This is a genomic window from Pseudomonas sp. GL-RE-29, from assembly GCF_019947275.1.
Classification (GTDB): Bacteria; Pseudomonadota; Gammaproteobacteria; order Pseudomonadales; family Pseudomonadaceae; genus Aquipseudomonas; species Aquipseudomonas fluorescens_A.
In genome coordinates, this window is record NZ_JAGYGD010000031.1 from 1 (window position 1) to 56,416 (window position 56,416).

55 protein-coding genes and 1 pseudogene (1 of these 56 cut by a window edge) are annotated in these 56,416 nt (G+C 57.9%); 39 read left to right on the forward strand and 17 right to left on the reverse strand.

The window, feature by feature from the left end; all coding sequences use genetic code 11:
* The 5 genes from KGB21_RS22220 to KGB21_RS22240 form a co-directional block, all read left to right on the forward strand.
* On the forward strand, nt 1-252 hold a 252-nt coding region (locus KGB21_RS22220), incomplete at its 5' end, for a hypothetical protein (RefSeq protein WP_223506730.1).
* 26 nt (nt 253-278) lie between these two features.
* Nucleotides 279-2,108: a DUF1302 domain-containing protein gene (locus KGB21_RS22225; RefSeq protein WP_223506731.1), complete on the forward strand. Its 1,830-nt coding sequence runs from the start codon at nt 279-281 to the stop codon at nt 2,106-2,108.
* Nucleotides 2,109-2,139: 31 nt separating this feature from the next.
* On the forward strand, nt 2,140-3,504 hold the full coding sequence (locus KGB21_RS22230; protein ID WP_223506732.1) for a DUF1329 domain-containing protein: 1,365 nt from the start codon (nt 2,140-2,142) through the stop codon (nt 3,502-3,504).
* 160 nt (nt 3,505-3,664) lie between these two features.
* The gene (locus KGB21_RS22235) at nt 3,665-4,741 is read left to right on the forward strand and encodes a WD40/YVTN/BNR-like repeat-containing protein (protein ID WP_223506733.1); all 1,077 of its coding nucleotides are present in this window, start codon (nt 3,665-3,667) and stop codon (nt 4,739-4,741) included.
* A 27-nt stretch (nt 4,742-4,768) separates the two neighbouring features.
* The gene (locus KGB21_RS22240) at nt 4,769-7,198 is read left to right on the forward strand and encodes an efflux RND transporter permease subunit (RefSeq protein WP_223506772.1); all 2,430 of its coding nucleotides are present in this window, start codon (nt 4,769-4,771) and stop codon (nt 7,196-7,198) included.
* Between the two features lie 82 nt (nt 7,199-7,280).
* Here KGB21_RS22240 and KGB21_RS22245 read toward each other — a convergent pair whose 3' ends face one another.
* The 5 genes from KGB21_RS22245 to potE form a co-directional block, all read right to left on the reverse strand.
* A complete protein-coding gene (locus KGB21_RS22245; RefSeq protein ID WP_223506734.1) occupies nt 7,281-7,553 on the reverse strand; it encodes a DUF3303 domain-containing protein in 273 nt (90 codons plus the stop codon).
* A gap of 173 nt (nt 7,554-7,726) precedes the next feature.
* Complete coding sequence (locus KGB21_RS22250) at nt 7,727-8,266, reverse strand: hypothetical protein (RefSeq protein WP_034150311.1); 540 nt, start codon at nt 8,264-8,266, stop codon at nt 7,727-7,729.
* Complete coding sequence (locus KGB21_RS22255) at nt 8,266-8,667, reverse strand: hypothetical protein (protein ID WP_223506735.1); 402 nt, start codon at nt 8,665-8,667, stop codon at nt 8,266-8,268. The genes KGB21_RS22250 and KGB21_RS22255 overlap by 1 nt, the downstream gene beginning before the upstream one ends.
* A gap of 196 nt (nt 8,668-8,863) precedes the next feature.
* On the reverse strand, nt 8,864-11,149 hold the full coding sequence (locus KGB21_RS22260; protein ID WP_223506736.1) for an Orn/Lys/Arg decarboxylase N-terminal domain-containing protein: 2,286 nt from the start codon (nt 11,147-11,149) through the stop codon (nt 8,864-8,866).
* A complete protein-coding gene (gene potE, locus KGB21_RS22265) occupies nt 11,146-12,555 on the reverse strand; it encodes a putrescine-ornithine antiporter (RefSeq protein ID WP_223506737.1) in 1,410 nt (469 codons plus the stop codon). The genes KGB21_RS22260 and potE overlap by 4 nt, the downstream gene beginning before the upstream one ends.
* Before the next feature lie 184 nt (nt 12,556-12,739).
* Here potE and KGB21_RS22270 point away from each other — a divergent pair, with 184 nt between their 5' ends.
* The 3 genes from KGB21_RS22270 to KGB21_RS22280 all read left to right on the forward strand — a co-directional run bounded on the left by KGB21_RS22270 (nt 12,740) and on the right by KGB21_RS22280 (nt 14,347).
* Nucleotides 12,740-13,069 (forward strand): hypothetical protein, encoded by a 330-nt coding sequence (locus KGB21_RS22270; protein WP_223506738.1) that lies wholly within the window; start codon nt 12,740-12,742, stop codon nt 13,067-13,069.
* 378 nt (nt 13,070-13,447) lie between these two features.
* Nucleotides 13,448-13,864, forward strand: a complete 417-nt coding sequence (locus tag KGB21_RS22275; protein ID WP_223506739.1) for an organic hydroperoxide resistance protein — start codon at nt 13,448-13,450, stop codon at nt 13,862-13,864.
* A gap of 210 nt (nt 13,865-14,074) precedes the next feature.
* A complete protein-coding gene (locus tag KGB21_RS22280; RefSeq protein WP_034150306.1) occupies nt 14,075-14,347 on the forward strand; it encodes a DUF2790 domain-containing protein in 273 nt (90 codons plus the stop codon).
* 62 nt (nt 14,348-14,409) lie between these two features.
* On the opposite strand, the gene KGB21_RS22285 is transcribed toward KGB21_RS22280, so the two are convergent.
* The 5 genes from KGB21_RS22285 to KGB21_RS22305 form a co-directional block, all read right to left on the reverse strand.
* The gene (locus tag KGB21_RS22285) at nt 14,410-15,348 is read right to left on the reverse strand and encodes a LysR family transcriptional regulator (RefSeq protein WP_223506740.1); all 939 of its coding nucleotides are present in this window, start codon (nt 15,346-15,348) and stop codon (nt 14,410-14,412) included.
* A gap of 64 nt (nt 15,349-15,412) precedes the next feature.
* The gene (locus KGB21_RS22290) at nt 15,413-16,363 is read right to left on the reverse strand and encodes an aldo/keto reductase (RefSeq protein ID WP_223506741.1); all 951 of its coding nucleotides are present in this window, start codon (nt 16,361-16,363) and stop codon (nt 15,413-15,415) included.
* A 77-nt stretch (nt 16,364-16,440) separates the two neighbouring features.
* Nucleotides 16,441-17,913 carry an efflux transporter outer membrane subunit gene (locus tag KGB21_RS22295; protein ID WP_223506742.1) on the reverse strand — a complete coding sequence of 491 codons (1,473 nt, stop codon included), beginning with the start codon at nt 17,911-17,913 and terminating at the stop codon, nt 16,441-16,443.
* Nucleotides 17,914-17,932: 19 nt separating this feature from the next.
* On the reverse strand, nt 17,933-19,426 hold the full coding sequence (locus KGB21_RS22300) for an MDR family MFS transporter (RefSeq protein ID WP_223506743.1): 1,494 nt from the start codon (nt 19,424-19,426) through the stop codon (nt 17,933-17,935).
* Nucleotides 19,426-20,544, reverse strand: a complete 1,119-nt coding sequence (locus tag KGB21_RS22305) for an HlyD family secretion protein (protein WP_223506744.1) — start codon at nt 20,542-20,544, stop codon at nt 19,426-19,428. The genes KGB21_RS22300 and KGB21_RS22305 overlap by 1 nt, the downstream gene beginning before the upstream one ends.
* 213 nt (nt 20,545-20,757) lie before the next feature.
* Between KGB21_RS22305 and KGB21_RS22310 the strand changes: the two genes are divergently transcribed.
* The 5 genes from KGB21_RS22310 (at nt 20,758) to KGB21_RS22330 (ending at nt 24,373) form a co-directional block, all read left to right on the forward strand.
* Nucleotides 20,758-21,384: a TetR/AcrR family transcriptional regulator gene (locus KGB21_RS22310; protein WP_034150300.1), complete on the forward strand. Its 627-nt coding sequence runs from the start codon at nt 20,758-20,760 to the stop codon at nt 21,382-21,384.
* Nucleotides 21,377-21,892, forward strand: coding sequence for a G/U mismatch-specific DNA glycosylase (mug, locus tag KGB21_RS22315; protein WP_223506745.1), 516 nt, complete (start codon nt 21,377-21,379; stop codon nt 21,890-21,892). The genes KGB21_RS22310 and mug overlap by 8 nt, the downstream gene beginning before the upstream one ends.
* A gap of 83 nt (nt 21,893-21,975) precedes the next feature.
* Nucleotides 21,976-23,004 (forward strand): acyl-CoA dehydrogenase, encoded by a 1,029-nt coding sequence (locus tag KGB21_RS22320; RefSeq protein ID WP_223506746.1) that lies wholly within the window; start codon nt 21,976-21,978, stop codon nt 23,002-23,004.
* The gene (locus KGB21_RS22325) at nt 23,001-23,771 is read left to right on the forward strand and encodes a PIG-L deacetylase family protein (protein WP_034150374.1); all 771 of its coding nucleotides are present in this window, start codon (nt 23,001-23,003) and stop codon (nt 23,769-23,771) included. Before KGB21_RS22320 ends, KGB21_RS22325 begins: the two co-directional genes overlap by 4 nt.
* Complete coding sequence (locus KGB21_RS22330; protein ID WP_223506747.1) at nt 23,768-24,373, forward strand: class I SAM-dependent DNA methyltransferase; 606 nt, start codon at nt 23,768-23,770, stop codon at nt 24,371-24,373. Before KGB21_RS22325 ends, KGB21_RS22330 begins: the two co-directional genes overlap by 4 nt.
* 3 nt (nt 24,374-24,376) lie before the next feature.
* Here the strand turns inward: KGB21_RS22330 and KGB21_RS22335 are convergent, their stop codons facing one another.
* Nucleotides 24,377-25,024 carry a glycosyltransferase gene (locus KGB21_RS22335; RefSeq protein WP_223506748.1) on the reverse strand — a complete coding sequence of 216 codons (648 nt, stop codon included), beginning with the start codon at nt 25,022-25,024 and terminating at the stop codon, nt 24,377-24,379.
* A 213-nt stretch (nt 25,025-25,237) separates the two neighbouring features.
* Between KGB21_RS22335 and KGB21_RS22340 the strand changes: the two genes are divergently transcribed.
* From KGB21_RS22340 to KGB21_RS22375, 8 genes are all read left to right on the forward strand, one after another.
* The gene (locus KGB21_RS22340) at nt 25,238-26,479 is read left to right on the forward strand and encodes a zinc-dependent alcohol dehydrogenase (RefSeq protein WP_034150295.1); all 1,242 of its coding nucleotides are present in this window, start codon (nt 25,238-25,240) and stop codon (nt 26,477-26,479) included.
* A 22-nt stretch (nt 26,480-26,501) separates the two neighbouring features.
* Nucleotides 26,502-27,242: a DUF72 domain-containing protein gene (locus KGB21_RS22345; RefSeq protein WP_411741408.1), complete on the forward strand. Its 741-nt coding sequence runs from the start codon at nt 26,502-26,504 to the stop codon at nt 27,240-27,242.
* Nucleotides 27,243-27,393: 151 nt separating this feature from the next.
* A complete protein-coding gene (locus tag KGB21_RS22350) occupies nt 27,394-28,047 on the forward strand; it encodes a hypothetical protein (protein WP_034150294.1) in 654 nt (217 codons plus the stop codon).
* Nucleotides 28,044-28,475 carry a phage holin family protein gene (locus KGB21_RS22355; RefSeq protein ID WP_052321285.1) on the forward strand — a complete coding sequence of 144 codons (432 nt, stop codon included), beginning with the start codon at nt 28,044-28,046 and terminating at the stop codon, nt 28,473-28,475. Before KGB21_RS22350 ends, KGB21_RS22355 begins: the two co-directional genes overlap by 4 nt.
* Nucleotides 28,472-29,296, forward strand: coding sequence for a DUF3618 domain-containing protein (locus KGB21_RS22360; protein WP_034150293.1), 825 nt, complete (start codon nt 28,472-28,474; stop codon nt 29,294-29,296). The genes KGB21_RS22355 and KGB21_RS22360 overlap by 4 nt, the downstream gene beginning before the upstream one ends.
* 370 nt (nt 29,297-29,666) lie before the next feature.
* Complete coding sequence (locus KGB21_RS22365; protein WP_034150292.1) at nt 29,667-30,551, forward strand: manganese catalase family protein; 885 nt, start codon at nt 29,667-29,669, stop codon at nt 30,549-30,551.
* Between the two features lie 51 nt (nt 30,552-30,602).
* A complete protein-coding gene (locus tag KGB21_RS22370) occupies nt 30,603-31,532 on the forward strand; it encodes a ZIP family metal transporter (RefSeq protein ID WP_223506750.1) in 930 nt (309 codons plus the stop codon).
* Nucleotides 31,533-31,629: 97 nt separating this feature from the next.
* Entirely contained in the window at nt 31,630-31,878 is a 249-nt protein-coding gene (locus KGB21_RS22375; RefSeq protein ID WP_034150290.1) for a hypothetical protein, read from the forward strand.
* A gap of 138 nt (nt 31,879-32,016) precedes the next feature.
* On the opposite strand, the gene KGB21_RS22380 is transcribed toward KGB21_RS22375, so the two are convergent.
* A complete protein-coding gene (locus KGB21_RS22380) occupies nt 32,017-32,322 on the reverse strand; it encodes a hypothetical protein (protein WP_034150289.1) in 306 nt (101 codons plus the stop codon).
* Nucleotides 32,323-32,509: 187 nt separating this feature from the next.
* Nucleotides 32,510-32,752 (reverse strand): hypothetical protein, encoded by a 243-nt coding sequence (locus tag KGB21_RS22385; RefSeq protein ID WP_034150288.1) that lies wholly within the window; start codon nt 32,750-32,752, stop codon nt 32,510-32,512.
* 167 nt (nt 32,753-32,919) lie between these two features.
* Here KGB21_RS22385 and KGB21_RS22390 point away from each other — a divergent pair, with 167 nt between their 5' ends.
* The gene (locus KGB21_RS22390; protein WP_223506751.1) at nt 32,920-33,864 is read left to right on the forward strand and encodes a methyltransferase; all 945 of its coding nucleotides are present in this window, start codon (nt 32,920-32,922) and stop codon (nt 33,862-33,864) included.
* Between the two features lie 13 nt (nt 33,865-33,877).
* Entirely contained in the window at nt 33,878-34,999 is a 1,122-nt protein-coding gene (locus KGB21_RS22395; protein ID WP_223506752.1) for a carboxylate-amine ligase, read from the forward strand.
* A 154-nt stretch (nt 35,000-35,153) separates the two neighbouring features.
* Here the strand turns inward: KGB21_RS22395 and KGB21_RS22400 are convergent.
* Nucleotides 35,154-35,318: pseudogene (locus KGB21_RS22400) on the reverse strand (peroxidase); the annotation flags it as partial.
* 456 nt (nt 35,319-35,774) lie between these two features.
* Between KGB21_RS22400 and KGB21_RS22405 the strand changes: the two are divergent.
* The 5 genes from KGB21_RS22405 to KGB21_RS22425 all read left to right on the forward strand — a co-directional run bounded on the left by KGB21_RS22405 (nt 35,775) and on the right by KGB21_RS22425 (nt 40,633).
* Nucleotides 35,775-36,257, forward strand: a complete 483-nt coding sequence (locus KGB21_RS22405) for a VPLPA-CTERM sorting domain-containing protein (protein ID WP_223506753.1) — start codon at nt 35,775-35,777, stop codon at nt 36,255-36,257.
* Between the two features lie 284 nt (nt 36,258-36,541).
* The gene (locus KGB21_RS22410) at nt 36,542-37,099 is read left to right on the forward strand and encodes a polysaccharide biosynthesis/export family protein (RefSeq protein WP_223506754.1); all 558 of its coding nucleotides are present in this window, start codon (nt 36,542-36,544) and stop codon (nt 37,097-37,099) included.
* A gap of 20 nt (nt 37,100-37,119) precedes the next feature.
* Nucleotides 37,120-38,235 carry a hypothetical protein gene (locus KGB21_RS22415; protein WP_223506773.1) on the forward strand — a complete coding sequence of 372 codons (1,116 nt, stop codon included), beginning with the start codon at nt 37,120-37,122 and terminating at the stop codon, nt 38,233-38,235.
* Between the two features lie 20 nt (nt 38,236-38,255).
* Nucleotides 38,256-39,818: a GumC family protein gene (locus KGB21_RS22420; protein ID WP_223506755.1), complete on the forward strand. Its 1,563-nt coding sequence runs from the start codon at nt 38,256-38,258 to the stop codon at nt 39,816-39,818.
* A gap of 11 nt (nt 39,819-39,829) precedes the next feature.
* The gene (locus KGB21_RS22425; RefSeq protein ID WP_034150282.1) at nt 39,830-40,633 is read left to right on the forward strand and encodes a CpsD/CapB family tyrosine-protein kinase; all 804 of its coding nucleotides are present in this window, start codon (nt 39,830-39,832) and stop codon (nt 40,631-40,633) included.
* A gap of 43 nt (nt 40,634-40,676) precedes the next feature.
* On the opposite strand, the gene galE is transcribed toward KGB21_RS22425, so the two are convergent.
* The 3 genes from galE to KGB21_RS22440 are packed head-to-tail and all read right to left on the reverse strand — an operon-like array spanning nt 40,677 to nt 45,859.
* On the reverse strand, nt 40,677-41,654 hold the full coding sequence (galE, locus tag KGB21_RS22430; RefSeq protein ID WP_223506756.1) for a UDP-glucose 4-epimerase GalE: 978 nt from the start codon (nt 41,652-41,654) through the stop codon (nt 40,677-40,679).
* Between the two features lie 51 nt (nt 41,655-41,705).
* Entirely contained in the window at nt 41,706-44,327 is a 2,622-nt protein-coding gene (locus tag KGB21_RS22435) for a cellulase family glycosylhydrolase (RefSeq protein WP_223506757.1), read from the reverse strand.
* Nucleotides 44,328-44,332: 5 nt separating this feature from the next.
* The gene (locus KGB21_RS22440; protein WP_223506758.1) at nt 44,333-45,859 is read right to left on the reverse strand and encodes an O-antigen ligase family protein; all 1,527 of its coding nucleotides are present in this window, start codon (nt 45,857-45,859) and stop codon (nt 44,333-44,335) included.
* Nucleotides 45,860-45,956: 97 nt separating this feature from the next.
* Here KGB21_RS22440 and KGB21_RS22445 point away from each other — a divergent pair, with 97 nt between their 5' ends.
* The 11 genes from KGB21_RS22445 to KGB21_RS22495 all read left to right on the forward strand — a co-directional run.
* The gene (locus KGB21_RS22445; RefSeq protein ID WP_223506759.1) at nt 45,957-47,333 is read left to right on the forward strand and encodes an oligosaccharide flippase family protein; all 1,377 of its coding nucleotides are present in this window, start codon (nt 45,957-45,959) and stop codon (nt 47,331-47,333) included.
* 140 nt (nt 47,334-47,473) lie between these two features.
* Nucleotides 47,474-47,668 (forward strand): hypothetical protein, encoded by a 195-nt coding sequence (locus KGB21_RS22450; protein WP_080758079.1) that lies wholly within the window; start codon nt 47,474-47,476, stop codon nt 47,666-47,668.
* Nucleotides 47,665-49,131: a GMC oxidoreductase gene (locus KGB21_RS22455; protein ID WP_034150277.1), complete on the forward strand. Its 1,467-nt coding sequence runs from the start codon at nt 47,665-47,667 to the stop codon at nt 49,129-49,131. Before KGB21_RS22450 ends, KGB21_RS22455 begins: the two co-directional genes overlap by 4 nt.
* A 75-nt stretch (nt 49,132-49,206) precedes the next feature.
* The gene (locus tag KGB21_RS22460) at nt 49,207-49,824 is read left to right on the forward strand and encodes an acyltransferase (protein WP_034150276.1); all 618 of its coding nucleotides are present in this window, start codon (nt 49,207-49,209) and stop codon (nt 49,822-49,824) included.
* Nucleotides 49,817-50,773: a glycosyltransferase family 2 protein gene (locus tag KGB21_RS22465; protein WP_223506760.1), complete on the forward strand. Its 957-nt coding sequence runs from the start codon at nt 49,817-49,819 to the stop codon at nt 50,771-50,773. The genes KGB21_RS22460 and KGB21_RS22465 overlap by 8 nt, the downstream gene beginning before the upstream one ends.
* A gap of 10 nt (nt 50,774-50,783) precedes the next feature.
* On the forward strand, nt 50,784-51,308 hold the full coding sequence (locus KGB21_RS22470; protein WP_034150274.1) for a serine O-acetyltransferase: 525 nt from the start codon (nt 50,784-50,786) through the stop codon (nt 51,306-51,308).
* 61 nt (nt 51,309-51,369) lie between these two features.
* A complete protein-coding gene (locus KGB21_RS22475; protein WP_223506775.1) occupies nt 51,370-52,347 on the forward strand; it encodes a glycosyltransferase family 2 protein in 978 nt (325 codons plus the stop codon).
* Nucleotides 52,348-52,354: 7 nt separating this feature from the next.
* Nucleotides 52,355-53,278: a DUF535 family protein gene (locus KGB21_RS22480; RefSeq protein ID WP_223506761.1), complete on the forward strand. Its 924-nt coding sequence runs from the start codon at nt 52,355-52,357 to the stop codon at nt 53,276-53,278.
* Between the two features lie 74 nt (nt 53,279-53,352).
* The gene (locus KGB21_RS22485) at nt 53,353-54,555 is read left to right on the forward strand and encodes a glycosyltransferase (RefSeq protein WP_034150271.1); all 1,203 of its coding nucleotides are present in this window, start codon (nt 53,353-53,355) and stop codon (nt 54,553-54,555) included.
* The gene (locus KGB21_RS22490; protein ID WP_223506762.1) at nt 54,552-55,739 is read left to right on the forward strand and encodes a glycosyltransferase family 2 protein; all 1,188 of its coding nucleotides are present in this window, start codon (nt 54,552-54,554) and stop codon (nt 55,737-55,739) included. The genes KGB21_RS22485 and KGB21_RS22490 overlap by 4 nt, the downstream gene beginning before the upstream one ends.
* Nucleotides 55,739-56,416, forward strand: partial view of a WecB/TagA/CpsF family glycosyltransferase gene (locus tag KGB21_RS22495; protein WP_034150269.1) — the 5' portion only. It continues 63 nt past the right edge of the window; only the first 678 of its 741 coding nucleotides appear in the window; the start codon lies at nt 55,739-55,741; its stop codon lies beyond the right edge, outside the window. The genes KGB21_RS22490 and KGB21_RS22495 overlap by 1 nt, the downstream gene beginning before the upstream one ends.

The following is a 56,416-nucleotide window of genomic DNA, read 5'->3' on the forward strand; positions in this document are numbered from 1 at the left end:
GCCGCAGGCTGCGATCTTTTGATCTTAAAAAAATCAAGATCAAAAGATCGCAGCCTGCGGCAGCTCCTACAGGGTATCGGCGGGCGAAAACGGGCGCTTTGTCGCCCCCACGTTGTGCTGACCGATGATTTGGCGCAATTGACCGGCGACCCACCCACCCCTCGCGATACAACAGACTCGACTGAATCGGCTCGCGCTCCCCAGAGCAGGGCGCACCGCCGGTTCGGCATTTTCTTGAATGACTTTTCTTGAACCCACAGAGAAGGCGAGCACGCTAGATGAATAACAACAATAAGATCTGCCACCCAAATCTGCGGCGCGGGCTGCTGGCATCGGCGGTTCTCGCCGGGTTGGGAATGACGCCTGTGCAGGCGTTCGAGTTTGATACGGGGAATGAGGACTTGTCGGTTCGTTTCGACAACACCGTGAAGTTCAACTACGCCCAGCGGGTCGAAGCCGCGAACAGCAAGCTGGCCAACGCCTGGAACAACAACGACGGTAACCGCAATTTTTCTTCCGGCAGCCCGGTCGCCCAGCGCCTCGATGTGCTGTCGGAACTCGACGTTGTGTACAAAAAACAGATGGGTTTCCGCGTCAGCGCCAACAGCTGGTACGACCATGCCTATGACGATGTCGGCAGTAGCAACGCTGCCACCAATCAACTTAACAACGGCCGGCCGGACTCGGATCACCTGAGCGGCTATGCCGACCGTTATTACAACGGCCCGTCCTCGGAAATCCTCGACGCCTTCGTGTTCGGCAGCACCGAGATCGGCGACGAATCGTTGTTGAGCGGCAAAGCGGGCAAGCACACCCTGTATTGGGGCGAGAGCGTACTGGCCTTCGCCCACGGCAACAGCTATGGCCAGTCGGGCCTGGATTTGTCCAAGGCGCTTGCTGTGCCAGGCACCGAAGCCAAAGAGCTGTTCATTCCGCGTAACCAGTTGTCCACCAGCTTTACCGTCAACCCGGAGCTGACCCTGGCCGCGCAATATTTCCTGGACTGGGACGCCGCGCGCTTGCCGGAGTCCGGTACTTACCTGGGCTTCAACGACGGCATCCAGAACGGCGGCCACAACCTGTCGCTGATCGCCGCACCGAACCCCCGATTCGGCACGCCTGGCCCCTTGGGCGCCAATCAGTTCCTGCGCCTGACCAACGGCCACACGTACACCCCTGATCACAGCGGCGATTTCGGCCTGATGGCCAAGTGGAGCCCGTCGTGGCTCGACGGCACCATGGGTATCTACTACCGCAAGACTTCGGACATCCTGCCCAATCTGGTGCTGCAACCGGTGCCGGTCGGTGTACCGCAGCTGATTTCAGGCAATGCCGGCAGCTACAACCAGTTCTACGTCGATGACATTGATGTCTACGGCTTCAGCCTGTCGAAAAGCGTCGCCGGTGTGAGCGTCGGTTTCGACCTCAACTATCGCCACAACATGCCGCTGTCCAGCGTTCCGGCCACCGTCAACCCGACGTTGGGCGCAGCGAAGGCACCGGGTTTCATCAGCAGCTTTGATGGCGAAAACGGCGTGGCGCGCGGCAACACGGTGCACGCGGTGCTCAACGGCTTGACCACGTTTGGCGATACCCCGCTGTGGGATTCTTCCTCGTTGCTGGTCGAGCTCGGCTACAGCCGCTGGCTGGACGTGACCGAGAACAAGCAACTGTTCAAGGGCGAGGACTGGTATCACGGCGTCGACAAGGTTTCCAAGGACAACTACATCCTCGGGATGAACTTCAACCCTACCTGGTACCAGGTGTTCCCCGGCATCGATATGTCCATGCCGGTCAGCTACAACGTTGGTCTCGCGGGCCAATCCTCCGTGCAACTGGGCGGTAACAGAGGCACCGGCAGCTACTCGGTCGGCGTCGGCATGGACGTGCGCAGCCAATACCGCTTTGACCTCAAGTACGTCGATAACTTCGGCGATTTCGATACCTGTGACTCTGCCGGCGGCGCCGGTGCACAGGGCGATGGTGCCGCGCCCGGCGCCAACGGCCAGTACAACTGCGTTCCCGGCCAGACCACTGCGGTTGCCGGTACCGTGGCCCAGCTCAAGGATCGCGGCATGGTCACTTTCACTTTCAAAACCACCCTCTGATCTTTGAGCTGTGAGTTAACAGGAGATACCCATGAATTTCGTCAAATCAGTATTGGCCACCGCGCTCGCGCTGGCCGTCACAAGTTCCGCCCACGCGGCGGTCAGCGCCGATCAGGCCGCGAAACTCGGCACCAGCCTGACTTCGGTCGGTGCGGACAAAGCCGCCAACGCCGATGGCAGCATTCCGGCATTCACCGGAGGCCTGACCGCGATCCCGGCCGATTTCAAATCCGGTGATGCGTTTCGCCCGGACCCGTTCGGCAATGAAAAACCGCGCCTGGTAATTACCGGCAAAAACCTCGCCGAGCAAAAAGACAAACTCACCGCGACGGCCCAGGCGCTGCTCACTCGCTACCCGAGCTATCGCCTCGACGTGTACCCGACTCACCGCAGCGTCACGCTGCCTAAATCCGTGCTGGAGAACACCGCGAAAAACGCAGTGACCGCCAAGACCACGGATGGCGGCTTGTCGCTGGAAAACGTTCTGCCGGGCGTGCCGTTCCCGATCCCGGCGGATGGCAACGAAGCGATGTGGAACCACTTGTTGCGCTACCAAGGCGTGGCCATGACCAACAAGTACGACTCGTGGAACGTCGACTCGGCTGGTACCGCGTCCTTGAGCTCCACCGGTGTGTTCAACATTGAATACCCGCTCTACGCGCCGAACCGATCTGCGGGGCCTGTCAGTCCCGATGAGACCTTCTACAAGATCAAACTGACGTACACCGGTCCGGCCCGTCGTGCGGGCGAAGCGCTGCTGCTGATGGACTCGGTCAACCCGCTGCAACAGCCGCGTCGCGCCTGGCAATACCTGCCGGGGCAGCGTCGGGTGAAACTGGCACCGGACCTGGCCTACGACACGCCGAACCCCGGTACTGTCGGCGCGGCGACCTACGATGACGCGTTCCTGTTCAACGGCGCGATGGACCGTTACGACTTCAAACTGGTCGGCAAGAAAGAACTCTATGTGCCGTACAACACCTACAAGCTGAGCTATCACAAGGACGCGGCCGACGTGATGAAGGCCAACCATGTGAACCCGGACTTGCTGCGTTGGGAGCTGCACCGGGTGTGGGTGGTCGAAGCCACGCTCAAGCCGGGCAAGCGCCACATCTACAGCAAACGTACGTTCTACCTCGACGAAGACAGCTGGATCGCTTTGGCATCCGACGAGTACGACGCCCGTGGCCAGCTCTATCGCGGCGGCTTCTCGCACCTCACCTACAGCTACGACGTGCAGGCTCCGGACACCATCAACCACATGCTCTACGACCTGGTTTCCGGAGCTTATAACGTCAACGGCTTCTACGGTCCTTACGGTGGCCTGAAGTACATCGATCCACTGTCCAAGGCCCAGTGGTCCGCCGAATCGCTGGCCGGTACCGGTATCCGTTAGACCCGTAACCCTGCCTTTTGTGGGAGCGAGCCTGCTCGCGATGGCGGACTGACAGTCGACATCTGCGTTGAATGTGCCTGCCTCATCGCGAGCAGGCTCGTTCCCACAAGTCGGCAGTGGTGGTTTGTAGATCGTGTACGTTGCACCCGAGATAACAATAATGACAATGATCAGATGGTTCCTTCTCGCCGCTTTGTCGGCTGCCATGGCCGTGCCGTTCACCCGCCCGGTGATCGCCAGTGAGTTTGCCGACGTGCTCGATTCGCCGGCGCTGCGCAGCGAGCTGGCGGCGCGCTCCACGGTGACCGGGCTGACCCGCGCCGGTGAGCGACTGGTTGCCGTGGGCCAGCGCGGGCACATTCTGTATTCCGATGATGCGGGCCAGCATTGGCAGCAGGCACAGGTACCGGTCAGTTCCGATCTGGTGGCCGTGCACTTTCCGACGCCGCAGCGAGGCTGGGCCGTGGGTCACGATGGCGTCGTCCTGCACAGCAGCGATAGCGGGGAAACCTGGCGTCGGCAGCTGGACGGGCGTCAGGTGGGTCCGATCATGCTCGCTTATTACCAGCGGCAACTCGACAACCATCCCGATGACGCGGACCTGCAAACACGGGTCGGCGATGCGCAACGCATGGTCGAGGAGGGCGCCGACAAACCTTTCCTGGATGTCTGGTTTGAAAACGAGCGGGTCGGCTACATCGTCGGCGCGTTCAATCTGATTTTCCGTACCGATGACGGCGGCCTGCGTTGGACGCCGTTGCTGGAGCACACCGACAACCCGGGCGCGCTGAACCTGTACGCGGTGCGTCCCGTCGGTGATGAGTTGTTCATCGTCGGCGAACAAGGCCTGGTGATGAAGCTGGATCGCGCGAGCGGTCGTTTCAACGCGCTGTCGACGCCGTACAACGGCAGCTTCTTTGGCGTCACCGGTAAGCCGGGTGTGGCGCTGGTGTTCGGTCTGCGCGGCAACGTCTTTCGCAGCACCGATGACGGGGCGAGCTGGAGCAAGATCGATATCGGCCTGCCGCTGAGCATTACCGCCAGCAGCATCACCGCCGATGGCCGCATCGTGTTGGTCAGCCAGGCCGGCCACGTGCTGGTCAGCAGCGACGACGGCGTCAGCTTTCAATTGCAGCCAAACACCACACTGGCCCCGGTCGCCGCCGTACAAGTGGCCAACGCTGGTTCAGTGGTGCTCGCAGGTACCCGTGGCCTGCGCCAGCAGCCTCTCGAATAAGCCCGGCTTCACAAAGAGAACAACATGATGGGTCATTACGAACTCGAAACAATGCCGGTGGTCCGCGAGCTCAAGGGCTTCGATGCGCGCTCCGGCAACGCCCTGGAACGGCTGATCTTCAATAACCGCCTGTGGGTGGTGCTGGCCTGCCTGTTGGTGACGGTGGCGCTGAGCTACTTCGCGAGCACGCGGCTGACGCTCAACGCCAGCTTCGAAAAGATGATCCCGCAGAGCCAGCCCTTCATCAAAAACTACCTGGAAAACCGTCAGGCCTTGCGTGGTCTGGGCAACGCGGTACGGGTGGTGGTGGAGAGCAGCAATGGTGATATTTTCGACCCGCACTACCTGGACGCGTTGAAAGAGATCAACGACGAATTGTTCGTGACCCCGGGCGTCGACCGTGCCTGGATGAAGTCCCTGTGGACCCCGGCGGTGCGCTGGACCGAAGTCACCGAGGCTGGCTTCCAAGGCGGCCCGGTGATGCCGGACTCCTACGACGGTTCGGCGCAAAGCGTGGCGCAGCTGCGGCAGAACATCGCCCGTTCGGGGATCGTCGGCAGCCTGATCGGCAACAACTTCAAGTCGAGCATGATCTTTGTGCCACTGATGGAGAAAGACCCGGTCAACGGCGAGGCCATCGACTACCACCAGTTCTCGAAAACCCTTGAAGAGAAGTTGCGCGACAAGTACGAATTCGAAGGCAGCGTTCGCGTGGCGGGCGAGGAGGGCAAAGGCCCGCTGAAGATCCGTGTGATCGGTTTCGCCAAACTGGTGGGCGATCTGCTCGATGGCCTGATGCAGGTCATGCTGTACTTCGGAGCCGCCGCGCTGATCGCCACCGCGATTATCTTCTACTTCACCCGTTGTGTGCGCAGCACGGCGCTGGTGATTCTCTGCTCGGTGATCGCTGTCGTCTGGCAATTGGGACTGGTCGCACTGTTTGGCTATGCACTGGACCCGTTTTCGATTCTGGTGCCGTTCCTGGTGTTTGCCATCGGCGTGTCCCACGGCGCGCAGAAGATGAACGGGATCATGCAGGACGTCGGGCGCGGCACGCATCAACTGGTCGCGGCGCGCTACACCTTCCGCCGTCTGTTTCTTGCCGGGCTGACAGCCTTGCTCGCCGATGCGGTGGGCTTTGCGGTGTTGATGCTGATCGACATTCCGGTGATCCAGGACCTGGCAATCACCGCCAGCATTGGTGTCGCGGTGCTGATCTTCACCAACCTGGTGTTGCTGCCGGTATTGCTGTCTTACTGGGGCGTCAGCCGCAAGGCTGGCGAGCGCAGCCTGCGCGCCGAGAACAAAGAGCTGCGCGACAAGGGCATCGGCGCGGTCTGGAGTTTCCTCGACAAGTTCACCGAGCGTCGTTGGGCCACCGTTGCCGTGACTGTTGCCGGTTTGTTGGCGGTGGGCGGGATTGCCGTCAGCCAGCATTTGAAGATCGGCGACCTCGACCCCGGTGCGCCGGAACTGCGCTCTGATTCACGCTACAACCGCGACAATGCCTACATCACCGCCAACTATTCGCTGTCCAGCGACCAGTTCGCGGTCATGCTCAAGACACCGAGCGAAGGCTGCCTGAAGTACGAAAGCCTGGTGGAAGCTGATCGTCTGGGCTGGCTGTTGCAACAACAACCGGGGGTGCAGACCACGGTGTCGCTGGTCAATGCCGTGCGGCAGATCACCGCCGGATCCTACGAAGGCAATCCGAAGTGGCAGACCATCGCCCGCAACCAGAACGTACTGAACTATGGCGCGCAGCAGGCCTCGGTCAGTAGCCCGGACCTGTTCAACAACGATTGTTCGATGATGCCGATCGTGGCGTACCTCTCGGACCATAAGGCCGAAACCCTCGATCGTGTGGTGCAAGTGGCCGAAACCTTCGCCCGCGAACACAGCAACGGCGAGCGCCAGTTCATGCTCGCTGCCGGTAGCGCCGGGATCGAAGCAGCGACCAACATCGTCGTCCGCGAGGCCAACCGGACCATGTTGTTGTATGTGTACGGCGCGGTGATCGTGTTGTGTTTCATCACTTTCCGCAGCTGGCGCGCAGTGGTGGTGGCGGTGGTGCCGTTGATGCTGACGTCGATACTGTGCGAGGCGCTGATGGTCTGGCTCGGCATGGGGGTGAAAGTCGCCACGCTGCCGGTAATCGCCCTCGGTGTGGGGATTGGCGTGGATTACGCGCTGTACCTACTGAGTGTGCAACTGGCGCAGCAACGTGCCGGGTTGTCGCTGACCGAGGCTTACCGCAATGCGGTGGCGTTCACCGGGAAAGTGGTGGCGTTGGTGGGTATCACCTTGGCCGCTGGCGTGATCACCTGGGCCTGGTCACCGATCAAGTTCCAGGCTGATATGGGCATCCTGCTGACGTTCATGTTTATCTGGAACATGGTCGGGGCCTTGGTACTGATCCCGGCGCTGTCGCACTTCCTGCTACGCAAAGTGCGATAACGCGGTCCCTGTAGGCGCTGCCGCAGGCTGCGATCTTTTGATGTTGTTTTTAAGATCAAAAGATCGCAGCCTGCGGCAGCTCCTACACGATGCCGGCCAGCAGTGGCGCCATCTGCTCGTCGGTCAAGGCCACCTGGACGTCCATGGTCATGAGGTCGCTCCATTCCAGGACCCACTTCTGAATCGGGATTGCATCACTGGCTTCTGCAATGCCGACACCCGCCGTGCCACCCACGGCGTACCAACGTCCATGCATCTTCACGCCTTCGGGTGGAACACCGCCGGTCTTGAGGAAGCGTTCGATCACATGGTTTCGGTTTTCCGAACAGATCTTCCAGCTGACTATGAATAGCATCTGCCACCTCCTTCCGAGGGATCGGCACCTGTATTTCATCGCGCACCTGGTTGGCGCCGGGACCAAGGGCACGTCGATCTCTTCCATGTGAAGGCATAGCAGCGTCCCGCCTTGCGTGTACGACCGCTGATCCTCTTTTGATGAATTTTCCGGATGGGGAGCGGATGCCTGTTTCACCAGCGAAACATGGGCAGCGGTCGCAGCGGAGTACGAATGAATTGCCGTGCCGAGCGCCGCATCAGCATCCAATGGAAGCCGTGATCGGGAAAGGTCGATTGCACGGTTTTGATCAACGCCCGGGGCAGGCCGAAGCGCACCAGTCCAAGGGACACATCTATGACATCGGCTTGGCGGAACGGCTCGACGCTGGCGGCGCAGGCCAAGCGATAGGGGCGCACTTTGTGGTGCTCCAGAATCAGTGCACTCACTTCTTCTTCAAGATCCTGGCGTTGTCGGTGATCGAGATAATGGCTGGCCAGTTGCACCGAGGGCGGCAGGTAATCGAGGGTGTCGTCGGTCCAGATGCCCAGATCGTGAAACGCCGCCGCGATTTGCACCGGCTCTGGCGGCAGGCCTTCAAAGCCTCTGAGCGCGCAATAGAAATTCAGCACTCGATAGATGTGATTGCGATAGCCCTGCAGATCAGGGCCGATCGTCAGTGCGAAGGACGTAAGTATTTCGTCGGTGACGGGAAATTCGAGAAGGGGAGTCATCACGCATCCCGCAAAAGGTCGTTGGCGTTGAGCACGTCGTAAGCGATTTCCGGGCGTTTTTCCATGGCGCGACGAATCGCGGCGGGGATCGAGGCGCGGGTTTTGCGGCACAGTCCTGGCAGTTCGCCGACGTAGATGCCGATACCGCGCATGGTCCGTACTTCGTTGAAGCTGGGCACGATGTCCACACGGATGCCCAACTGCTCGAACATCCGCTGTTGCAGGTGTTCCAGGTCTTTGAGGCTTGAAAGGTTTTCCAGGCGCTCGATCAGGCGCTTTTCTTCTGCGCGGGTCAGAAACAGGATGCGCACGTCCGCTCCCGGTGTTTCCAGCAACGGGTCACGCCCGCAATCGCAGGCACCGGGCGGGCAGGGTTGGCGAATCGGAGCAGTGGTGGTCATGGGGTTCAATCATAGAGCGCTGTGATCGAATTTGCCCATAGGGTTTTGGACTGAAGGAGATCCGACAGCTGAAGGAGATCCTTGTAGGAGCAAGCTTGCTCGCGATGGCGGACTTTCTGATACATCAATTTTGAATGTACCGCCGCTATCGCGAGCAAGCTTGCTCCTACAGGGATTACGGAGAGCCTGAGTTACCTCATTTCAACACCAGCATCCGGTAAACCCCGGCCTCGCTTTCGATCCCATGGGTGTCATGGGTGAAACCGGGGAAGGATCTGTCGAAGGCTTCCAGCGCCTTGAGATAGGCCAGCAACGGCCCGTCCGCCGGTCCTGCGTTCTCGCCCGGCATCAGCAGTGGAATGCCCGGTGGATACGGCACGATGCCGGTGGCGGCGATGCGCCCGGCGGCTTCGTCCAGGGTCACCAGTTCGATGTCGTTGCGCACCAGTTTCTCGTAGGCTTCCACCGGGCTGAATTCGGCTTTTGGCAGGGTGCCGAAGGCCTGGGACATGTTGGCGGTGGTTTTGTGTTGCTTCATGGCGGCGAAGATTTCGTCGGCCAGGTCCTTGAGGCCCATGCCAGCGTAGCGTTCCTGGTTGGCGGCCAGCAGGTCCGGCAGGCACAGCTCCAGTTCGGCGTTGTCGTCATAGTCGCGCTTGAAGTCGAGCAAGGCGTTGACCAGCGTGCCCCACTTGCCTTTGGTGATGCCGATGGAGAACAGGAACAGGATGGTGAAATCGGTGGTTTTCTCGACGACGATGCCCTGGCGACCGAGGTACGCCGTGAGCACGCACGCCGGGATGCCCGAGGCCAGCAGATTGCCGTCGTCGCCCATGCCGGGGCTGAGCACCGAGACCTTGATCGGGTCCAGCATGCAGTAGCCTTCTTCGATGTCGCCGAAACCGTGCCATACCTCGTTGGGATGTAGTACCCAGCAGTTTGGCTCGATTTTCAGCAGTACCGGGTCTACCTCATGGAATGGCACCGTCGCGTTGCCCACCTGAACGGTCGGCGGCTGCCAGCAGGTGAAGAACCAGTCGTCCTTGCCGTGCATCTCGTGGTGCATGCGCGAGATGACCTGGCGGAAAGACACGGCCTCTTCGATGGATTCAGTCGTAAGAATCTGCCCGCTAGGGGCTTCCATCATGGCCGAGCTGACGTCGCAGGAGGCCATGATCGCGTAGTTCGGCGACGTCGAGGCGTGCATCATGTACGACTCGTTGAAGCGCCCGTGTTCGATCGGGTTACGGCCGTTGCGCACGTGAATCATCGAGGCTTGGGACAGGGCAGCGAGCAACTTGTGGGTCGACTGGGTGGCGAACACGGTGGGCTTGGACTCGTCGTGATCGTCCGGGCTGCCGTGCATGGCATGGCGGTCGCGGTACAGCGGGTTGAAGCGCGCATAGCCGTACCAGGCTTCGTCGAAATGCAGGCGGTCGACACTCTGGCCCAGCAGTTCCTCGACGCGGGTGACGTTGTAGGTCAGGCCGTCGTAGGTGGAGTTGGTGATGATCGCGTGGACCGGCGTCGGGTCGATGCCTTCCTTGACCAGCGGGTTGTTGGCGATAGCCGCTTTGACGCCCTCGGCGCTCAGGGTTTGCGGGAGGATCGGGCCGATGATGCCGTAGCGGTTGCGCGTTGGCACCAGATAGGTCGGCAGGGCACCTGACAGCGTCATCGCGTGTTCGGCGGATTTGTGGCAGTTGCGGTCGCACAATGCGATCTGATTGCGCGTGACGCTGGCCATCAGAATCACGCGGTTGGACATCGACGAGCCGTTGGTCACGTAGTACGTGCGATGGGCGCCGAACACCTTGGCGGCGTAGCGCTCGCCCTGGCCGATCGGGCCGCTGTGATCGAGCAGCGAGCCCAGTTCACCGACCGAAATCGACAGGTCGGAGCGCAGCAGGTTTTCCCCGAAGAACTCGTAGAAGGCCCGGCCCGCCGTACTTTTCAGAAACGCTGTGCCACCGGCATGACCGGGGGTGTGCCAGGAATATTCATAGGATCGGGCAAACTTGACCAGCGCGCCGAACATTGGCGGCAGGGCAGCCTGGCGATAGCGTTCGATGGCGGCGAGGATGCGGCCGCTGAGGAAGCGGCTGGTGTCTTCGGGCAGCCAGATGAAGTCGTCGGCGTGTTGCATGACCAACAACGGAATGCTCGACGCGGTGGTCCGGTCGCTGATCAGGAACACCGGTACCCGCGTGTTGCGTTCGCGCAGTTTGACCAGCAATTTGATGCAGTCTTCATGGCCTTCGCTGGTGTCCATTTCCCAACTGATCAACACGCATTGGACCGCCGGGTCCGAGCGCAGAATCGACGCCGCATCGCTAAGACTTTCCGAGGCCAGTACGCTGACGCCACGTCCTTCAACATCGCTGACCAGTTGATCGAGGGCGCGGCCAAATACGGTGCGTTTGTCCGCCGGGCTGCTGACCAGCAGCGCGAGCATCCCGAGTGAGTGTCTATATTCCGTCATGCGTTGACCTCCAGAGTGGCTTTATTCAGGCTGTTCACCGGCACCGGTTTGCCCGTGATGTGCTGCGCGCTGACGGTTTGCGTCGGTACGCTGTTGTTGAGTGCTTCAAGACGAATCAAGCGGTTGTTGACGAAGCCGAACAGCGTGTAGCCGAAGATGGTCGCTACGCCGCCGAGCATCAACGCTTGCTCGCCTGAACTGTAGAGCGCCAGGTAGCTGTAGGCAGCGGCTACCCAGGCAATGATGTTAGTGGCGAGCGCCTTGCCGGCCGGTACGTTGGACACTTTCTGCATGGTCATCAACGCGGCCATGGAGAGGATGTACGGCACCAGGTTGGTGACCACCGCGAGGTTGACCAGGGTGTCGAACTGTTTACTGAGGTCCGGGCTGATGGTGAGGAAACCCAGCGCCGTTTGCGCGGCTAATAGCACCAGCATGCCGACAATCGGCGTTCCGGCCTTGTTGGACTTGGCGAAGATCGACAGGAAGTAGCCGGTGTCCGCCGAGCTTTTGTAGACCTGGGCAATGGTGAACTGCCAACCCAGCAGCGAACCGATGCAAGCCAGCACCATGGCGGCCATCACAATGTCGCCGACCACAGGGGTGAACATTTTGGCGAACACCAGACCGAACGGTGCGGTGGAGGCGGCCAGTTCCGGGTTATCGACGATGCCCGCGATCACGTTGGTGGAAACGATGTAGATCACCGCCGCGCCGAGGGTGCCGCCGAGTACCGCAATCGGCACGTTCTTCTCGGGGTTTTCCACCGCGTCGGTGTTGGCGCACGCGGATTCCAGGCCGAGGAAGGCCCACAAGGTGATCGCCACCGAGGCGCCTGCGGCGTCGAGCCAGCCCATGTTGTGCGGGTTCCAGCCGGCGGCGTACACGCTGCTGTCGAACCAGAACCAGCCAACGGTGGACACCAGCACCACCGGTGCAATCACGCCCCATACGGTGACCGCGCCAATCCGGCCAGTGATTCGCGCACCGCCGAAGTTGGCGAAGGTGGTGATCCACAGCAACGCAATGGTTGCCAGACCCACTTGCAGTGAGTCCAGTTGAATGTGGAACAGCTCCTGTATATAGCCGACCGCCGTAATACTGATCGCCACGTTGGCAATCAACAGCGAGAGGCCGTAGGTGTAGTTGGTGATGTAGTTACCGGCCTTGCCGAAGGTGTATTCAGCGTAACCACCCATGCCACCGGTTTTTCGACTGAGCATCCCGCATCGCGCAAAGGCATAGGCCAGTGCAAGTGAGCCGGTGGCAGTGATTAACCAGGAAAGAATGGAAATTCCGCCCACTTCCGCGAGTTTTGACGGCAACAGGATGATCCCTGAGCCCAACATGTTGACGGCGGTCAACATCGTCAGTTGCCCCACACTCATTTTCTTTGCGACTGACATTCCGTTGCCCCATTAGTTGGCGAATAGACACATAGCTATAGCAAAGGATTGAAATGTCGCAAGAAAATGACTTTTGTTTCATGACTTGGGTCAGTCTATGTCCGATGAGGCACTATGCTGGCCCCCGAGCCTTTCACCTTTCGCCAGAATCGCCGCAATTTCAGGTGGTTAGGGTTGAATGTAAATGCGCAATGTATGGATAGCGCTGATCTCGATGGGCCTCGCCGGTCTTGCAGTTTCTGCCCAGGCCAAGGAACTAAAGCCCAATGATCGTTATATGTGCAGTTGGGGCGCAGGAACGGCGGCAAAAGCTCAGGAATTGAAGTTGTCCGGGGTTTCTTTGTATGCCGCGCGGGCAAAGATTCAATCGTACAAGTTTTCCAAATCGTGGATGCGCATGATGGCCATGGGTATAACCGAGCAAACTTATGACAGCCCGACGCGGATCAAGCCTGCGGCGGTGCAGCAGAGTTTTTATGATGATTGTGTGAGGTTTAAGTTGGCGGGTAAGTGATCAACAAATCAAAAGATCGCAGCCTTCGGCAGCTCCTACAGGGGAGTGGGTCCTCGCTGTAGGAGCTGCTGAAGGCTGCGATCTTTTTATCTTTCAGGTGGCCTTTGTCGGATCGACCTCCCGCCTGACCATCGACGTCTATATTGATAGACCGGGTCCGCAGCAGTGGCCCCGACGAGCAAATGCGTACAAATGAGTAGTTGTGGCGAGGGAGCTTGCTCCCGCTGGGCGCGCAGCGGCCCCAAAAAATGGGATTGCTGTGCAATCCAGCGGGAGCAAGCTCCCTCGCCACGGGTTCAGTGTTCGGCATCAGGCTTGAAAACCGCTTTTCTGATTCACCTGAAAATGCATAAACCTCATTTCAATCAGGAGATCATCATGACCCAGCTCGACAAAGTACTGTACACCGCCAAGACCCACACCACTGGCGGCCGGGACGGCGCATCCCGCAGCGACGACGGCATTCTGGATGTCAAACTGTCCTCGCCGGGCGCGGGAGGCGGTGGCACCAATCCTGAGCAACTGTTCGCCGCCGGTTGGTCAGCCTGTTTTATCGGCGCAATGGGTGTTGCGGCCAAAGAATTGAAAGTGGCGTTGCCCAAGGATGTGGCGGTTGATACCGAGGTCGACCTGGGCACCAATGAAGGTGGCTACCTGCTTCAGGCGCGGCTAAATGTCAGCCTGCCGGGACTTGATCGCGAAACCGCGCAAAAACTCGTGGAGACCGGGCACAAGTACTGCCCGTACTCGAAAGCCACACGCAACAACATCAACGTCACGGTCAAGTTAGTTTGAGTTGAAACAACCAATCGTCTTGGCGACAGCTTCCTGCAATGTCGCCAAGACTTTGAACGCCGCTCATTATGCGATTTTTGTTAACAGTGTTTGTCCCGCGAAGCGCTGTTTAGCACCGCTGCAAACCCCTAGCATCGTCTCTACCTCGTGAACCCATGACGTGGGTTCACGAGGTACAAGTCAGCCCACTTGAACGAGACGGTGAACCTCATGAACATTTCAAAGATCGCGATTTTCCTGGCGCTCAGCTGCATCGGCGCACAAGCCTTTGCTGAAGAAAGCCAGGCCAAGGTCCAGGCCAGCAACACAGCGGTTGAGACTTACACCTACGAATCGAAACTGGACATCAAGAAAGTCATTGCGCTGAGCGATGTTCCGGCCGAGTGCGGACCGGTGTCTGCGCAAATGACCTATGAAGACTCACAAGGGAAACGCCACATCCTGCAGTACCAGGTAATTGGCACTGGCTGTTCAAGCGGTTGAGTGCCGTGCGGGCGATGGGGGGTCGACACTCCATCCGGCGGTGCGCAGGAATTCAATCCAAGTCAGCGTTTTAGGGATGAACGTACAATTTTTTCATCGGTAGCCAATAACCCGGGAATGCAGTTTTTCAGAAACTCCACCCAGGTTTTTATTTTTGCATCGACGAATTTACGCGACGGGTAAATGGCGTAGAGATTCAACTCTTCGAAGTGATACTGCGGCAGTACCCGTACCAGCGTGCCCGTCCTCAGACCATCAACGGCTGAAGCAATTGGCTGGATTCCGATACCCATGCCGGCGGTGATGGCCACGGTCATGGCATCGGCCGTGTTGACGTGAAAGGGCGACTCGGGAATGTGGATGGTTTCCATGCCTTCAGGCCCTTCAAATGCCCAGTGATCGACGGGCATGACCGTGTTGACGATTCTCAAGCAATCGTGTGCAGCAAGTGAACCCGGTGAATCGGGGATTCCGCGTTTCTTCAAATACGCCGGCGAGGCGCAGAGAATGCTGTAGGTGATGCCCAGACGTTGGGCGACAAATCCCGAGTCGGGCAGGTCCCGTGCCAGCACAATCGACATGTCATAGCCTTCTTCCAGCAAGTCGGGCAGTCGATTGGTCAACGTCAAATCAAACAACACGGAAGGATGAGTTTCGCGGTATTGGGCGATGGCATCGATCACGTAATGATTGCCAATGGCGGACATGGCGTGAATCTTCAACCGGCCAACCGGCTTGATCTGGGCAGTGCCTGCTTCCTCCTCGGCGTCACGGACTTCCTCAAGGATTTTCTCGCAACGTTGCAAGTAACGCAGGCCGGCTTCGGTCAGCGCCAGGCGTCGGGTCGTGCGGTTGATCAGGCGTGTTTGCAGCCTCGCTTCCAGGCTGGAAACGGCTTTGGAAACGTTGGTCGTGGTGGTGTCCAACAGCTGCGCTGCCGCGGTAAAACTGCCGGTCTGGGCGACAGCGGTGAAGAAGCGCATGGTCTGGAAAACATCCATCGGTTCACCTCGAAAAAATCATTCAAAAGGGACGGCCCCCGACGGGACCGCCCTTTGTCGTAGGTCATTGCTTGCGCGGGATGAAGCCAGGTACACCGGTTTCCACGACCGAATTGAAGCGTATCCGCGTCGTAATGTCCTCGCGGATTTCATGCATGGCCCGATGGGGCAGGGTAGAAATATCAAAGTTTTCGCGGATATGGCTCAGTGTCGCAGACGTGGTCAGGAAAGCCACGCCCCGCTGAACAGACCAGGCCAGTGCAACCTGGGCCGGGGTTCTTTGTAGATGTCGGGCGATCCCGGTAATCACGCTGTCCTCCAGAACGTTCGGTTGCATGCCATGGCCCAGCGGGGCAAAGGCCAGGACGATGATTGCGTGCTTCTTGCAGAATTCCAGCAATTCCCATTCCGGCAGATAAGGGTGGGACTCGACCTGCACCACGGCGGGTTTGATTCGCGCCACCGCGACAATCTCTTTCAAAGCCTCCAGGGTGATGTCCGACAAGCCGATGGACTTGCACCGACCATCATCCACCAGTTGTTCAAGGGCTCTCCAGGTGTCGATCAACGTCACGCCGGAATCGTAGATGACGTGACCGAAGGCGTCGCGAGGATCCTGGTTATCACCCGGTTGGAAGGCGAACGGCGTATGGATCAGGTAGCAGTCGATGTAGTCGACTTGAAGTCGCTGGCAACTGGCTTCGAAGGCCGGCAGCACCCGCTCGGGACGGTGGTTGGTGTTCCACAGTTTGGTGGTGATGAACAGGTCCTCGCGCCGGGCCTTGCCGGTGTCGAGGAAGTCCTTGATGGCGACACCGACCATTTCTTCGTTGCGATAGCGTTCTGCACAATCGAAATGGCGAAAGCCGGTTTCCAACGCTTGCTTGATTGCCTGGGTCGTCACGCTCAGATCCCGGAACAGCGTGCCGAAGCCAACCGCCGGCATCGCGCCGGTGCCGTGGTTAAGTGGAAATCTGGTTTCGCGAAGGGCATCGAAAATGGGTTCGTAAGACATCTCTTTTCTCCATCCGGGGCCACCGTCGCGCAGCGGAAGTGGCCGCTCATATAAATGATCGTGAGTGCGCGTGCGCGCTATTGGTACGAAGGTTTGTGGTCTTCTCGACTGGCCACTCTTTGCTCGAACACGCCGACGGAATTACCGCCGAGCGCGACGAACAGCTGCACCGTGTCGAGGTACTGCGCGGTCTTCACACGGATGTGGCCCAGCAACGCCTGCTCATAGGCACGTTCCGCCTCCAGCACCTGGAGGATGCTGTTCTGGCCTTGCGCATAGGCTTGCTGGTTCAAACGAAAACTGCTGTCCGCCGCTTGCAACGCATCTTCCTGCGCGCGCAATTGTTCGGCGTCGTGGTTGATGGCTTGCAAGGTGTCGGCGACCTGGCCGAACGAACTGATAACGGTTTGTTGGTAGCCGGCGAGCGTCGCCTTGTAGCCGTCGACAGCAGCCTGGCGTTCCGCCTGAAGCGTGCCGCCGTTGAAGATCGGACCGGCAATCCCCGCCGCGAACCCCCAGAGTGCGGCACCGCCATTGCCCGACGCAGCCTGGGCCAAAGAGGCGGACAGCGTTACGCGGGGATAAAGGTTCGCGGTCGCGACACCCACGGCGGCGCTGGCCATGTGCAGTTGCGCTTCGGCTTGCAAGATATCGGGCCGGTCGTGGGCCATTTCCGAAGGCAGGCTGACTGGAACGTTTGACGGCAAGGCGAACTCGGTGAGGTCGAAATCAGGCGCGATCCAGTCGCCCGGGCCTTTGCCCGTCAGGATCGACAACGCGTGGCGCGCCGCATCCCGTTGTTGGGCGAGCGGTGGCAACAACGTGCGGTCCTGCGCGAGCTGTGTCTCGGCCAGCGAAACGTCAATCTGCGTAGTGCTGCCGCTGGCGTGTGCCCGGCGCACCAGGTCGAGGTTTTTCGTGTCGTTGGCCAGCAGCTTCTCGACCGCTTGAATCTGTGCGTTGGCCGAGGCGAGCAACAACGCCTGGCTCGCCACGTCGCCGGTCAATGTCAGGTAGGCCGCTTCGTAACGATGCTTCTGCAGATCGGTGAACGCTTGCTGCTGTTCGATCAGGCGCTTGTTACCACCGAAAACATCCAGGTCGAAACCAACCCGCGGGCCAATCGCATAGAAGTTGGAGACCGAAGGCTCCTTGGTGTTGTGGGTCCGTAGGCGGCCCGCAGCGGCGGCAAAATCCACCTGCGGATACAGCGCACCTTCCGCGGCCGCGACCGAGGAGGCCGCTTGGCGAATGGTCGCGTCAGCGGCGACGAGTTCGAGATTGCCGTCGATGGCTCGGCGAACCAGCTGATCAAGCTTCGGCGAACGAAACGCCGACCACCAGTTGCCGTTGACCTTTTTGCCCAGGTCAATGCGCTGATCACCGGGGGTGTCACCGCCGTGGCCAAGTCGCTGCTCGGCTTGTTGGTCGTAGTGCTGCGAAGGGCTCGCCGCGGGTGTTTGAAAGTCAGGGCCGACGGTGCAAGCCGACAGCAAAGTCAGAACCGACAGCGCACCGATTTTCGTTTGGGACAGATGACGGAATTTCATTTGGCAGACTCCACGAAAACTAGTTGGTCGGAACGGGTTTGCGAAGAAAAACAACCAGCGGGCTCACCACCAGCATCGCCACCATCAAAATCTTGAATTGGTCGACCACCGCGATAAATGCGGCCTGATGGGTGATCAGGTGGTTCAGTCCCTCCAGCGCCGGCAAGGACATCGACGCCATCGCCGGATGCGCGGCGGCGCGATAGGGCGTCACGTTGGCGGCGAGCGCCATGTGCATCGCTTGGGTGTTGTTGAAGAAGTAGAGCTGCACGATCGCCACGCCGATGGTGCTGCCGTAGACACGGGACAGGTTGAACAGCCCAGTGCCTTCCGGGCGCAGCTTGGGGTCGAGGGTGCTGAACGCCACTTTGGTCAGTGCCGGCATCAACATGCCGATGCCGATCCCCTGGATGGCGCCGGCAATCGCCACCGGCGACCAGTCCATCAACGGTGAGTAACCGAGCATCATCCAGTTGGCGTAAATCACCACCGCCACGCCCACCGCAACGAACCAGCGGCGATCGAAACGCTCCGGCACACGGCCCATCAGCAAGAACGCACCAACAAGGCCGATTCCGCGCGGAATGGTCAGGGAACCGGTAGTGTCAGGCGGGTAGCCGAGAATCTCGTCGAGCATCGGCGACGTCAGTGCCATGGTCGACAACAGCACAAAACCGACGGCGAAAAAGATGATCGTCGACAGTACGAAGTTGCGATCCTTGAACAGGCTCTTGTTGAGGAAGTGCACCTTCCTGGTCGCCATGTGCACCGCGAACAGGTAGAGCCCCAGCGCACAACCCAAGGCTTCCAGCCAGATCTCGGTCGAATGGAACCAGTCCAGGCGTTCTCCACGGTCGAGCAGCATTTGCAGGCTGATCAACCCCAACGTGAAGGTGCCGAAGCCGAAGAAGTCGAATGTCGGCGGTTTCTCGGCTTTCTTCTCGCCCAGCAACAGCGCCACGATCAGGAAGATATACGCCGCCAACGGCAGGCTGATGTAGAAGATCGGGCGCCAGTCGAAATGCTCGGCAACCCAGCCGCCGATGCTCGGGCCGCTGACGATGCCGAACAACACGATGGCGGTCCACGTCGCGCCAAATTTCATGCGCTTCTCGAGGGGCAATGTTTCCATGGCAATTGCCATCGAAAGCGGCGCGAGAACGCCACTGGCGAGGCCCTGGATAATCCGCGCGCCGATGAATTCCAGCGAAGTCGTGGCCGCCGTCGCCAGTAACAGGCCGAGGACGAAAAAGGCCAGGGCGGTTTGATAAACCCGCTTCAAGCCGTAGCGTCCGGCCAGCCACTGGGCAATCGGCATGGTGATGGCGCTCGCCGCGAGGTAAGCGGTGAAAATCCACCCGGCCTCGTCGTCGGTCATCGACATCGTGCCCTGGATCAATCGCAGTACCGCATTCGGAAGCGGCAGGTTCGCCGACTGCATGTAAGTCGCGAGCAACACCGCGAACCGCAGCGAGCCCGCCGCACTTGGGGTCCCACCAGCGTTGGCGTTCATCAGAAGATTCCTGCGGTCATCAACGATTTGAGCGGATGCCACCATGGCGTGCGATAGCCGGTGTCGACCTTGACCGTGGCGCTGGTGCCCGAAAACAGGGGCAGGGCGGGACTTGCCTCGTCGAGTTCGAGGCGCACCGGCACCCGCTGGACAACCTTGACCCAGTTGCCGGTGGCGTTTTCCGGTGGAAGCAGGGCGAAGTCCGACCCGGCGCCGGGACTCATGCTGGTCACGTGGGCCTTGAAGACATGATCGGGATAGGTGTCGATACTGATCGTCGCTTCCTGGCCGGGGCGCATGTGCGTCACTTCGGTTTCGCGGAAGTTCGCTTCAATCCAGATCTCGCGATCAGAAAGCAGGGCGAAGGCCGGCGCGCCGTTGTTGACGAAGTTGCCGACTTGCAGATCGTCGACCTTTGCCACGATGCCGTCGTCCGGCGCGTAGACCGTCGCATACGAGAGGTACAGCTGCGCCTCGTCGAGTTGCGCCTTGGCCTCACGAATGCTCGGGTGACTGTCGACTTCGATGTTCGGATTGCCATTCAAGGCCACAACGGTGCTGGCGATCTGTTGTTCGACCGAGGCGATGCGTTGCCGGGCCACTTTCAGATCGGTGTCGGCACGTTCGTAAATGGCCCGCGAAACGAACTCGGTGGCCACCAGCGCCTTCTTCCGGGCAAATTCACGCTGATCGAAATCCGCCGACTCTTTGGCCGATTGCAACTCCGCCTGTTGCTGCCGGTAGCTGGCCTTGAGGCCATCGATGCGCAGCCGCGCGACACTCAGCTGTGCTTCGGCACGGTTGACGGCGATCTGCAAGGGTTTCGGGTCGATCCGGAACAGCACCTGGCCCTTGTGAACCAACTGGTTGTCCTCGACCGCAATTTCCACGACTTGCCCGGAAATGCGCGCGTTGATCGAGGTTTTCGCCACCCGGGCGTAGGCGTTGTCAGTGGAAACGAAGGGCTGGCCCGCCATGTAATGTGCGTATCCAACCGCCGCGAAAAGGGCAGGGACGCCCATCATCAACCACGGTCGCAGTTTTTCCTTGAACGGCTTCTTGATCGGCGCTGGATGCTCGAAAGTCTGCGAAACCGGAATGTCGAATTGTTGAGTCATGACGAATACACCTCTTGCCGAATAAATGCCGTGAGAAAGCAAACTCGTGCGCGGTGAGGAGGGTGGCTCCGCCGCACTTGTTTCGTCGCTGCAATACCCGGTTCGAGCTTCGCTACAACAAACGTGAAATCTCAGGAACTTCTGGTTCCTTAATTTTGTGCGATGGTGTAAGAATATCCCTCGACTTACCTTTCTACAAGGAATTTGTACGACATGGCACAAAATAAAACTGCAGAGGGCAAAGGCCGCGGTCGTCCTCGCGCGTATGACCCGCAGACAGCGCTGCAGCAAGCGCTTGGTGTGTTCTGGAGCACCGGTTATTCCGGCGCTTCACTCGATAGCATCGCCACGGCGGCCGGCATGAATCGCCCCAGCCTTTACGCGGCGTTCGGCGATAAGCACGCGCTGTACCTGAAGGCGCTTGAGCAATATTGGGAGACCGCCGCGGCTTCGATGCACGAGGCACTGACGAACCCCGAACTGACTTTGCGTGAGGCGCTGATGCGTTTTTATGAGGGGCAGCTGTCGATTTACTTTTCCGGTGAGGGCCAACCGCGAGGCTGCTTTGCAATCGGAACGGCGACTACCGAAGCGGTCGAGGATCCGGAAATCCGCGCGGTGCTTTCGGACCGACTCAGCAGGCTCGACGCCGATCTGGAAACACGCCTGCGACTGGCGATCGATTCCGGCGAGCTGAACAGCAAAGTCGATGCAGCCGCGCTGGCGGTACTCGCGTCTTCGCTGCTGCACAGCATTTCGATTCGGGCTCGGGCGGGCAAATCCCGCGAGGAACTGACCGAACTGGCGCGGGATGCGGTCAGCGTGATTTGCGGTGGGTGAGGGGCTCGAGGATATTCTGGCCGAGCACCTTGCGGTGATTTTCTGCGGCATCAATCCAGGATTGACTGCCGCCGCCCAAGGTCATCATTTTGCGGGCCGGGGCAATCGCTTCTGGCGCACGCTGCACCTCGCCGGTTTTACCCCCGAGGAAGTGCGCCCGGAGAACGACCGGACAATCTTGCAGTATCAGTGTGGTTTAACAGCGGTGGTGGACCGGCCGACGGCGCGAGCCGATCAGCTGTCGTTGCATGAGTTCAGCGCAGCGGCCGCAGCGTTCGAACAGAAAATCGTGCGTTACGCGCCACGCTTCGTCGCGTTTCTCGGCAAAGCGGCGTATGGCGCGTTGTCGGGTCAACGGGAGGTTGCGTGGGGGCTTCAGCCGAAGACCTTTGGCGGAGCGTCGGTGTGGGTCCTGCCCAATCCCAGTGGACGCAATCTTGCGTTCAGTCTTGAACAGCTGGTGGATGCGTATCGGCCACTGTGCCTGGCCGCGCGCGGGTCTGCCTGAGTCGCCGTCATTGCAATGAACTCCTGCGCGGCTAGCCATCTCTGAACAACAAGACAGACAGATGCCCTGGGGAGAACGGCGACATGAGCAGCTCGGCAACCTTCGAACACCTGCTGCAGCGATTCGCTTCCCGACCTGCGGTGCGCACAGCGGAAGTGGCGTTGCAGCCGCTGATGCAGGAACTCATCAGCGGCGGATTTGCGGATTTGCCGTTGCCCGGGCAAGGTCGGACGCTGGATCGATGGCGCACATTGGCCGCGGTCGCCGGAAGTGATCTGGCGTTGACCAAGTTATTTGAAGGCCACACCGATGCGCTGGCGATTATGGCGGAGCTTGAGTATTTCGATCCTTCAGCCCTTGGCAGTTGGGGCACTTGGGCCGCTGAACCGCCCTTTGCCAAGGTCAACATTGTCGACCGCCAGGGCGAACAGGTTTACCTGCACGGCCGCAAAGCCTGGTGTTCCGGGGCGCCTCTGCTGGATTGGGCGCTATTAACCGCATGGGACGAACAGCGACGACCACAACTGGTGGCGGTGGCGTTGAAGCAACCCACCATCAGGCTGTTCGATGATGGCTGGCAGGCCGTTGGCATGAGCAGCACGGCCAGCGTTGACGTGGAATTTGAAGGAGCGCTTGCCCGTTGCGTCGGCGCACCAGGGGCGTATCTGCACCGACCCGGTTTCTGGCAGGGCGGCGGCGGGATTGCCGCCTGTTGGTATGGCGCGGCGTGTGCGCTGGCCGGCTATCTTCGTGAACATTGCAGCAAGCCGCATCACGATGTGCACGCCGAGGCGCACCTCGGCGCAGTCGATGCAGCGCTGTGTGCAGCCGCGTCAGCGCTGCGAGAAACAGCGCACTGGATCGACGGCCATCCTCGTCAATCAGCGGAAATTCCGGTGCGCCGATTGCGAGCGCAAATCGAAGCGGCCGCCACCCTGGTGCTAGAACATGTCGGACGGGCATTGGGTGCCACGCCGTTCTGCCGCAACAGCCACTTCGCCAGGCTTGCGGCCGATCTGCCAGTTTTCATGCGTCAGAGCCATGCCGAGAAAGATCTCGCGGAGCTCGGGAAACTTATCTCGGCACAACCGGTTACGGGGTGGACGCTGTGAAGATCCAATCGCCCCCGGCGGAAAACCTGATTCGTGGTCCGGGGACAACCCTAACCGAATGGCAGTCCAGTCCCGCGCTGGCGCAAGTGCCAACCATCACCCACCAACAACTGGTTCCGCAGGGACATCGTCTGGTGGTGGTCGCCCCGCATCCTGACGATGAAATTCTCGGTTGCGCCGGGCTGTTGGCGGGGATGAAGGGCCGTGAAGCCGATGTCCTGATGATCGCGGTCACGGATGGCGAAGCCAGTCATCAAGGCTCGCTGACATGGCCAGCGTCACGGTTGCGACAACAGCGTCCGCTGGAAAGTACTCGAGCGCTCGAACAGTTGGGTCTGGATATCGATGCACTGAACTGGCAGCGATTGGGATTCCCCGACAGCGACGTAGCGGGGCTGGAGAGGCAGTTGATTGATTGCCTGACGACAGTGCTTCGCCCAGGCGATCGTGTGATCACGACCTGGCAATTGGACGGCCATTGCGACCACGAAGCGACCGGTCGGGCGACGGCTCTGGCGGCATCGAAAACCGGCGCTTGCCTGATCGAAGTGCCGGTGTGGGCCTGGCATTGGGCGCGACCGCAGGACCCGAGAATTCCCTGGGCTCGCGCGCACAAATTCTTGCTGGACCCGCTACTGTTGGCGCGCAAGCGTCGAGCCATCGCAGCCCATGTTTCCCAGACCAATCCGGATGGCCAAAACCCCGCCGTGCTGGACGAGGAAACCATCGAACGACTGCTGCAGCCCTTTGAACTGGTGTTCCTGTGAGCCTTTCTCCTGACTACTTCGAGCAACTGTTCAGTGCCAGTGACGACCCTTGGTCTTTCCGTACGCGCTGGTATGAAAAGCGCAAACGTGAACTGACGCTGGCCAGCCTGCCGCGCCAGCGCTACCAGCGGGTTTTCGAACCGGGCTGCGCCAATGGTGAGCTCAGCGCACGGCTGGCCGAGCGTTGTGATTCATTGCTGTGTCAGGACCTCAACGAGAAAGCCGTGGAGCTGGCGCGAAGCCGTTTGAGTCAGCACCACCATGTTCGCGTTGAGCAAGCTCGCATGCCCCGAGACTGGCCGAACGGTGAGTTCGATCTGATTGTGTTGAGCGAGGTGGGGTACTTTCTCGACCCGGGCGAATGGGCGCAAGTCATCGAGAACACAATGCGCAGCCTGAGCCAGGAAGGTGGCGTGTTGGCCTGTCATTGGCTGCATCCGATTGAGGTCGATGGATGCTCGCAGGACGGCAGGGAAGCCCATCGAGCGCTCGCGCAAGGTCTGGGTTTGCATCGTCTGATCCGCCATGAAGAGACGGATTTTCTCCTGGAATACTGGTGCCGCCATTCCGCCTCGATTGATCTGGCCGAGACCAGCGACTAACGACTAAGCCAACGACTTCAGGTAATCGCCGAAGCCTTCCCGACACCGGCAGTTCTTGCGAGCGCTGGTGGTAACCCGGTTGGTCGCCGTCCACAAGATGCTCGCGCCGCTGCGTTCCAGATCGGCGACCAGTTGCACGTCTTCATGGGCGGGCAAAGCCTGGAATCCACCAGCCTTGCGATAGGCCGCCGAAGAGACGCCCAGGTTCGCCCCATGGATATGCCGGTGGCCATCCACGGCGTGGTAATGGGCGTGATATCGCTCGCGCACCCCGGTTGGATGTTCGGACCAATCGTTGACGTCGACCAACCCGCAGACCGCATCGACATTGAACCTGATCTGCTCGGCCAGCCAGGAATCGGGCACCACTGTGTCGGCATCGGTGAACGCCAGCCACCGTGCGTCTTTCGCCAGCAGGTGCTCGGCACCGTGCGCCCGGGCTTTGCCGACGTTGCGGTGGGTGCAGGAGATGGTCATCACGTCGTAGGTGCGTGCGATGTCCAGCGAGGTGTCAATGCAGTCATCCAGAACAATGAGGATTTTTACCTCTTCGTTGTCCAGGCCTTGATGAAAAGAAGCCGCCAGCAATGACTCGATGCAGTGTTCCAAATGCTGTTCTTCGTTGTGCACCGGGACAATGACTCCAATCATCTGCAAATCTCCAGGGTGCATGGCACCGATAGCATGGCTTTCCGATGTCGACCCGATTGCCTGGAAATTGGTTGCAAGTATTTATCCTCGACCGAAGAAACCAGGCCTTCCAACCATTGATCGGCTACCCGCAATGAAAAAAGGAACCGCTGTTCTGCGCCCACACCCTTAACTCATACGGAGTCCGTCCGATCAGGCTGAGGAGTGACGTTCATGCGAGCAATGACCTACCACGGTGCCCACAAGGTAAAAGTCGAAACCGTACCCGATCCGATCATCGAGCAGCCTGACGACATCATCCTGCGCGTCACTGCTACCGCGATTTGCGGATCAGACCTGCACCTGTACCGCGGCAAAATTCCCACCGTGGAGCACGGCGATATCTTCGGCCATGAGTTCATGGGGATTGTCGAAGACACTGGTCGCGCGGTGACGAAAGTGCAGCGCGGCGATCGCGTGGTCATTCCGTTCGTGATTGCCTGCGGCGACTGCTTCTTCTGCCAACAGCAACTGTACGCCGCGTGCGAAACCACCAATGACGGGCGCGGCGCCAATCTCAACAAAAAATCCATCCCGCCGGGCGCTGCGTTGTTTGGCTACAGCCGTCTGTATGGCGGAATTCCCGGTGGGCAGGCTGAATTAGTGCGTGTACCAAAAGCCAACACCGGACCGTTCAAAGTGCCGGGCACCCTGGCGGACGAGAAGGTGTTGTTTCTGTCCGATATCTTGCCCACGGCCTGGCAAGCGGTGATCAACGCCGAAATCGGCAAAGGTTCCAGCGTCGCGATTTATGGTGCAGGTCCCGTGGGTTTGTTGAGCGCTGCGTGCGCCAGAATGTTGGGCGCGGAACAGATTTTCATGGTCGATCACCACGCTTATCGCCTGGCTTACGCGCAGAAAACCTATGGTGTCACCCCAATCAACTTCGATGACGACGATGATCCGGCTGACACGATCATTCGCCAGACTGCGGGCATGCGCGGCGTGGACGCGGTGATCGATGCCGTGGGGTTCGAGGCCAAGGGCAGTACCACGGAAACGGTGCTCGCCACCTTGAAGCTCGAAGGCAGCAGCGGCAAGGCGTTGCGTCAGTGCATCGCTGCGGTACGAAGAGGCGGGGTGGTGAGCGTACCCGGCGTGTATGCGGGCTTCATCCATGGTTTCCTGTTCGGCGATGCCTTCGACAAGGGGCTGACGTTCAAGATGGGTCAGACCCACGTGCAACGTTTTCTGCCTGAACTGCTGGAGCACATCGAACTCGGTCATTTGAACCCGGAGGCGATCATCACTCACCGTATGTCCCTGGAGCAGGCGTCCGAAGCCTACGAGATCTTCGACAAGCGCCTGCAAGATTGCCGCAAGGTGATTCTGGTGCCGGGTGCGCCTGTCGAGCCGCTGGCGGAACCCGTGGAAGACATCCCGGTGTTTGCCGATCGAGGGGTGACCACGGTGTAGAGGCGATCAGGCGTTGAACAGTCTGCCGATTGTCATCGGGTGTGCCGGCTGGAATTTAAGTCGCGAGCATGCGCCTGCCTTTGCGGCAGAAGGTACGCACTTGCAACGCTATGCCTCGCGATTGAGTGGCGTCGAAATCAATAGCTCGTTCTATCGTCCGCACCGTCGGCAAACCTACGAACGATGGGCGGCTTCGGTGCCGGACGGGTTTCGCTTCAGCGTCAAAGTGCCGAAGTTGATGACCCATGAGCAGCGCCTGCAAAACTGTGAGCTGGCGCTGGATGAATTTCTGTCTCAATGCTCAGGCTTGGAGGATCGCCTCGGCTGCTTGCTGGTGCAGCTTGCGCCGTCACTGGCGTTTGATGACTCAGTTGCCGAGGCATTTTTCAATGCTCTGAGAGAGCGTTTTTTCGGGGATGTCGTGTTGGAACCCCGACATGAATCCTGGACCGAGGCTGAGGCGATGCTGGTTAACTATCGCATCGCCCAGGCAGCGGTCGATCCATCGCGCATCAGCACGGACTCCAGTCCGCGAGGATGGTCGGGTGTGAAGTATTGGCGGCTGCATGGCTCGCCACGCATTTACTTCAGCCGCTATGAATTGCACTACCTGGAAACGCTGGCGATTGAACTTCAAGAAGCCGTAGCCGCCGGTCAGACAACCTGGTGCATTTTCGACAACACCGCCAGCGGCGCAGCATTGGGCAACGCCCTCACGCTGATGGCGATGCGGGCACAACGTTCAATCGAAGTGACGACCTAAACGCCAGATCACATCCGCTGCCGCGACTTTTCCAGTCGATCATCATTCCATTGGAACTCCCGTTAACCGCGCTCCGTCATCTGTTTTAAGGGAGGCTGCGGCATTTCGTGGCGAGCCCTTTTCCCTTTTCATCTAGAAATCGAGGGGCGTCATGAATACTTCAGATACCAGCGCTGAAAACCGGCCCGAGCAGCAGGGGGCAGAAAAACCTGAACCAGACTTTCAACATTTAAAGGAGGACGTCACCGAGGCGCTCGGCGGTGCGAGGCAACAGGCCGATGCGCAGTTCGGGCAATACCGCGACACCGCGGCAGACCAGATAGAGGCATTGGCCAAGGGAGCAAAATCAGTCGTGTCCGAACTGGAAAGCAGCGACACGCTGGGCATGTCTGACTATCTCTCCGACATCGCCGAATCCATGAGCAGCCTGGCCGGCAACCTGCGCGGAAAAAGCGCCGAACAGTTGCTGCACGACGGCGCCGACCTGGCCCGCAACAACCCGGCACTGTTCATCGCCGGCAGCATTGCGCTGGGCTTTGGCTTGTCGCGTTTTCTCAAGGCCGGCACGTCCTCCGCGTCGGCATTCAGCGCTGAGCGAGACCCGGCAGCCGGAACCTCTATGCCTCCCGCCGGCGGGTTCGGTGCGCAACGCCCCTATGAAAGCTCCGTCCCGTCACGTAGTGATTCGAGCCCCGGCTTGGCCACTGGCATCACGCCGGCTTCGCCAAATGAACATGACCATCCTTCGGACTTCGCAACCGCTGCAACACCGGGTTCGACTATCGCCAATGGAGAACTGAGATGAACAGAGAAAATCCGGATCTGCCGGGCTCAAGGCCAATGGCCGTGCCTGAACAAGACGCTTCCGTGGTTGGCTTGCTGCGGCAATTGTCCCGTGAAGTACCCGCGCTGTTCACCAAGGAACTGGCGCTGGCCAAGGCCGAATTGCAGGAAAGCCTCACGACGCTTAAAGCCGGGATTGCCGGTGTTGCGGGTGGTGCCATTGTGCTGCTGGCAGGGTTCATCATCTTGCTGATGTCCGCCGTCTATGCCCTCAGCATGGTGATGGTGCCGTGGCTGGCAGCGCTGATTGTCGGCGTGGTGGTGATGATTATTGGATTCGCCATGCTGCAGTCGGGGAAAAAGCAATTCGAGCCATCCCACTTCAAGCCTGATCGCACGCTGGACGCCTTGAACAAAGACCAGGAAGCGCTGCGGAGGAAAGTCTCATGAACGGTGAATTCGACCTCGAGTCGCAAAAAAGCCCCGAAGCCATCGAACGGGAAATCGATGCGCAGCGGGCCAGCATCGGCAACATTGTCGACGCGCTGGAAAGTAAATTCACACCGGGTCAAATGTTCGATCAAGCGCTGGGAATGATGCAGAGCAATGGCACGGCATTCCTCGGCAACCTAGGCACCAGCGTGCGCAACAATCCGGTTCCGGCGGTGCTGACGTCGGTTGGATTGCTGTGGTTGATCATGAGCCAGAACCGTCCGCCAGTGCCGCGTCCAGGCTATCGCGTGGGACCGGATCAGAGCACGCTTGGCGAGTGGACCGACGGCATGGCGGAGGGCATCGACAGTGCGCGCGAACGCGTGCACCAAACGGCCGATTCCCTGAAAGAAGGTTTTCACTCGGTCAAGGATAAAGCGGCGTCGGTCGGTGACAGCTTCAGTGCAGCAACGGACTCCATCAGCCACACCGTGCACGACGCTGGTGACCGGTTGATGCGCAGCACGCAGGTGATGAGTACGCAATTCAGCCAGTTGCTCAAGGACCAACCGCTGATGGTGGCAGCCGCTGGTATCGCCCTCGGTGCCATGCTCGGAGCCGCATTGCCTTCCACTGCGGCTGAACAACGCTACATGGGCAAGACCAGCGCGAGTCTCACCGACAAGGTCAAACAGCAAGCGCGGGAAGGCTTTGAAACGGTGCGCGATACGGTGACCCGGACTACCGATCATACGGATGTCGAAGAGGGCCAGAGTACTGCGCAACCTACAACAGCCTCTGCTCCAGCTGACCTGTCGCGTGGGTTGGGCACAACGTAAAAAAGTGCCGGGTAAATCGGGAGGCCGTTAAGCGGCCTCCCTTTTTTTGGATCTCCTGTAGGAGCCGGCTTGCTGGCGATCAATCTCAAACGCGCCGCATATCGCCCGTTCATACGCATCATCGTTATCGATCATCGCCAGCAAGCCGGCTCCTACAGAGATCGGCCAGCGTACAAAGTTTTATTGCTTTGAAAACCGACCGACGGCTGGTGGCAAAACACCCCGATTTACACCGCTAAACACCGCCTGTCGCGAGCCCCCAATCTTTATAAAATTATTCCAGGGGCATCACCTTCAGATGACTGTGGGTGCCGCATTCGGTGAATCACCGGATGAGTATCGGCGCCTGTAAGGCCTGAGGAGAATCGTCATGTTCCTGCATAACAAACGACTTCAATACACCGTGCGTGTTGCCCAACCCAATCCGGGTCTGGCTAACCTTTTACTTGAGCAGTTTGGTGGGGCTCAAGGTGAACTGGCCGCCGCGTCCAGGTACTTCACTCAAGCTTTGGCAGAGGATGATCCGGGAAGAAAAGACCTGCTGATGGACATCGCGACCGAGGAGCTCAGTCACCTCGAGATCGTCGGCTCAATCATCGTGATGCTGAACAAAGGCGCCAAGGGCCGAATGGCAGAAGGCGTGGAAGAGGAGGGTGAGCTGTACCGCGCAATCAACGGCGCCGGCAACGATTCACACATCACCAGTCTGTTGTACGGCGCCGGTGCGCCACTGACCAACTCGGCTGGCGTGCCGTGGTCTGCCGCTTACGTCGATACCATCGGCGAGCCGACCGCCGACTTTCGATCCAATATCGCGGCAGAGGCGCGGGCAAAAATCGTTTACGAACGACTGATGAATGTCACCGATGATCCCGGCGTCAAAGAGGCCCTGGGATTTCTCATGACCCGGGAGATCGCGCATCAGCTGTCGTTCGAGAAAGCCTTGCACGCGATCCAGCCGAACTTTCCCCAAGGCAAACTCCCCGGCATGCCGGAGTTCACCAACGTCTACTTCAACTTGTCCCAGGGTGAAGGCAGTACACGCGGGCCATGGAACGAGGGTGAGGATTGGGACTACGTGGAAAACCCCATGCCGGCCGTCGATGGCGGTGACGGCACGGCGACCGTGCAACTAAGTGCGGAGGAAGAAACGTTGCTGCTGAACATGATGGTCCGCACCGCTTCGGACACCGAAAGCGATCCAGTCACTGGAGCGGACTTGGGGGCGGGCGCACAAGGAAAAGATGCGGCCTGATGAGGCTCACCGCACGCCACCCGGCGTGCGGTTTTCTATGCAGGTGTTGTCATGCCCGAACAATCTTCGCCCGTGAGGGCACCCTGGCATGCCGGGTTCGACCTTCGAAAAAGCAGCTTCTGGCTCAGTGTGTTTTTCTGGTCAACCCTCGTGGGCGTCACGGTGCTTTTGCTGGTCAGTGGCTACAGCGCATTTACCGGAGCCAACAGGGTCAACCTGAGCTATGCGTTACTGGGCGGCCTGTCGGGCTTCGCAGCGACGGCGGCCGGCGCCGTTGTCGCGCTGGTCTTGCGCAACATCTCGGCACGTACCCAGGACGTCATGCTGGGGTTCGCAGCCGGCATGATGCTCGCCGCCAGTTCGTTTTCTCTGATCCTGCCCGGTATCGCGGCGGCACAGGCGATTTGCAGCAACAAGCTGTTGGCCGCCGGCGTTGTCGTGCTGGGGTTGGGGCTGGGCGTGGCGCTGATGGTCGGGCTTGATCGCTTTGTTCCCCATGAACATCAACGCATTGGGCGTAAGGGTGTGGAAGCTCAGCGGATCAATCGAATCTGGTTGTTCGTCCTGGCGATCACCTTGCACAACTTGCCCGAAGGCATGGCGATCGGCGTCAGCTTTGCAACCGGTGATATGAAGGTCGGCCTGCCGCTGACAACCGCGATTGCCATTCAGGACATTCCCGAAGGACTCGCTGTTGCACTGGCGCTGCGGGTGACGGGTATCTCCGTCCTGCGCGCTGCGTTGATTGCCGTAGGGTCCGGATTGATGGAGCCCTTAGGGGCTGTTGTCGGCCTCGGCATTTCCACCAGCTTCGCTTTGGGTTATCCGGTCGCCCTGGGACTTGCTGCTGGTGCGATGATTTTTGTGGTGTCCCATGAAGTCATCCCCGAGACCCATCGCAATGGCCACGAAACGCCGGCAAAGCTGGGACTGATGCTGGGTTTTGGGGTGATGATGTTTCTCGATACCGCACTGGGTTAGCGACGGTCCATTGCGAATTCGTGCCTCTGGTCGGCCCTCATGAACCTGAGTCCGAATCGCCTGATCCACTCAGAAATACTCACGGATTCATGCCGCCATGAACGCTTTCAAGAACCTGCTGACAGCCGCTCAAGAACGCAGACTACGTGCCCTGGATTCGTGGCATTGTGCACTCGAGAACTGTTCGCTGCGCATGGACTGCCCGGATGCCTATCACGATGAGCTGCTTCGATTGGCCGATGAGATGGATCGTCTAGGTATCGTGGACTGGCAGGAGTGGCGGGACCTGCGTGTGGAGGCGGATCAGGCTTACCTGCGTGCAGTGGCGGGGGCGGATTATCACTGAACGCACGCCGTACTTTTGGAGAGGGAGCTTGCTCCCGCAGGTCCGCGAAGCGACCCCCAAAAAAGAAGGGGCCTGCTTCGCAGTCCAGCGGGAGCAAGCTCCCTCGCCACAGATTTACGATTGTGTGGTGATTATCTTTCAGCTGCCGGAGCCGCCGCCTTTACCTTCACCGCCCCCTTTCGAGCCGCCAGCGGGGGAAGGACCATTGTCTGTGGTGCCTGCGTCGGCCCCGTTGGACATGGAGCCGGTTTTACCATCAATCCCTTTGGTCGAAGTACCGCCATCAGTTCCGGTGCCGACGCTGTTCGATTCATTGCCTTGAGGTTGCGCAGTGCCCGGTGGAAGGGCGGATCCTTCCGTGGTTTTCTCTGCGGCCAAAGCGTAAAGCGAACCGGTGGACAGAAGGCCAGCGAACGCCAGCGCTACAATTTTTTTGTTGATCATTTGAGTCTTCCTAGCGAGTGGATGTACGACATTGGAAGAGTCAAGGAAGACGAAGGTGCGACGCAGCGGACGAGTGGCTGTGGCGAGGGAGCTTGCTCCTGCTGGGTTGCGAAGCGACCCCCAAAAACAGAGACCTGCCTCGCAGTCCAGCGGGAGCAAGCTCCCTCGCCACAAGTTTGCATTTGTCTCAAGATTTTCTTAAGTCAGCATTCTTGCGAAACCCGCGCAGGTTCATCGCAAACAGACAGAATTGCAAAACGATCAGCGCGTACGCCTGACTGTGAAAGCCCCACAGCACCCACAGAATATTGCTGACGATAAAACAAATGAAGCCACTCACCCGACTTTGCGGGCGGCACGAACCGATTAGCCAGGCGGCCAGAACGGTCACGAGCATGGCGGGCCATTGCAGCCAGTTCAAATAATCCATCAACGTCGCTTCCACCGCTTTCTATAGTGAGTGACGCCGCGCAAGCGGTCGAGTTCCAGTGCTGCGTGGGAAGACTCGTCCCGATGGCTTGCATATCTAAATGGAATTTTCCGCGAGCGCTTTACTCATTTGTGGATGGAGCAAGCCATTTGAGTGAGGAGCGCCCAATGTCAGAACAACAAATTGCCGATCGTGCCTTACTGGAATTGGGCAAGCGTCTGATTGCCGAGGATTATCGTTTCGTCACTCCGACGCCTTTGACGCACGAGAGAATCTATAAGCGCGCTGCTGGGTCCTTGGCCAAGGATCTGCGCGATGTCTTCGGTTGGTCGCTGCCGTTCGACCACACGCTTTTCCCACGGGAGGAGCTTGCAACGCTGGAGCAGGCGGGTATCGTCGAGAGGCATGGCTCGCTGTGGCGCAGCACGGTGCGCTGGTCGAGCCTCGATGGTTTGTTGTTCGCGCACTCGGTGTATCCGACCACGCAAACCGACTCGGTATTTTTCGGGCCTGACAGCTACCGCTTTGCATTACTGATCGAAGCTCATTTGCAGCAGCACTTCGAGCCGTTGCGGCGAGTGCTGGACATTGGCTGCGGTGCTGGCGTCGGGGCGCTGATCGTCGCCCGCGCCCGACATGACGCGCAAGTGCTGGCAGTGGATATCAACCCGCGAGCCCTGCGATTGACGGCGGTCAATGCCGAGCTGGCCGGGGTCAACAATCTCAGTGTTTACCACAGCGATTTGCTGGGCAGCGTCGACGGCCTGTTCGACCTGATCATAGCCAACCCTCCTTATATGAATGACAGCCAGCACCGTGCCTATCGCGATGGAGGAGGGGCGCTGGGTGAAGCCTTGTCGCTGCGAATCGTTCGTGAAGCGTTACCGCGTTTGCAACAGAACGGAAGTCTGGTGTTGTACACGGGCGTTGCGATGGTGGCCGGCGACGACCCGTTTCTCGAATCCGTCCGGCCCATGCTGGCCAGCGATGCCTTTACCTGGACTTACCGTGAGCTCGATCCCGATGTGTTTGGCGAGGAACTGCTCAAGCCCGGTTACGAACAGGCGGAACGCATAGCGGTCGTGGCACTTACCGTGACCCGCAGGCCATGACAGGAGCGTCGCGATGGAATCGACTCCCCGATTCGGCATTGAGGAAGAGTATTTCCTCACGGACCTGACAACCCGGCAGATGATCGCTGAACCGAGCGTTGATCTGTTGGAGGAGTGTCACGAGGCGGTCGGGCCGGGGTTCGCCTATGAAATGTTCAAGGGACAAGTCGAAGTGGCGTCACCGATATTCGTGACGGCAGAGCAGGCGTCGGACTTTCTTCGCGACGTGCGTTCGCGGTTGAACCAAGCGCTGGCGCGGCACGGATTGGGCCTACTCTGCGCGGGTACGCATCCGCTGGCTCGCTGGCGTGATCAACGTGCGACACGGGGGCCGCACTTTGATCAGCTATTTCAAGAGTATCAATCGGTGGCGCAGCGCAGTGTACTCAGTGGGCTGCATGTGCACGTCGAGATTCCTGAAGGCATCGATCGTGTCGCGGTCATGAATGAAGTGGTGCCCTGGTTGCCGCTGTTACTCCTGCTCAGTTGTTCCTCTCCTTACTGGCAGGGCGCCGACAGCGGGTTCATGAGTTATCGACAGGTTGTCTGCGATGGCTGGCCGCGGATGGGAGTCCCCGAATACTTTAAGGATGAGTGCGAGTATCAGCAGTATCTGGCGCTGCTACGGCGCATGGGGGCGATTGAAAGTGGCGGCAATGGTTGGTGGGGTATTCGTCCTGCAACGCGTTACCCGACTCTGGAACTGCGCATCACTGACGCCTGCCCGCGCGTGGGCGACGCGGTACTGCTGGCGACCTTGTTCAGGGTGATGGTGGCATTCGCCATTTCAAGCGCCAACCCCGGCGCCCGCTATGACACGACAGCCCGCTGGTTGCTCAAGGAAAACCATTGGCAGGCCAAACGCTACGGCCTGGCGGGACGTTTTATGACCGATGGTCAAGGCGAAGTGATCGACGCTGGTCAATGGCTGGCACAGGCTCGGTCGAGATTCGCGAGCACCGCAGAGCGGATGGGCGCGGCCTGGGTTTTTGATCAGGCTCAGGCGCTGCTGTTGGCTGGCAACAGTGCCAGCCGTCAGCGAGCGTGTTATGAGCAGACAAGGCCTTCAGAAACGGACCCGCACCGACGGATCCAGCAAGTGGTCGACCATCTGCTGCAAGAGAGTCGGGGCTGATGCCGATCGCCATTCAGGTAAAAAAACGATATAGGCAAAGTAAGCCACTGCCACGGCGAGACCAAACGCCTACAACGCCTTTGCCGCGCTGTGGTACGCAGGCAAGGCTTCGCTAGGTTGCTGCGTCACGATGGAGAGGGCGATTCACGTCATGGGTCCGCGTGAGAGCGGCGACGTCAGCACACCACGCCCGCGCTTTTCTGGCAGGCTCACTTCCGGGCATCAAAGTTGCAACGATAAAAATGGCGCTGCTGGTGATGGCGTTACAGATGGATTGCGGTTCAGGGGAGGCGTTACCGATTGGCGTAGACGTGGTCATAGATAGCACCCCTTGGCAGTGAAACAGATAGGAAAACCTTAGCAGAGCGCGGCTTTTCAACGGCAAACAGGGCAAGCGTCATTTTTATGAATGAAATCGCTTTTGATTGGCAAATAGATTTAGGCGCTGGAAAACCGTCAGTCAAATTTCACTCATCAAATACGCGCTATAAACCAGCTCGTTGTGGAGGGCAGAAAACCCATTGAGATCACAATAAACCCATGCCTTCTAATGGGATAACGCTCAATCCTGATGCTGTTTCACTGTTGGGAAGAGCGGATCCAAGATCAGCGTGCTGTGCCGATATTTTGACGTCATCTGGTCGGTTTTTTTATTTTTATCAATTATGGTGACGAGCTATTGACGTAATGGCTATGTGCTTATACGCTGAATTTAACCCGATAGATATTCCTCCATTCCCCGAAATAATTACCCTGTATGCAGGGAGGCGATGAAATGCGTCCGACACTTTTCATTAAATTCGTATTGTTTTCGACGCTTCTCAATGGTGCAGCGGTCTTTAGTGCGCAAGCGACCAGTTTCACCAATGAATTTAATAATATGAACATCGCCTGTGCAGATCTGGTGACCGAAACCGGCCTGGATCTGGAGGGGCCGGCAACTGGCGAGCTTTCTACTTTTGAAAGCAGCCTGGGGGTGCCTTCGTTGGTCAGCAACAGCGCTCAACTTGCGCAGTTCAGCAGCGTCATCTATCGCTCGGAATCGGGGAAAGGCAATGCCGTCAATTCTTCTTCGTGTGACGGTTTAATGGCGGCGACTTCCAGCGAACAGTTGAAAGATGTGCAAGCTATCGATCCAACTGCCACCGCTGATTCGTTTGCCAGTCCATCGAATGCGGTACCGCTTCCCGCGGCAGCCTGGTTATTTTCTTCTGCACTGTTTGGATTTATCGTCGTTGCCAATCGGCGGAAAGTGTAATCGGGGCGATCGGTTAGTTGAATGGAAGTCTAAGTGTTTGGTGTGAGTAATTTGACGTTTTGAATCCGTCGTTAGTTTGTTGATTGCAAGTTTCTGTTGAATAACATTATTTCGTTATCTGAATTTTTGTTCGGGTAGCGCGGTGTCAGGTGACTAAGAGCAGTCGCCAGATAAGCCGGAGACGATTGGCGTTCGATCGATCTTTGACGTGAATTGGGAGAGAGTGAAATGGCCCGGTTTTTGTGTGAAACTCGTAGTAAGGCTATTTAAGCGGAGGGATCCCAATGAAGCGTTTCTTGTTACCTGCGCTCTGCGCGCTGGCTTTGCTGCCCAGCATTTCCAATGCCGATGAATCAGACCCGGCTTACCGGCTTAACCCGGGTGATGCCCTTTCTGTTTCAGTTTGGGGTGAAGACAAGCTGAAACAGGACGTGCGCGTACTTCCCGACGGCACCATCACCTTCCCTCTGGCAGGTAAAGTTGATGTCGCAGGACTAGATGCAAGTGCTGTCGAAAAGAAAGTCGCTTCCAAGCTTGAAAAATTCATTCCGGATCCGAATGTCAGCGTTGTAGTCACTGGCACTGAAGGCAATCGCGTCTATGTGCAGGGCAAGGTACTCAAGCCTGGTAGTGTGCAATTGTCAGGTCAAACTGACGTACTTCAAGTCGTGAGTATGGCGGGTGGACTGGACAAATTTGCGGACACAAAAGGTATCAAGGTCGTGCGTCGTAATGGGGCGAAACAAGAGGTATTGCGGGTTCGCTACAACGACTTGATTTCTGGGGACGACATGTCCACCAACTACGTACTCAAAGCCGGCGATACGTTGGTCGTACCTTGATCTTGCGCAACGTAATCCACTTGCCATTGCTGCATAGAGTCGGGATCGCCACTGCGATCCTGACTTTGCCGCATTCGGGTGTGGCCTACGCGGCCACCTGGCAATCAGCCGTCGCGCTGCCCATGACTGTCGAGCACGACACCAACCCATTGCTCAATCCGGGCAATCAGAAAGCTGTGACTCGAACCATCATCGCCCCCGATGTCACTCTCCTGGGTACTTCCGGTGCGGACGAGTTTCGGTTCGGCCTCGGCGTCAACGTGGAGCGTTCGTCCGATCCTGATATCGTTCTGGATCGTGAAGACCCCAGGGTCCTGTTGGGTTGGCAGCGCGAAACCGAAAAGGGTGCCTTTGGGCTCGCAGCGAAATACGTCGAGACCTCTACGCTCTCCACCACGGTTCTGGATACCGGTGTCGTTGCCCCCGATGGCACGCAAAAACTCTATTCGCTGGCCGGTAACTGGAAGACTGCGCTCACTGAGCGAAGCACCCTGGCTAACGACACCGAATACGCAAGCGTCAATTACGATATCGACACGCTGACCAGCTACGACGAACTGGCGACGCGCTTCACCTGGAGCTATGCGTGGAGCGAGCGTACCGAGTTGTTCACGCGATTTGGCGTGAGGCACTATGAGCCGGAGTCGGACGCGGTGGTGGAGTCCTCCGACAGCTATACCCCCACCGTCGGGGTGAACTACCAGTTCTCCGAGCGGTTCAAGGGGTCGCTGTATGCCGGTGTCAATAAAGTGTCTGGCACGGGCGACGGTCCTACGGGTCAAGGCGGCGTTACGCTGCAATATACCGGTGAGCGTGTCGAGACGAGCTTCGACGCCAGTCGTGGCACTGTCGCCAGCGGTGATGGTGGCTTCAACGAAGTGGATGACGTAAGAGGTGTCTGGAGTTATTCCATCGACGAACTCAGTCGCACCGGTTTCGATGCTTCATGGCAGGACAGTAAGGGGCAAATACCGAATACCCTGCGCCAGTACGGTGTCTGGGCCAGTCGGGAACTCTCGCCTTTTTGGGTAGCGCGCCTATCCTTTACGTACAAAGAACGCCAGCAAGATGGCTTGCAAGATGCCAACGCCAACATCATCGGGATGACGTTGACCTATAGTCATCCTGACTTCTGAAATTCAGCTGCGTGAGAAATATGACCTCTGAATACGAAATGTCGCTCAACGACTACATCGCTGTAATCAAGCACCACGCCCTGCTGTTAATCGTCAGTTGCGCGGTAATCCTCGGTGTGTCTGTGGCGGTGGCGATCTCTATCCCGCCTATCTATCAGTCATCCGGTACCATTTTGGTGGAGTCTCAGCAGATTTCACCGGATCTGGTTGCCGCCAATAACAATTCCTTCGCCGATGAGCGCATCGAGGTCATTCGCCAGCGCGTAATGACCCGTGAGCATCTGGAAGGAATCATCAACAAATACAATCTTTTTTCGAAGCAAAGCCGGCAGCTGACCCTGTCCGAGAAGATTGACGAGATGCGCAATGCGATTTCAGTCTCCTTGGTCAGTGCTGACGTCAAAGGCCGCGGAGAAGTGACTATTGCGTTCCGTCTTGCGTTTGAGCACCGTGAGCCTGAGGTTGCGAATGAGGTTGCCAAAGAACTGGTAACCCTGTTTCTGGATGAAAACATCAAGCAACGCACCGAGCGTGCCAGTGAAACGACAGAGTTCCTGACACAGGAAGCGGACAAGCTCAGGATTGAACTGCAAGCCCTGGAAAACCAGTTGGCAGACTTCAAGCAGGCTCACAGCAACGCGCTGCCTGAGCATCAGGAATTGCGCATGAACATGCTGACGCGCGCTGAATCCGAGCTCAAGGAAGTCGACCGTGACGTCAAGGCTGCCCGTGAGGAATTGCGCTTCAATGAGCTGGAACTGTCCGCAGCAGTTGCCGGGGTCGCGACCAAACCCGGGGTCACCGCGGCAACGGACAAGCCACAGGACCTGGGCAGCCTCAAGGCGGAGTACGCCAGATTGCTGACGGTGTATACCGACGCTCACCCCGATGTGCGTGCCGTCAAACGCAAAATCGCTGCGCTCGAGGCCAAGGGAACCGGTTCATCCAGTGCAGCCCCTGCGGTCAGTCTCGACGTCGCCAAGGCTCAGGCCCGGATCGCCGCCGCAGAAACACGCATCAAGTCGCTGGCCGATCAAAAGAAGGAACTCCTCGGCAAGATCAGCGACTACGAGGCACAAATTGTTGAGACGCCACAAGTCGAGCGCGGCCTGGTTACGCTGATGCGTGACCATGACAACGCCCGTAAAAAGTATGAGGAAATTCGCACCAAGGAAATGAGTGCGAAAATTTCCGAAAGCCTGGAACAGGAAAACAAAGCGGAACGTTTTGTTTTGCTGGAGGCGCCACTTATGCCCGAAAAGCCTGTAAGGCCGAACCGCAAGAAAGTGGTTGCCCTGGGCTTTGTTCTCGCCCCGGTCGGCGCGGGTGCACTGGTGATGCTGCTGGAAATGCTGAATCAGCGTGTGCGTGGTGTCGAGGCGCTGTCGAGTGTGGTGGGCCGGCGCGTATTGGTCGCTATTCCCTACATTCCAACCAAGGCGGAAATGGCACTTCGCAAGAAGTGGCGAAAGCTTATGATCCTCTGTGGTGTCGCGATAGTCGTGGCCCTTCTGGTGCTCCTGCACTTCTTCTACATGCCATTGGATCTTCTGCTGTTTAAAGCTCTGGCACGGTTTGCATAAGGAGTTTGACCGTGAAAATTATCAAACCAGCAAGTGATAACGCCGACCAGCACGCTTCGTCAGCGCTCGTCACCACGCATCAGCCTACGCCGGCAGAGCAAGCTGCGACGCTGAATGCACTCAGCTATGTGCAAACCAAGGTTGTGCCTTTGCGGGCAGAGCACCTGGAGCGGCATCGCATTGTGTCGTTCAACAAAAATTCGAACATGGGTTGGGCGTTCGATTTGCTGCGTACACAGGTTCTTAAAGTCATGGAAGAGAATGGCTGGCGCACGCTGGCTATCACTTCGCCGACGCCGGATGCGGGCAAGACGGTGTTAGCGATCAACCTGGCAATGAGCATCGCGCATCACACGACCAAGACAGCGTTGCTGGTGGATTTCGATTTGCGTCGTCCGAAGGTAGGTGCCTACCTGGACCTGCCGATGGATAAATCGCTCAACGAATACCTGGCCGATGAAGCTGAACTCCAGGAAGTGCTGGTCAATCCGACGTTGCCGCGCTTTGTCGTGCTGCCGACGCGTGAGCCGATTCCTCTCTCTACCGAGGTGCTGTCATCGCCCGCGGTGAGCCATTTGATTTCGGATCTGCGTGAACGCTACGACTCGCGCATCGTGATTTTCGACTTGCCGCCATTGCTCAGTTCAGACGATGTGCTGACGGTCTTGCCGAAGTTCGACTGCGTCCTGCTGGTGGTTGGTAATGGCATGAACAGCAAGCGAGAGATCGAGGACAGTCTGCATCACTTGGGATCTGCCAATCTGATCGGAACCGTGCTGAACAAAGCCGAGCCTGAAAAGCGCTCGTACTCTTGATAGTCGGCGCTACTCGCTAGCGCCGATGTTCAATACCCGGTACTCAGTGCCACGGATACTTCTGTTCCCAGCTCCAGGCGTGCGCCACGATCTGTTCCAGTGACGAAAATTGCGGTTGCCAACCCAGTAGATCGCTGGCTCTTCGTGGGTCGGCGACCAGGCGTGGTGGATCGCCGGCGCGGCGTGGCGCTTCGCCGACGGATATCTCCCTGCCAGTCACGCCTCGCGCGGTGTCAATCACTTGCTGCACCGAGAAACCTTGGCCGTTGCCGAGGTTGAAAGCCGTGCTTGTGCCGCCTGCCAATAGATAGTCCAAGGCAAGCGCGTGAGCAGCGACGAGATCGGCCACGTGGACGTAATCTCGAATGCACGTGCCGTCAGGCGTGTCGTAGTCACGGCCGAAAACGGTGACGCTGGCGCGTCTTCCGGAAGCCGCTTGCAGAATCAGTGGCAGCAGGTGGGTTTCCGGTTCATGGCGTTCGCCCAGCTGGCCTTCTGGATCTGCTCCGGCAGCATTGAAGTAGCGCAGGCACACCGATTTCAACCCGTAGGCGCGGTCGAAATCCTCAAGCATCTGCTCAACCATCCACTTGCTGCGACCGTAGGGGTTGATCGCGGCCTTGGGGTGCTGCTCGTCGATAGGGATGTATTCCGGGTCGCCATAAACAGCAGCGGTCGAGGAAAAGATGAAATGCTTTATCTGCGCACGAACCATCGCTTGCAGCAGCGTCAGTGTCGCGGCCAGGTTGTTTTGGTAATACTTGGCTGGCTCGGTAACGGATTCGCCAACCTGGATGAATGACGCGAAGTGGAACACCGCATCAAAGCGGTGCTGTGCAAACAAAGCGTCCAGCGCTTGCCCGTCGGCGATGTCCATCTCGACCAACTTTGCGCCCATCAATGCACTGCGGTGGCCCGTGGAAAAGTTGTCTGCCACCACCACGTCGTGATCTGCGCGCAGCAAGTGCTTGACCATGTGTGAGCCGATGTAGCCCGCGCCGCCAACAACCAAAAATTTCATCCTGATATCTTCTCCTGTGAGCTGTTGCCGTTTAAGCGCGGATCGGGATGGCTATTGGGTGACCGGCGCGCTTTTCTTCAAGAACAACCAATTGGCCGACTGCCGGCCGTCGAACTTGATGGTATAGCGTCCATCAAGATAGGTGGCAGGCACCTTCTTCATTTGCGCCAGTGTGCCATGGGTGAACAGCGTCAAGCCTGGCGGTGCCTGGAGGGTCAGGGTGCCTTCCAGAGGCTCGACATGGAAAGGTGGCCTGTCATCATCGCCGGGGATGGCGCGAGTGCCCAACGAAATCAACAAATCCTGGGATTTGCCAACCGGTGCGTCGTCCAGGCTTTGCACCACCACGCTGGCATTCGCGGTTTTCACTTGAACCTGGATGTTGCCAAGGCTGATCGACTCGCCGCCGATCCAGCCGGTTACGGCCTGCGTGCGTGGCGTGTCGACGGTGTAAATGCCTTGTTTCCAGTTGCGTTTCAGCTCGCCCGTGTCTGTCGTGGACTCGCTGGCATTGGCGTCCAGCAGCGACTGGTTGGGGTCATGAAACACTTTTGCATCGCCCGGGATAACGCCCGGCTGCAACCACGGTAATTCCGGCGTCTGGGGCATAGCGATTTCCAGCCTGCCTTTTTCCATGGCCGTGCGCAGCAGCGCAGAATTGGCCGGTGTGATGGATTGATCGAACAGGGTGGCTGGCGTCGGTGCAAAGATATAGGTCGTGTTGGCTTCGCGAACATCGCCCCGGCGATAAAGAAGCGCGGCGGCGGGCAGGGTGGCCAGCAATGCCGGGTCGTTATAGGCGTGCCAGTTGCCAGCCGTCATCCAGTCGCCGGACAACGGCTCCTGGCTGTACGCATATTGAATCAATGTATCCCAGCCCTGATGACTGGCGGTGCCGGCCATATACAGGGGCAGCGAGTGGCGATCGGAGGTCGGGAAGGGCTCGTTGTTCCACTCGGTGACGGTCAGCGGCTTGCCCGTGACCTGCCCGGCGGCTATCCAGTTGATCAAGCCGTCGCTGGTGAGCGGGTTTTTTTCCAGCTGCCCCGCGCCACCGTAGCTATGGACGTCAATGACATCGCCAGCGGTCAGGGCCGGCAGCGAACTCATTCCTTCGCGGCCCCAACTGCTGGTTGTCGCGATAGGTACCTTCACGCCCAGCTTGCGCATGTGCTCGATCATGTCTGCGTTGAAGCGTCGCTCCAGGTCGTTAAGGAACAACTTGGAGGGTCCATGCTCCCAGGAACGCCAGGTTTGTCCCGAGGACAGGTTGTGCTGTCTGGCGAAGGATTCGGCTTCGGCCATGTAAAGCTTGTTGTGCTTTGGCACATCCTTGTCTGGCAAAAGGATGTTGCCGAAGTGATGGGTGATGTCGTTTTCGTTAGTGATCAGAACGGCGGCCACCGCTGGATCGTCTTTGTAGGCGAGGCCGGTATAAGGGTTTACATGGGTCAGATAGGCTTCGGTAAAGCGTTTCATCGCCTGTTGAATAGTGAGGTTTACATAGGCGTAGCCCTTCAGGTCAGCATTGCCTTGCTGGTTTTTTGGCATCTCGTCGAAGCCATAAATGTTGTCGCTCTTCGTCAGGGTTCGTTCGACGTGCATATCGAGCCACACATAGATGCCTTCATCTTTCAGGCACTTGATCCACCAGTCGATTTTTTTCAGCGACTCGGCGCTTAGACGCTGAGTGTCACGCAGGTTGTCGGCATCGCCAAAGATGTTCGGGCTGACCCACGGCGAGTCATGGTGGTGCAGTCGTACCAGATTGAAACCGAGCGCCGACAAACGTTTGGCCTGCTGCTTGATATCAGCGTCAGGTGTGCGAAACAGTGCATAGGACGTTACGTTGGTGCCCCAGAAACGTGCCGGGGTGTTGTCCGCAAACAGCAGTTGCTCACCGGATGCTTTGACGAAACCACGCTTGCCGGCGGGTTTTTCGTTGGCGTTGAGAAAGGACAAATCGACCGGGGAGGTTCTGAAGTCGAGCTTGTCGCTCGGCCAGCTCTTCGGGTCCGCCGTTCCGAAACGCTCGGTCGAGGTAGGGCCGAGTACCACGTCGCCAGATACGCTTAACGTGGCCTTGAAGTTTTGGCGACCGGGTTTGATCGTGTCTTTGTAGAAAAAAGCACGGACTTCGGATTTATCACCCGGCTCGAAATACACACTCGCCAGCGCCGGCTCAAAACGCATTTCGATGCGTCGCCCCTGTGCGGTGCCCCAGGACCAGCCGCTGTTGCCGGGTAGCAACGTTGGCTGGCCCATTTCGCCAGCGAACAGCGCAGGATCGAACGTGAAGACGATGCCTCCGCCCATCACGTTGGTCTTAACGCTGTGTGCATCCAGAGCAAAGGTCCAGCTCAGCGTCTTCTCATCTGCTTTCTGAGCCTGTGCCGCCAGGTCGAAATCCAGGTCTTTGTTCTGACCAACCAGCGAGTAGTTGTAGGGGCTGTTCACCTTGAACTGGGTCGGGAACCCCGTCCATTCCCAGTTGCTCCCCCAGAAGGTAAATATGGAAGCCATCGCAGGGCTGCCACCGCGCTCCACCATAGGCAGGCCGCTGCGCTCATCCACGCGGACGACCCATTCCGATGCCCAAGTGCCAAACGGCCAGCTAACAACAGACAAAAGAACCATAAGCTGCAAACAGGTGCGGCGAAAAAAAATGGGCATTGGCATTACCGGAGTTGAAGGTTGGTACTCACAGGGACTGCAGTAGAGGCGCGCACGAGTCTGCGCGCCATCTGTGCGTAGGCGACGCCGAGTCCGGCCACCGACCAATACACCACAGGTATGACCGAGATACTGCTGACGGTAACGATCGTCACTAATATCCCGGCCAGTGTTGCAAAGAGCGCTCGTCCGAGTCGCCGGGCCTCATCGTCCTTGTTGGGGAACGAACGCATCGCCTTGCGGATGCCGACGACGACAGTGGCGAAAAACAGCACGAAAATCGTCAATCCGATCAGGCCGAGCTCCAGCGCCACGCCAATATAGGTGTTTACGATATCGATGATGCCCTGTCCTTGAGTCAGGGACTGCATTTCTGGCGTACTGCGATAATCGAAAGAGCCCAGCCAAGGGTTGCGTTCAATAACGATCATGGCGTTATCGAACAAGCGCTGCCGGTAGGTGATGTTCTCGACTTCCACGGAGCCAATGAATGGCAGCAGATCGAGGACCTTTTGACCGCCAGGCAGAATGGCCAGAAGGGGCAGGGCGAGTATTCCCGCGAGTCCCATAAGTATCAGGCGTTTGGCCGCTTGACGTCCGGTGGCAATGAACACGGTGATCATGGCCAATGCACCGATCCAGGGACCGCGCGAAAGCGGCGCAAACAGGCCGCCGGCCAGCAAGAGGGCGCCGAGCAGTCGCTGTAATCGGCTGCGTACACTTTCCTGTAGAAACAGGTAAAAACCGATGGCTACTGTAATGGTGTATCCCAGTGCAATGGCCTGCCCGGTAGTGGCGCTGGCACGCAACGAACCGCCGCGGCTCAAGTAGCCGGAAATTTCCCATTGCATGCCCAGCGTGTCGATAAGCGCGGAGTACAGCAGCCAGCTCCGGGAAAATTCGACCAGCGCAATCATCGACAGCACCATGGCGGCGAGTACAAAGCCGAGCAGGGCGTCCCGGAAATCGCTGAGGTCCTTCAGGGTCCGGCTGGCAACGTAGTACGGCAAGAACACGTCGATGAACAGGTAGGCCGTTTGGCGAAGGGTATCGGTCACCGTGGTTTCACGCAGGAACAACAGGCTCGTGAGTACCAGATACAGTGCCAGCAGTTTGTCAGGCCAGATGCGCCCGAATGAGACTGTGCCGGCTCGCTTGCGAACCACCAGAAAAACCGGCAACAACACGCACAATGACAAGAGGCGAACATGGTTCAGGTCAAAAAAATAATTGATCACACCGAAACCGGGGATCTGTACCGAGGTCGGCGGGATGAGAAACAGCAGAAAGAAAAAAAGCGCCAGTGGGTTGCGTTCCCGTCGTCGTGCAATGGTCAAAATGATTGCGGTAACGCCTGCATACACCCAGAAACTGTGCGAGACAAAGGCCAATAACGTCAATGCGAACCAAAGATTGCGGCGGCGAGTGAAGTCGTTTTGTGGGATCAAGTCAGCTGCCGGTCGGCGAGCCAACGCAAAAACGATGCCTGCTAGAACCAGAATGACGATTAACGCGCGAAAGTGCTCAGGCATGGATTATTGAACTTTTTTGGTGGGTGAGCGATGGGTAGTGGAATGTCTGATTGCTACTATAGTAACTTGCGTGCCACTGAGTACGGGATTTGATGTTATGCCTTCATTTGATATATCGCCATCGTTGAGCCTGCGCAAGCGAGCGATATCGGCCGGGGCTTGGAATTTAGCTGCGCTTGTAACATCTCAGGCCATCCGTTTGGGTGGCAATCTCGTAATGGCCCGCCTGCTGATGCCGGACATGTTCGGCATCATGATCATCGCCACCACCGTGTCGGTGGTTCTCCATTTGCTGTCTGATGTGGGCTTGCGCCAGAACATCATCCAGAGTCAGCGTGGCGACGAGCCAGCGTTTCTCAATACCGTCTGGACCGTGCAGATCGTGCGCGGTTTTATTCTGTTCGCGGCGACACTTTTAGTCGCGGTCTTCGCCTGGTTTGCACAAAGCATCAATCTGTGGGCGCCTGATTCCACCTATGCTGCTCCTGAGTTGCCACTGGTCCTGGCCCTTACCGGATTTTCCGCGGTCATTTATGGTTTCCAGTCGACGAAAATCGACGTGGCCGTTCGAACGTTCCAACAAAAGAAAGTCGTACTTGCCGAATTTGCATCCCAGCTCGCCGGACTGTTGGTGATGCTGGTCATCGGTTACTTCACCCGCTCCATCTGGTCACTGGTAGGTGCAGGTCTGGTCGCCGCGTTGGTCAGCACGCTATTGGGGCATTTCTGGTTTAAAGGACCTGCTAACCATCTGCATTGGGACCGCTCTGCGCTCAATGAGCTAATCGTTTTCGGCCGCTGGATCCTGTTGTCGTCGGCAGTCGGCGTCCTGGCCATGCATGGTGATCGCATCTGGTTTGGCGGCAGCATGTCGGCCACTGAACTGGGCGTCTACTCCATTGCCGTGCTGATCCTGGGTGCCCTTCAAACCGGTGTGCAAAGACTGGCTGGAGCGGTCGCGTTGCCGGCTTTCAGCGAGGCCGCAAGAAACGATGACACCGTGCGTCTGCACGCGTTGTATTACCGTTTCAAATTGATTATCGATCTTTTCTTGCTGTTTCTGACCGGGCTGTTCCTGGTCATCAGCCCGCTCATTATCAGCGTGTTATACGATGATCGTTATGCCGAAGCCGGCACCATGATGGCCGTTCTTTCACTTTCTTTTTTCACATTGCGTTACACGTTGGCCCACCAAGTCTGGATTGCCCTGGGGCTAACCAAGTACCAGGCCATGGATAACATTATTCGGGTTATCTCGTTGTGGGTACTGCTGCCCCTGTTGCTGGCCATTGGCGGTGTGAAATATGCGATTTGGGGAGTCGCCCTGCATACGTTTCCTACGCTGGTCCTGATCGTTTATGTCAATCGCCGTTTGGGCCTGTTCAATATCAAGCGTGAACTGATTGTGCTGCCCATGTTGGTGGTGGGGGCGTTGTGTGGAGCATTAATGCTAGGCCTTGCTAAATGGCTTTGATTTGATTCAAGTCTCGTGCTGTTTTCAATGCTGTGACAGGGAGTCACCATTCAGCCGTTGGTGATGGTTGTCAAAAGTTTTGTGACTTTGATGTGTAGTAAAAATGCTTACGCAATTTCAATGTCGTGGAGCTTTAAATCATGAGCGAACCTGATTTGAATACTTCTCTGCCAGGACGCAGGCGCTTTCTCCAGGCATTGGCTCTGTTGAGTCTGGCTGGACTGACATTTGGTTTGGTCAAGGTCGGTGCTCGGCCTGCTGCGGCTAAAACCGGGTTTGTTGTAATCAATGGTTGGGTGTTGCCCGACCAGTATTTCCGGCAAACCCGAACATGATCAAAGATTACCAATCCCGAAAAGAACTTCGTGATCCATATGATTTCTGCATCGTAGGCGGTGGGCCGGCTGGCATTACGTTGGCATTGCGTTTGGCCAGATACGGTTGGCAAGTGGTATTGATAGAGGGAGGGGGTCACGAATACTCGCTGCCTTCGCAGGACCTCTACAAGTGCTCATCCTCAGGCCTCAATATCTATCCGGAAGAAACACGCCTGCGCTATCTGGGTGGCACGTCCAACCACTGGGCCGGGCGGTGTCGCCCCTTTGAAAAATCCGATTTCGCCGTTGCCCCTCCCGTTGGTTTACCCGGTTGGCCCATAGCGTTTTCCGAGATCGAGCGCAATCTGCCGACGGCCATGGCCATTCTGGATCTTCCGTCGGACTCGGGTTTCAAGGCCATCAATGCTTCGTTGGACGCTACCGATTTTGAGGCTGATCACTTCTTGCTGAGCACGCCAACGCGTTTCGCACAAAAATACGCCAAGGAACTCAACGAGACCGAAGGGCTTGATGTCTTCATCAATTGCAATTGCGTCGATCTTGAATTTGACAGCCAGACGGGTCGCATAGCGGCGGTAGTCGTTTCTGATTATGAGCGACGTCGAGAGCCGCTCAAGGCCAATCAGTTCATTCTGGCGACGGGTGCAATCGAGAATGCCAGACAACTGCTCAATAGCCAGTCCTTGGTCGCTGCCGGTGTCGTAAGCAAAGATGGTTTTGTTGGCAGGTGTTTTATGGAGCACTTGAACGTCGAAATGGGCACCTTCATTCTGAAAGACGGGCAGGACAAGGAGCCACGACAATATTTCACCACCGACGCGTTCGTGACGGCGAATCGTTCAGGGAAAGGCAATGTGTCTGCCTCGCTCCTGGCTGAAGTCACGACCTATGGACGATCGGCGGCGATCAAGAGCTTTCTGGAAAATCTCATGTGCGATGCAGGCTGGGCACATAAAGTCGATTTTGTTGCCAAGTTCAATTGCCCCGGAGATGGTGTCCTTACCACGATGATTGAACAATTTCCCAGCCGAAATAGCCGCATAACACTGCTTGACGAGCAGGACGAGCTGGGAATGAACAAGGTGAATATTAATTGGGAGCTAAGCCCCGAGGACAGGCAAACCGTTAAGTCCATTGGGCTGGAGGTGGCGAAGTGTTTTGCCGAGGCAGGGATCGGTTTCGTCAAGCTGGATGACTGCGTTTATGACGTCGATCTGCCGTTGAAAGTGAATCCTCATGCCCATCATATGGGCACGACCCGGATGGCGGCGACGCCCGAGTTTGGGGTTGTCGACGAGAACTGCAAAGTGTTCGGCACCGATAATCTTTACGTTGCCGGCAGCAGCGTGTTTGCTACCAGTGGTGGCTGTAATCCAACCATGCCGCTTCTGCAGCTCGCACTGAGGCTGGCGGATTATCTTAACTATCAAGCAAGTCCCGCGGCGGGCAGGTATTCCTGATACTAGAATGATTAAAAAACCAAGCATTTGACTTGGTAAAAAAATATAAATCGCTGGATTTTCGAGGCTAAAGGGATGATTGGGCTGGCAAGGCGGGCTGTAGGCAAATTTGTCATGGCAACGGGGCGTGGACGCTGGATTTATAAACGATTTTGCAATCCCGACGGGTTCCAATGGGCTCAATATCTGGTCCGCTGGGGAGCATTGCACTCCATCGGTAAAAATGTCTGGATCAATCTTGACTGCAACATAACCGATCCTTCATTGCTACGAATCGGCAACAATGTAGGCTTATCTGATTGCACGGTGTTCGGGCATGATGGAGTCGCTGGCCTGTTGGCTTATCACTACGGTAAAACACTTGATTCCGTCGGCCCCGTCGACATACGCGATAACTGTTTTATCGGGCATGGCGCCATGATCATGCCACGCGTCACCATAGGACCGGATTCAATAGTGGCGGCAGGTGCTGTGGTCACGAGAGATGTCCCGCCGGGTATGGTGGTTGGGGGCAATCCAGCGAAAGTCCTCTGTTCGCTGGATGAGCTGGTGTTAAAGGTCGAAGAGCGTTGTGTTGACTATCCGTGGATGGACATTATCAAGCAACGTACTGTTCTATATGATCCCAAAGTTGAGCCGGCACTTATGGAAATGAGAGTGAAGCACTTTTTTGGCGAGCGAACTAATGAGTAATGCGCCCCTTGATGTGCTGGTCGTTAATTACAACACAGCAAGCCTGTTGCAACCCATGTTCAATGCGTTGCGCCAGTCAACGAGTGCGGATCAACCGCGCTATTTAGTAGTGGATAATGCGTCTGCCGATAATTCGCTGGAGTGCCTGGCGTCTATTTGCCCAGAGGCGATTTTGCTGGCCAATGAAAGCAATGTCGGTTTTGGTCGTGCCAACAATCAACTCATTGAACACCTGCTGGGCAAGTACGCGTTGCTCCTCAATACCGATGCCTTCGTTGACGCTGACTCCCTTTGCAAGACCCTCGAGTACATGGAATCTCATCCGGATTGCGGAATTCTCGGCGTTCGGTTGGTTGGACGAGAAGGTGATTTGCAGCCGTCCTGCCGCTATTTTCCGACGCCACTGAATGTTTTCTTGTCGCGCACCGGGCTTGGTCGCTTTTTCCCCGTGGTAAAGATGGTCGACGACATGGAATGGGATCATGCCTCTGTTCGCGAGTGCGACTGGGTGCCCGGCTGCTATTACCTGATCCGCCGTGAAGTCATCGATCAGGTTGGCTTGTTCGATCCGCGCTACTTCCTCTACTACGAAGAGGTCGATCACTGTAAACGCGCCAAGCAGGCCGGCTGGAAGGTGGTTTACTACCCGCATACCACGGTGGTGCACATCGGCGGAGAAAGTGCCAAGTCGGTTGACGAGCTCAATGCGGCGAGTCGACAGGTCCCCAGATTACAAATCGAAAGCGAGCTTTTGTACTTCCGCAAGCACCACGGTGTATTGGGCTTGGCCTGGCACATGTTCCTTGTGACCGTCGGTGATTTCATTCTGGCACTCAAGGCCCTTTTGAAAGGCCGCGGCCGCGCCGCTATCAAGGCGTGCTGGGAACATGCTCGTGTTACCTGGGCGCTGTTGCGTGAAACCAGACTCGCTAGCCAACCAACACGGTAGACCACTCCTTATGTTCGAAAATATTCGTGCGGATTTGCGTGCCTATGGCGGTGATTGGGGCGCTCAAGGGTTCTGGGTGATGCTGGTTTATCGCTTTGGTCGATGGCGCTACGGCGTGCGCCCGGCGCTGTTACGCAAATTGCTCTCGTTCATCTATAAATTTCTCTTTAAATTGGTGCAGATCATCACGGGTGTCGAGTTGCCGTGCGAGGTTGTGGTCGGTCGTAACTTTGTCATCGATCATTTTGGCGGAATCGTAATCAGCGGTTATGCGCAGTTCGGCGACGACTGCCGAATTCGTAACGGCGTGGTCGTTGGGCTCAAGAACGTGGAAGAGCCCATTGCCCCGGTTATCGGTAACAACGTCGATATCGGAGCGGGGGCCAAGGTGCTGGGCAATATCCGTATTGGTAACAACGTCATTATCGGTGCCAATGCCGTGGTACTCATCGATGTACCGGATGATTCGATGGCAGTGGGTGTGCCGGCGAAAATCAAGAAAAGGCAGAATGCCGAAAACAGGGAATGTTCATGAGTCATGTTTGCGATACCTGCATGTTGCCAACCACCTCGTTTTGCGTAGCTGAGTGAACTCCATGGCTACGGGTATAGGTGTTGTGGTAATCGGTCGCAATGAAGGTCCGCGGCTTGAGCGTTGCCTTGTTTCGCTGATCGGTTCGGCGCAGAAGGTTGTGTATGTCGACTCCGGATCAACGGACAACTCGGTGCAGATGGCACGCAAGCTAGGGGTTGAGGTGGTCGAGCTGGATATGACCATTCCCTTTACCGCTGCACGTGCACGCAATGAGGGCTTTGCTCGTGTGCAACAGTTATTGCCGACGATGCGATATGTCCAGTTTGTTGACGGTGATTGCGAAGTCGTCGGTACCTGGCTGCACCAGGCACAGGTCTTTCTAGACGCCCGACCTGATGTTGCGGTGGTCTGCGGGCGGCGGCGCGAGCGTTTTCCACAGCGCTCGATATACAACTTTCTGTGTGATCGCGAATGGGACACGCCAGTCGGTGAAGCCAAAGCGTGTGGTGGCGATGCGTTGATGCGGGCTGACGCTTTCGCTGCAGCATCCGGGTACCGCGCAGATCTTATTGCCGGGGAAGAGCCGGAGTTATGTGTACGCCTGCGTGCCAGTGGCTGGAAAGTCTGGCGTCTCGGTGAGGAAATGACCCTGCACGACGCGGCAATGACACGCTTCAAACAATGGTGGCAGCGTTCCATGCGCGGTGGCTATGCCTTTGCCGAGGGCGCATTTTTGCATGGGGCAGCACCGGAGCAGCATTGGCTGCGGGAATCGCGCCGTGCCTGGTTCTGGGGTTTGGGCATTCCATTGGCGGCGGTTGTCGCCAGTTTGCTGCTGGGATGGTTTGGGCTGCTGTTGCTACTGATCTATCCCGTGCAGGTGATGCGACTCGCTCGGCGGGGCGATGGATTACCACGTGAAAACTGGTTGCTGGCTTTCTTTCTGGTACTCGGAAAATTTCCCGAGATGGTCGGGCAAGTCAAATTTCTTTTGAGCAGAATCGTCGGCGGCAAGACAGCGTTGATCGAATACAAGTGAGATTTCCATGAATTATTGGCTGGTATTCAAAAGCGCTTTTTCCTTGCATCCGGGGTATTCCCCCAGGGCGCTGAAAAATAAGTTCAAGTTGCTGACGCTGGCTGGAAAGAATCGGTCTGAACTAAAACTGTTTTTGTCGCGCATGTCGCGCTCCCTGGGCAAAACGGGTTTTGAAAAGTTGGGCAACGATTGTGTGGGTGTTGTTCATTGGCCCTACATCAGTAGTAACTGGACACCTCAAGACAGGTTGAGTGTGTTGGCATCGCACTACGAAGTTGTCACAAAAAGCTGTCCGCAACTCCTGCTTTTTGGCCGAAATGAAAGCCTGGTTTTAAGTGATCTGTCGCAATGGTCTGCGGGTTGTTCCCTGGTGCTGGATCGTCCGATATGGTTCATGCGCGAAGGGGAGTTGGTGCTGAACCTGTTCCAGGGTGATTTACGCATTGCATCAATAGCCTTCACCTTGAGTTGCGCAGACGGTGAACTCTGTATTTTTGTCGGTGCAGTCCAGGGCATTCACAAGGGCATCGACAGTGACACGTCCCTGACTATTTACCGGGATCTCACCAAGGATTTTGAAGGGCTTCGCCCAAGAAGTTTCTTGATCGAAGTGACTAAATACATAGCCAGCAAAATTGGTGTAGAAAAAATTTATGCGGTGGGAGATGGGTATCGCCATCATCGTCATCCGTATTTTGGCGCTCAAAAGTCTCAAGAGTTAGCGGCGAATTACGATTCGATCTGGCTGGAACATGGAGCAACTCCTTCACAGCGCAAAGATTTTTTCGAGATCCCGATGGCCATGTCCAAGAAGCCGCTTGAAGAAATTGCGGCAAAAAAACGCGCCATGTACCGCAGGCGCTATGAGCTTCTGGATGACACTTTTGCGAATATAGACAAGGTGTTGATAGGCAGTTACGCAGCGCATTGATGGATCTGGTTACTGTACTTCTGTGGGGGGACCTGCAGTCCTAATTCACCGCAACGCTATTTTATTTGGGCCCTATGCGCATCGCTTACTTCATCAATCAGTACCCCAAGGTCAGCCATAGTTTCATTCGTCGCGAGATTCTGGCACTGGAACGCCAGGGTTTCCTGGTGCAGCGCATTGCATTGCGTGGCTGGGACGCCGAGCTGGTCGATGGCGAAGACGTGTCCGAGCGCGATAAAACCCAGTATGTGCTGGAAGGTGGAGTTAAAGGCCTGTTCGTGCCGGTGCTGAAGGTACTGCGTGCCCAACCTCGGCGTTTTTTTTCGACGTTGTGGCTGGCGCTACGCATGGGACAGCGCGCCGATCGCGCCCGGCCGTACCATTTGATTTATTTGTTCGAGGCGTGCCGTGTGCTGTCGTGGTTGCAGGCATTCGGTGCCGAGCATGTGCATGCGCATTTCGGCACCAACTCCACCGAAGTGGTAATGCTGGCCAACGCCCTCGGTGGCCCCGACTACAGTTTTACCGTGCACGGCCCGGAAGAGTTCGACAAGCCGCAGTTTATTCATTTGGGCGAGAAAGTCCGGCGCGCGGCATTTGTTGCGGCCATCAGTTCATATGGGCGTAGCCAACTGTTTCGCTGGGTGGATCATGCACACTGGGCGAAAGTAAAGGTGGTGCATTGCGGTCTGGAGCGGGCGTTTCACGATGTGCCGGCCGTTGCAGTACCGTCCGTGCCGCGCCTGGTTTGCGTGGGTCGCTTGTGTGAGCAAAAAGGTCAGTTGTTGTTGCTTGAGGCTGCCCGCATTCTGTCTGAGCAAGGTGTAGCGTTCGAAATTGTGCTGGCTGGCGATGGGGAAATGCGTGAGCAAATCGAATCGCTGATTACTCAATATGGTTTGCAGGCGCAGGTGCGAATTACCGGTTGGATCAGCAGCGAACAGGTGCGGGCGGAAATTCTTGCGGCCCGGGCTCTGGTGCTACCGAGTTTCGCCGAGGGCTTACCGGTAGTCATCATGGAAGCCATGGCGTTGCGCCGACCGGTGCTGACCACCTACGTCGCGGGCATTCCCGAGCTGGTGCGCCAGGGGGAGAACGGCTGGCTGTTCCCCGCGGGTGCCGTGAACGAGTTGGCGACAGCGCTGGCGGACTGCCTTGCGCAACCTGTCGAGGTGTTGCAGCGGATGGGCGAAGCGGCTTATCAAAGAGTGCTGGAGCGACACGATATCGATACCGAAGCGGCCAAGCTGGCCGAACTATTCAAGGCGCAAGCATGATCACGTTTCTGGGTTGGCTGTTCAGTGCACTGCTGATACTCATCGTCCTGCCGGTGTTGGTGCTGTTTGTGCAAGTGCTGCTGGCCTGCCTGCCTGCGCGGTCTCGTTCATCGACACAAGGATCGCGGCCGCGGGTAGCGGTGCTGGTGCCGGCACACAATGAATCCTCGATTATCGTCGCGACATTGAACAGCATTCAGGCTCAGTTAGGAGAGGGCGATCGGCTGCTGGTAGTCGCGGATAATTGTTCTGACGATACGGCCGAAGTGGCCCGCACAGCAGGTGCCGAGGTGGTGGAGCGCAGCGATGATCAGCGGCGCGGCAAGGGTTATGCGCTGGATTTTGGCGTGCGCCACCTGGCGAACGCTGCCCCGGACGTCATGATCATCATCGATGCCGACTGCCAGGTGGGTGAGGGCGCTATCGAGCGTTTGGCTAGGCGTTGCATGGAGTCGGGGCGACCGGTTCAGGGACTGTATTTGATGCATGCACCAGCGGATTCCGGTCTGAAAGTGCGGCTGGCCGAGTTTGCCTGGTGCGTGAAAAATCTGGTTCGGCCGCGGGGTTGGGCCTGGCTTGGTTTGCCGTGTCCGTTGATGGGTTCGGGAATGGCATTCGTTTGGCGGGATCTGGCATTGATCGATTTGGCCAGCGGTCACCTTGTCGAAGATTTGAAGATGGGCCTGGATTTCTGCCGGGGCGGCAAGCCCCCGTTGTTCTGTCCCGATGCGTTGGTGAGCAGTTATTTTCCGCGCAGTGATGAGGGCTTGAGTACCCAGCGCAAGCGCTGGGAGCATGGCCATCTGGGGGTCATCCTTGGCGATGCGCCAAAATTGGTTGCAGAGTCGATCAGTCGGCGAAACTGGAACCTTCTGGTAATGACGCTGGATGTATTGGTGCCTCCGTTGGCCTTGTTGACGCTGGTATTGGGAGCCGTCTTCAGCCTGGCATGGCTGGCGTTTTTCCTGGGTGGAGCGTTGACGCCAGCCTTGATAGCGACTGCCGGGATCGCGCTGTTGAGTGTGGCTATTTTGCTCGCGTGGAGTCGGTTTGGTCGCGGGATCCTGTCCTTTTCAGCCTTGATGTACGCGCCGTTCTACGCGTTGAAGAAGATTCCCCTGTACCTCGGCTTTTTGGTCAAGCGCCAGGTTGAGTGGGTGCGTTCGAAGCGAGATGACTCCTGATGCGTGGTTTGGCTTGGCGGGACAACTGGAAAACGATCATCCAGAAATTGCGGGTGGTCAATGAAGTGGAAGACGAGCAAGCGCTGATTGATGCCTTATCCAGGAATGAGGCAACGACAGTGCTCGGGTTCGTCAATGCCCATGCCATGAACCTGGTGGCAGGTAACGCCGACTACTATGACGCTCTGTCGTCCGCGGACGTTTTGCTACGGGATGGCTCCGGCATGTCCATCCTGTTTCGCCGACTTGGCCTGGAGCCCGGGCTGAACATGAATGGCACGGACTTCATTCCTAAACTACTGGCTGCCTACAAGCATCGGCGTGTGGCCTTTTGGGGGACTGAAGATCCTTTTTTGACCCATGCGGTGCAGCACAGCGAAGCAGCATTTGCGGTCAATGTTGTTTCTGCGCATCACGGCTTTGCTGAAGTCGATACCTATCTCAACCTTGCCCGGGAAGTACAGCCAGAATTGATTGTGCTGGGGATGGGCATGCCCAAGCAGGAAGCCGTTGCGGCCAGGCTAGCCGCCAGCGGCATGCCATGCCTGGTGGTGTGTGGAGGCGCGATCCTGGATTTTCTCGGCGGCAAGGTCACACGGGCGCCGCAATGGGTGCGTGTTCTCGGTTGTGAGTGGCTATATCGGCTTGCCAGTGAGCCTAAGCGATTGTTCAGGCGC

What these genes read in the sequence shown, in the direction of transcription:
- KGB21_RS22225 (WP_223506731.1), top strand. Translation starts at nt 279, where the DNA reads ATGAATAACAACAATAAGATCTGCCACCCAAATCTGCGGCGCGGGCTG.
- KGB21_RS22230 (WP_223506732.1), top strand. Translation starts at nt 2,140, where the DNA reads ATGAATTTCGTCAAATCAGTATTGGCCACCGCGCTCGCGCTGGCCGTC.
- KGB21_RS22235 (WP_223506733.1), top strand. Translation starts at nt 3,665, where the DNA reads ATGACAATGATCAGATGGTTCCTTCTCGCCGCTTTGTCGGCTGCCATG.
- KGB21_RS22240 (WP_223506772.1), top strand. Translation starts at nt 4,769, where the DNA reads ATGGGTCATTACGAACTCGAAACAATGCCGGTGGTCCGCGAGCTCAAG.
- KGB21_RS22245 (WP_223506734.1), bottom strand. Translation starts at nt 7,553, where the DNA reads ATGCTATTCATAGTCAGCTGGAAGATCTGTTCGGAAAACCGAAACCAT.
- KGB21_RS22250 (WP_034150311.1), bottom strand. Translation starts at nt 8,266, where the DNA reads ATGACTCCCCTTCTCGAATTTCCCGTCACCGACGAAATACTTACGTCC.
- KGB21_RS22255 (WP_223506735.1), bottom strand. Translation starts at nt 8,667, where the DNA reads ATGACCACCACTGCTCCGATTCGCCAACCCTGCCCGCCCGGTGCCTGC.
- KGB21_RS22260 (WP_223506736.1), bottom strand. Translation starts at nt 11,149, where the DNA reads ATGACGGAATATAGACACTCACTCGGGATGCTCGCGCTGCTGGTCAGC.
- potE (WP_223506737.1), bottom strand. Translation starts at nt 12,555, where the DNA reads ATGTCAGTCGCAAAGAAAATGAGTGTGGGGCAACTGACGATGTTGACC.
- KGB21_RS22270 (WP_223506738.1), top strand. Translation starts at nt 12,740, where the DNA reads ATGCGCAATGTATGGATAGCGCTGATCTCGATGGGCCTCGCCGGTCTT.
- KGB21_RS22275 (WP_223506739.1), top strand. Translation starts at nt 13,448, where the DNA reads ATGACCCAGCTCGACAAAGTACTGTACACCGCCAAGACCCACACCACT.
- KGB21_RS22280 (WP_034150306.1), top strand. Translation starts at nt 14,075, where the DNA reads ATGAACATTTCAAAGATCGCGATTTTCCTGGCGCTCAGCTGCATCGGC.
- KGB21_RS22285 (WP_223506740.1), bottom strand. Translation starts at nt 15,348, where the DNA reads ATGGATGTTTTCCAGACCATGCGCTTCTTCACCGCTGTCGCCCAGACC.
- KGB21_RS22290 (WP_223506741.1), bottom strand. Translation starts at nt 16,363, where the DNA reads ATGTCTTACGAACCCATTTTCGATGCCCTTCGCGAAACCAGATTTCCA.
- KGB21_RS22295 (WP_223506742.1), bottom strand. Translation starts at nt 17,913, where the DNA reads ATGAAATTCCGTCATCTGTCCCAAACGAAAATCGGTGCGCTGTCGGTT.
- KGB21_RS22300 (WP_223506743.1), bottom strand. Translation starts at nt 19,426, where the DNA reads ATGAACGCCAACGCTGGTGGGACCCCAAGTGCGGCGGGCTCGCTGCGG.
- KGB21_RS22305 (WP_223506744.1), bottom strand. Translation starts at nt 20,544, where the DNA reads ATGACTCAACAATTCGACATTCCGGTTTCGCAGACTTTCGAGCATCCA.
- KGB21_RS22310 (WP_034150300.1), top strand. Translation starts at nt 20,758, where the DNA reads ATGGCACAAAATAAAACTGCAGAGGGCAAAGGCCGCGGTCGTCCTCGC.
- KGB21_RS22320 (WP_223506746.1), top strand. Translation starts at nt 21,976, where the DNA reads ATGAGCAGCTCGGCAACCTTCGAACACCTGCTGCAGCGATTCGCTTCC.
- KGB21_RS22335 (WP_223506748.1), bottom strand. Translation starts at nt 25,024, where the DNA reads ATGATTGGAGTCATTGTCCCGGTGCACAACGAAGAACAGCATTTGGAA.
- KGB21_RS22340 (WP_034150295.1), top strand. Translation starts at nt 25,238, where the DNA reads ATGCGAGCAATGACCTACCACGGTGCCCACAAGGTAAAAGTCGAAACC.
- KGB21_RS22350 (WP_034150294.1), top strand. Translation starts at nt 27,394, where the DNA reads ATGAATACTTCAGATACCAGCGCTGAAAACCGGCCCGAGCAGCAGGGG.
- KGB21_RS22355 (WP_052321285.1), top strand. Translation starts at nt 28,044, where the DNA reads ATGAACAGAGAAAATCCGGATCTGCCGGGCTCAAGGCCAATGGCCGTG.
- KGB21_RS22360 (WP_034150293.1), top strand. Translation starts at nt 28,472, where the DNA reads ATGAACGGTGAATTCGACCTCGAGTCGCAAAAAAGCCCCGAAGCCATC.
- KGB21_RS22365 (WP_034150292.1), top strand. Translation starts at nt 29,667, where the DNA reads ATGTTCCTGCATAACAAACGACTTCAATACACCGTGCGTGTTGCCCAA.
- KGB21_RS22370 (WP_223506750.1), top strand. Translation starts at nt 30,603, where the DNA reads ATGCCCGAACAATCTTCGCCCGTGAGGGCACCCTGGCATGCCGGGTTC.
- KGB21_RS22375 (WP_034150290.1), top strand. Translation starts at nt 31,630, where the DNA reads ATGAACGCTTTCAAGAACCTGCTGACAGCCGCTCAAGAACGCAGACTA.
- KGB21_RS22380 (WP_034150289.1), bottom strand. Translation starts at nt 32,322, where the DNA reads ATGATCAACAAAAAAATTGTAGCGCTGGCGTTCGCTGGCCTTCTGTCC.
- KGB21_RS22385 (WP_034150288.1), bottom strand. Translation starts at nt 32,752, where the DNA reads ATGGATTATTTGAACTGGCTGCAATGGCCCGCCATGCTCGTGACCGTT.
- KGB21_RS22390 (WP_223506751.1), top strand. Translation starts at nt 32,920, where the DNA reads ATGTCAGAACAACAAATTGCCGATCGTGCCTTACTGGAATTGGGCAAG.
- KGB21_RS22395 (WP_223506752.1), top strand. Translation starts at nt 33,878, where the DNA reads ATGGAATCGACTCCCCGATTCGGCATTGAGGAAGAGTATTTCCTCACG.
- KGB21_RS22405 (WP_223506753.1), top strand. Translation starts at nt 35,775, where the DNA reads ATGCGTCCGACACTTTTCATTAAATTCGTATTGTTTTCGACGCTTCTC.
- KGB21_RS22410 (WP_223506754.1), top strand. Translation starts at nt 36,542, where the DNA reads ATGAAGCGTTTCTTGTTACCTGCGCTCTGCGCGCTGGCTTTGCTGCCC.
- KGB21_RS22420 (WP_223506755.1), top strand. Translation starts at nt 38,256, where the DNA reads ATGACCTCTGAATACGAAATGTCGCTCAACGACTACATCGCTGTAATC.
- galE (WP_223506756.1), bottom strand. Translation starts at nt 41,654, where the DNA reads ATGAAATTTTTGGTTGTTGGCGGCGCGGGCTACATCGGCTCACACATG.
- KGB21_RS22435 (WP_223506757.1), bottom strand. Translation starts at nt 44,327, where the DNA reads ATGCCCATTTTTTTTCGCCGCACCTGTTTGCAGCTTATGGTTCTTTTG.
- KGB21_RS22440 (WP_223506758.1), bottom strand. Translation starts at nt 45,859, where the DNA reads ATGCCTGAGCACTTTCGCGCGTTAATCGTCATTCTGGTTCTAGCAGGC.
- KGB21_RS22445 (WP_223506759.1), top strand. Translation starts at nt 45,957, where the DNA reads ATGCCTTCATTTGATATATCGCCATCGTTGAGCCTGCGCAAGCGAGCG.
- KGB21_RS22450 (WP_080758079.1), top strand. Translation starts at nt 47,474, where the DNA reads ATGAGCGAACCTGATTTGAATACTTCTCTGCCAGGACGCAGGCGCTTT.
- KGB21_RS22455 (WP_034150277.1), top strand. Translation starts at nt 47,665, where the DNA reads ATGATCAAAGATTACCAATCCCGAAAAGAACTTCGTGATCCATATGAT.
- KGB21_RS22460 (WP_034150276.1), top strand. Translation starts at nt 49,207, where the DNA reads ATGATTGGGCTGGCAAGGCGGGCTGTAGGCAAATTTGTCATGGCAACG.
- KGB21_RS22465 (WP_223506760.1), top strand. Translation starts at nt 49,817, where the DNA reads ATGAGTAATGCGCCCCTTGATGTGCTGGTCGTTAATTACAACACAGCA.
- KGB21_RS22470 (WP_034150274.1), top strand. Translation starts at nt 50,784, where the DNA reads ATGTTCGAAAATATTCGTGCGGATTTGCGTGCCTATGGCGGTGATTGG.
- KGB21_RS22475 (WP_223506775.1), top strand. Translation starts at nt 51,370, where the DNA reads ATGGCTACGGGTATAGGTGTTGTGGTAATCGGTCGCAATGAAGGTCCG.
- KGB21_RS22480 (WP_223506761.1), top strand. Translation starts at nt 52,355, where the DNA reads ATGAATTATTGGCTGGTATTCAAAAGCGCTTTTTCCTTGCATCCGGGG.
- KGB21_RS22485 (WP_034150271.1), top strand. Translation starts at nt 53,353, where the DNA reads ATGCGCATCGCTTACTTCATCAATCAGTACCCCAAGGTCAGCCATAGT.
- KGB21_RS22490 (WP_223506762.1), top strand. Translation starts at nt 54,552, where the DNA reads ATGATCACGTTTCTGGGTTGGCTGTTCAGTGCACTGCTGATACTCATC.